This window comes from Providencia sp. PROV003 (genome assembly GCF_045040775.1).
GTDB classification, from domain to species: domain Bacteria; phylum Pseudomonadota; class Gammaproteobacteria; order Enterobacterales; family Enterobacteriaceae; genus Providencia; species Providencia huashanensis.
This window is the reverse complement of record NZ_CP096369.1, coordinates 403,700-461,370: the sequence shown is the minus strand read 5'-3', so window position 1 is coordinate 461,370 and position 57,671 is coordinate 403,700. Positions and strand designations below refer to the sequence as shown.

Here is a 57,671-nt window from a genome sequence, read left to right as displayed (position 1 = left end):
TGTAAATATCCCCTTCGAGGATTTGTAATGCTAACCAGCGGCGTTGTTGGTGGCTAAATTGCTGTGATGATATTTGATCTGACAGTGAGTCTACCGCTTGTAATAATTGAGGTGGATATTCGACAAGGGCTTTTTGGCTATTTTGTGGATGAGTATCAATGGTTTTCTTTAATTCATTAATACCAGTCGCACGTGTTGAAACCATTGGAATGACAGGGCAACCCAGTTGTTTCTCCAATTGAGCAATATCAATATCAATATGTTGGCTTTGTGCGATATCCAACATATTAAGAGCAACAATACAAGGAACACCGAGTTCAACTAACTGTAATGTAAGATAAAGGTTGCGTTCTAGGTTTGATGCATCCACCACATTGATTAGCATGTCAGCTTCGCCACTTAGGATAAAGTAACAGGCAATTTGTTCATCTAGTGAGGTTTGCTCGGAAATTGTGGTGAGGGAATAAGTCCCTGGAAGGTCAACAAGCTCAATCTTATGGTCGTCTGTGTGGAAGCGACCAACTTTGCGTTCAACCGTGACACCTGCCCAGTTACCGACGCGTTGTCTCGAGCCCGTTAGCTGGTTAAATAGGGTCGTTTTGCCTGCATTGGGGTTGCCAATTAAGCCGATAGTCAATCGTTTCATAGTGTTTGCCAATAATATAAAAAGAATACTTAAGCGGTAGGCGCTTCATCAAGGTTAAGCAGGGCGAGATCCTTTTTACGTAATACTAAGCTCACGCGATGCGTTTCTATCTGCACAGGGTCACCAAATGGCGCTAAGCGCACGACTTTAAATACAGAACCCGGTAGCAAACCAAGGGAAAGAAGTTTTTGTCGGTAAGCGGGGCTTATCTCTGGTGAAAAACCAATTATTTTATAGCTGCATTGAGGAAGTAGAGCCATAGTGTCTTCCTATTAATTCAATTTATAATGATATCAATACTTATTGCTAGAAATATGGGTATCAATAACTTGATAGCGTAACCCAACAAAAATTAATCTAATTAACAATGAGAATTATAATCATCTACTTTTGTTCTATTTAGCCTCTTTTTTCGTCAATTTGACTTGATGTGGATCAACGAAGCATTGAGTTAGCCCTGTTTTCTTAATCGGTGGGGCTGTTGAAACGCTGGGGTATAAGAGTATTTTGAAGTGTATTAACGAGTGTGAAGTGAATTAATTAAAAATAATAGGCATCGCAATTATTTTATAGCGATGCCTATTTAACGTAATTAACGTTTTTTGCCAAATGCGGCAGCCAGTGCATCGCTCATCGCACTGTTACCAGAAGATGATGAGTTTTGGCGTGCATTACCCCTTGGTTGTGCTGCTTTGCGTGGGTTTTTGTCTTGCGTTGGAGCTGCTCGACGAGGTGCGCTATTCGTATCACCAGCTTGCTCATCCAGACGCATCGTTAGCGCAATACGTTTACGCGCGATATCGACATCTAGCACTTTGACTTTTACGATATCACCCGCTTTTACCACTTTGTGAGGGTCTTCAACGTAACTATTTGATAGAGAAGAAATATGAACGAGCCCATCTTGGTGAACACCAATATCTACAAACGCGCCAAAGTTGGTTACATTGGTAACTGCGCCCTCTAAGACCATCCCAGAGACAAGGTCATTCATGGTCTCAACCCCTTCGGCAAAGGTGGCCGTTTTAAACTCAGGGCGAGGGTCACGACCCGGTTTTTCTAATTCTTTAATGATATCCGTGACGGTTGGGACACCAAATTGTTCTGTGGTGAAATCACGTGGGCTTAAGGCATTAAGCACTTGTGAGTTACCCATAATTTCTTTTAGTGGTTGACGGACAGACTCAAGGATTTTTTCAACAATTGGGTAAGACTCAGGGTGAACGGTCGAAGCATCCAATGGGTTCTTACCATTAGTGATACGTAGGAAACCTGCACATTGTTCAAATGCTTTTGGCCCAAGGCGCGTGACTTTCAGTAACTGCTTTCTATCATTAAATTGGCCATTTTCATCACGCCAATCCACCACATTTTGGGCGATCATCTTGCTTAAACCGGCAACGCGAGTCAGTAAGGCAACTGAAGCTGTGTTTAGGTCGACACCAACGGAGTTTACGCAATCTTCAACCACAGCATCGAGTTTACGTGCCAACTGAGTTTGGCTAACATCGTGTTGATATTGACCAACTCCGATAGATTTAGGGTCAATTTTTACCAGCTCAGCGAGAGGATCTTGTAGACGGCGTGCAATAGATACGGCACCACGCAAAGATACATCCAATGTTGGGAATTCAAGCGCAGCAAGCTCAGAGGCGGAATAGACCGAAGCCCCCGCTTCACTGACGATGACTTTTTGGGCTGTTACTTCAGGGTATTGTTTTTGGACTTCTGCAAAGAAGCGTTCAGTTTCTCGCGATGCAGTCCCATTACCGATTGCCACGAGTTCCACATGATGTTTTTGACACAGCGCGGCAACAATCGTTGCTGCTTTAGCCGCTTGGCCAGTGTGTGGATAAATAGTATCGGTTGCAATCAGTTTACCTGTTGCATCAACTACTGCGACTTTTACCCCTGTACGCAGGCCAGGATCGAGCCCCATAGTTGCACGCATGCCTGCGGGGGCGGCCATCAGCAAATCACTGAGATTACGGGCGAAAACGTTAATAGCCTCTTCTTCTGCTTTTTCGCGCAGAGAACTCATTACTTCCGTTTCCAAGTGCAGAAGCACTTTGACTCGCCATGTCCAGCTGATCACCGCTTTACGCCATTGGTCAGCTGGGGCGTTATTCAAATGTACATCTAAGTGGCGAGTGATGATCTCTTCACAGTAACTTTCTTTTGGTGGCTCATCAAATTGTGGGTCACAATTTAATGACAGCTGTAAAATACCTTCATTACGACCACGGAACATAGCAAGTGCACGGTGCGAGGGGACTTGAGCTACAGGCTCTTGGTGCTCAAAGTAGTCACTAAATTTAACGCCTTCTTCTTGCTTACCTTCTGCAACAACAGAAACAAGGTGGGCATTCTTCCAAATATAGTCACGAACTTTGGCCAATAAGGCGGCATCTTCGGCAAAACGCTCCATAAGAATATAACGTGCGCCATCTAAGGCTGCTTTTATATCCGCTACGCCTTTATCTGCATCGATGTAAGCTTGGGCTAGTTCTTCAGGGGACTGGCTTGGGTCTGTCCACAAGGTATCCGCTAATGGCTCAAGCCCTGCCTCAATGGCGATTTGCCCACGGGTACGACGTTTCGGTTTATACGGTAAATACAGGTCTTCAAGTTCAGTTTTATTGAGGGTAGTATCAATCGCAGAGGCAAGCTCTGGGGTTAATTTCCCTTGCTCTTCAATCGATTTCAGAATGGTTTGCTTACGGTCATTCAGTTCGCGTAAGTACCCTAAGCGGCTTTCTAGCTGGCGAAGCTGAGTATCGTCCAACCCTCCGGTAACCTCTTTACGGTAACGAGCGATAAACGGGACAGTATTACCTTCATCTAATAAGGTGATGGCAGAAAAAACCTGTTTCGGTTGGGCATGCAGTTCTGCTGCGATGATTTGGCTTAGAGTTTCATTCATGTCGTGTTTAAATACCTACTGAAAGAACAATTAAAAAAATTTACTGCACTGTTATACTTGGTGATAGCCATAATTTCCAGACTGAATTTAAGCCTATTGGTAGGAAAGTCTCAGATTATGTTCTATAAATTATTATAATCACTGTCTCTATTGACGAATATTTTAAGGTTATGACAAAAAGTCTTTTAATTACGCGTGAAGGTTGGGATGCGTTAGACAAAGAGCTAAAGTATCTGTGGAAAGAAGAACGGCCTAGAGTAACCCAATCTGTTTCTGAAGCAGCAGCCCAAGGGGATCGTTCAGAAAACGCAGAGTACATATACGGTAAAAAAAGGTTACGTGAAATTGATCGGCGTATCCGGTTTTTATCTAAAAGATTGGATCAACTAAGGATAATCGAACCTGACCCTCGGCAAGAAGGCCGTGTCTTTTTTGGTGCTTGGGTTAAACTTGAAGATGAAAATGAAAATATCAGAATATTCCGGATAGTCGGGGCTGATGAGTTTAACCCTACAAAACAATGGATTTCAATCGACTCTCCCGTGGCGCGAGCCCTGATTGGTAAACGAGTTGATGATGAGATAATAGTAAATACTCCAGGAGGGCAAGTAACCTATTTCATATTAGAAATAAGTTATCGTCCACTAAGCATCTGAAGTGTAAAATGATTCATTAAATCCTATGTTAGTGGTAAATTAGTAGGCATTAATATTTTTTTGCTTACTTTGATTAAAAAAATAATTTGAAAGATGCACATCTTGAGGGCTACAAAATGCAGGAAAGTTATAAGGTTCTTGTCGTCGATGATGATATGCGTTTACGTGCACTGCTAGAGCGTTACCTCACAGAGCAAGGCTTTCAGGTAAGAAGTGCCGCAAACGCTGAACAAATGGACAGAATCCTGACGAGGGAATCAATTCATCTGATAGTATTAGATTTAATGCTACCGGGTGAAGATGGGTTATCAATTTGTCGTCGTTTACGCAGTCAAAATAACCCAATCCCTATTATTATGGTTACCGCGAAAGGTGAAGAGGTTGACCGCATTGTTGGTTTAGAAATTGGTGCTGATGACTATATTCCAAAACCTTTCAATCCACGCGAATTACTGGCTCGTATCCGTGCGGTACTTCGTCGCCAAGCAAATGAACTACCGGGAGCGCCATCTCAAGATGATGCTGTCATTACATTTGGTAAATTTAAGTTAAATCTTGGAACTCGTGAAATGTTCCAAGGTGATGAAAATATGCCATTAACTAGTGGTGAATTTGCGGTATTAAAAGTGTTGGTTTCTTATCCAAGGGAACCATTATCTCGTGACAAGTTAATGAGCTTAGCGCGAGGCCGTGAATACAGTGCGATGGAACGTTCTATCGATGTTCAAATTTCACGTTTACGCCGTATGGTTGAAGAAGACCCTGCCCATCCACGCTATATTCAAACAGTTTGGGGCTTGGGTTATGTGTTTGTTCCAGATGGAAGTAAAGCATGAAGCGACTGAGGTTCTCACGACGTAGTACATTTTCTCGCTCGTTATTTTTGTTCGTTGCGTTGTTATTCGCAAGCCTAGTGACCAGCTATATGGTCGTGTTGAATTTTGTTGTGATGCCTAGCTTACAACAGTTTAACAAAGTACTGGCTTATGAAGTTAGGACGTTGATGACAGAGAAAATGGTTCTACAGGATGGGACCTCGGTGCGGGTATCCCCCGCGTTACGTAAAAAAATCTATAATGAATTAGGTATTACCTTTTACGCTCATTCAGCTGCAATGGAAGAAGGGTTGAATTGGGCGAAAGAGTATGATTTTTTAAGCGAACACATGTCGGATTATTTAGGTGGTAAGGCAAATGTTCACCTCGAATTAGGCCGTGAATATCCGATTTTGTGGCTGACATCTTACCTCGCACCTGATATCTGGGTGCGAGTCCCCTTGACTGAGATAGGTCAAAATCAATTTTCCCTCGTTTTCCGTTATACACTGACTATTTTCCTGACAATTTTTGCCGGAGTGTGGCTGTATATTCGTTATCAGAACAAGCCGTTGCTTGAGTTGGAATACCATGCTGGTGAGGTTGGAAAAGGGGTTATTTTACCGCCCATGCAAGAAAAAGGCGCGACTGAGGTAAGGGCGGCAATTCGTTCCTTTAACCATATGGCCGCTGGAATCAAAACGCTAGAAAACGACCGAACTGTTTTAATGGCAGGGGTTAGCCATGATTTAAGAACGCCATTAACTCGTATTCGTTTAGCAACAGAAATGATGAGCCCAGAAGATAGCTACCTTGCGGAGTCTATCAATAAAGATATTGAAGAGTGTGATGCGATCATCGGTCAATTTATGTCCTACCTGAAAACAGGGCAAGAAATGGATATGGAATTCTGCGACCTTAATTCAATCCTTATGGAAGCGGTCAATTCAGAAAGCAATGTGATCGGTGAAATCGAAACAGCGCTGGAGCCGGGCTCAATGATAGTAAATGGTAACCCGTTAGCTATCAAACGCGCTATCACGAATATGATTGTCAACGCATATCGTTATGGTAATGGCTGGATTAAAGTAAGTAGTGGTAAAACGGAAGATTCTGTTTGGTTCCAAGTGGAAGATGATGGTGTAGGTATCAAAGAAGAAGATATTCACCGGTTATTCCAACCCTTTGTACAAGGCGAAAAAGCACGTAGTAATAAAGGGACTGGTTTAGGCTTGGCGATTATTCGCCGGATTGTCGATGCCCATGAAGGGAGCATTGAAATCCATAAGAGTGAGCGCGGTGGGTTTGCGATTAGGGCTTTGCTTCCCCTTAAAGAGAAAGAAGACTAAATACTCTTCACACTTTGCGCCGCAGCGTTGTTGGCTGCGTTCGGCTACTCGGGTCACATACTTATGTATGCTCCCCGAGATATCCTCTCTGGCCGCCTAGCTGCAACACAAATTGTTTTGAGTATTATTTGTATCAAGTAGGAAAAAGAGGCTCTCTTTTTTAGGGGCTACCTACAACTGGAACTATTTAGCGCTATTCCTTTACTCTTCACACTTTGCGCCGCAGCGTTGTTGGCTGCGTTCGGCTACTCGGGTCACATACTTATGTATGCTCCCCGAGATATCCTCTCTGGCCGCCTAGCTGCAACACAAATTATTTTGAGTATTATTTTATAGTTGCAGGATAAAAATATTTTTCGCTTTTATGACAGTCTGTCATTTTTCTTTTTGATATTAGTTTTGAAGTTTTGTTTTTATAACTAATTGAATCTTAAGTTGTAAAATTGTATTTTTCTTCGATTTTGTTTTCTCGCCAGCGAAAAAATCAGCAATTGTCATAAAACTGTCATAAAAACGACATGTTGTCGTAACTAAATTGTCCTATTTTTCCTACCGTGACATACACCCAACAATTTTATACTTGATTGTTTCTATACATCCCCGGAGGGATTATGAAAATGACGCGTACCACCTTAGCAAGCGTAATGGCAGCAACTTTATCTTTGACCGCAATGTCTTCTTTTGCTGCTACCAGCCTGACCGGAGCTGGCGCGACTTTCCCCGCTCCTGTTTATGCAAAGTGGGCAGACTCTTATCAGAAAGAAACAGGTAATAAAGTAAACTATCAGGGGATTGGCTCTTCTGGTGGTGTCAAACAAATTAATGCAAAAACCGTTGATTTCGGTGCCTCTGATGCGCCATTAACTGACGAAAAACTGAAAAAAGATGGTTTATTCCAGTTCCCAACAGTCATTGGCGGTGTTGTCCTGGCTGTCAACGTAAAAGGCATTGAGTCAGGGCAACTGACTTTAGATGGCAACACTTTAGGGGATATCTATTTAGGTAAAATTACTAAGTGGAATGACCCTGCTATTGCTAAGTTAAACCCAAATGTTAGCCTACCAGACCAAACTATCGCAGTCGTCAGACGTTCTGATGGCTCAGGTACCACTTTCGTATTCACTAGCTACTTAGCGAAAGTTAGTGCAAGCTGGAAATCAGATATTGGTGCGGGTTCAACAGTTAACTGGCCAAAAAATAGCGTAGGTGGTAAAGGTAACGATGGCGTTGCAGCATTTGTTCAGCGTCTGCCAGGTTCTATTGGTTATGTGGAATATGCTTACGCAAAACAGAATAATCTTGCTTATACTAAACTGATATCTGCGGATGGCGAAGCAGTCTCGCCAACAGGTGAAAGTTTCAGCGCAGCAGCGAAAAAAGTTGATTGGTCTAAATCTTTTGCTCAAGACCTCACGAACCGTGATGGTGCCAATGCATGGCCAATCACATCGACAACTTTTATTTTAGTACACAAAGAGCAAGCTAATGCTGAAAAGGGCAAAGCAACGCTCGACTTCTTTAACTGGGCCTATGAGAAAGGTGGTAAGCAAGCGGAAGCATTAGACTACGCAATTTTACCTGAAGAAGTGGTGACAGCTGTTCGCGCAGCATGGAAAACAGAAGTAAAAGATAGCCAAGGTAAAGCACTTTTCTAAGTGAACCTCGGGTTGGCAGTGGCAGGCGGATGTTAGAGGATCTAACATCCGCTTTCTAAATGAAGTAAATTAAATCCTACGTAAGCAAGTAGGTGTGGAATGAGAACAAAGCGCATGGCCGAAAAAACAACGGCATTTAAAGCTCCTAGCAAATCAGGTGATGTGATTTTTGGTGCATTGGTAAAGATTGCCGCGCTAATCACTTTATTAATGCTTGGGGGTATTATTATCTCCCTTATTTTTGCATCTTGGCCAAGTATGCAAAAATTTGGTTTTTCGTTTTTATGGACCAAAGAGTGGGATGCTCCAGCGGAAGAGTTCGGTGCGCTTGTGCCTATTTATGGCACGATTGTGACATCGTTAATTGCTCTGATCATTGCGGTACCCGTGAGTTTTGGTATCGCCTTATTTTTAACTGAGCTTGCACCTAACTGGTTAAAACGGCCTCTAGGTATTGCAATTGAACTCCTTGCTGCTATCCCAAGTATTGTTTATGGGATGTGGGGGTTATTCGTCTTTGCGCCGTTGTTTGCGGAATATTTCCAAGAACCAGTGGGGAATGTGATGTCGAGTATTCCGATTGTTGGTGAGTTATTCTCAGGCCCAGCATTCGGTATCGGTATTTTAGCTGCGGGGATCATCCTCGCGATTATGATTATTCCTTACATTGCGTCTGTTATGCGCGATGTATTTGAACAAACTCCTGTGATGATGAAAGAGTCAGCTTATGGTATTGGCTGTACTACATGGGAAGTGATCTGGAACATCGTTCTGCCTTATACCCGTAATGGGGTAATTGGGGGGGTGATGTTAGGTCTAGGCCGCGCATTGGGTGAAACCATGGCGGTGACATTCGTGATTGGTAATACTTATCAACTAGATAGCGTGTCATTATTTATGCCAGGTAATAGTATCACCTCTGCATTGGCGAATGAGTTTGCAGAAGCAGAAAGCGGCTTGCATACCTCTGCCTTGATGGAGCTTGGGCTGATTTTATTTGTTATCACATTCATTGTGCTAGCAATCTCCAAGCTGATGGTTATGCGCCTTGCGAAGAATGAGGGCCGTTAATATGTCGTTATCTCAACCTATTGCCGTCAATCAAAAAGAACGTGCTCGCCGTCAAGCATGGCGCCGTCAAATCAATAGAATGGCTCTATTGGTTTCGATGTTAACCATGGCTTTTGGCTTGTTTTGGTTAGTTTGGATTTTATTTTCTACAGTGACGAAAGGGATTGATGGGATGTCCCTCAATCTGTTTACTGAAATGACCCCACCGCCTAATACAGAAGGTGGCGGCTTAGCAAATGCCATTGTTGGTAGTGGTTTACTGATCCTCTGGGCTACGGTTATCGGGACTCCTTTAGGGATCTTAGCGGGGATTTATTTAGCAGAGTATGGCCGTAAGTCATGGTTAGCTTCGGTAACTCGTTTTATTAATGACATCTTATTATCAGCGCCATCTATCGTTGTAGGTCTGTTTGTGTACACCATCGTGGTTGCACAGATGCAGCATTTTTCCGGTTGGGCTGGGGTTGTCGCACTTGCATTGTTGCAAATTCCAATTGTTATCCGGACAACTGAAAATATGTTGAAGTTAGTGCCTGATAGCTTGCGTGAAGCCGCTTATGCACTCGGCACACCAAAATGGAAAATGATTTTATCTATTACGCTAAAAGCATCTGTATCCGGGATTATCACGGGGATTTTGCTGGCTATTGCACGTATTGCGGGGGAAACCGCACCGTTACTGTTTACTTCACTGTCGAATCAGTTCTGGAGTACAGATATGAGCGAGCCAATTGCCAACTTACCAGTGACTATCTTCAAATTTGCAATGAGCCCATTCTCTGAATGGCAAGAGCTTGCATGGGCTGGGGTGTTATTAATTACCCTATGTGTCCTACTGATTAATATCATTGCGCGTGTTGTGTTTGCACAGAAAAAACACTAAGCCCGGATAACTAAAGATTTAGAGAGAAAAGTAAACCATGATTAATGCAAACGAAATTGCAAACAGTAAAATTAAAGTTCGTGACCTCAACTTCTACTATGGCAAGTTTCACGCGCTGAAAAATATCTCTTTAGACATTGAAAAGAATAAAGTGACGGCATTTATCGGCCCATCAGGCTGCGGTAAATCCACATTGTTACGTACCTTTAATAAAATGTATGAGCTGTATGGAGAACAACGTGCAGAAGGTGAAATTTTATTAGATGGTCAGAATATCCTGACGGACAAACAAGATATCGCGTTATTACGAGCAAAAGTAGGAATGGTCTTTCAAAAGCCCACTCCATTCCCAATGTCTATCTACGATAATATTGCATTTGGAGTCCGTTTATTTGAAAAATTATCGCGTGTAGAAATGGATGAGCGTGTGCAATGGGCACTGACAAAAGCTGCATTATGGAATGAAACTAAAGATAAACTCCACCAAAGTGGTTATAGCTTGTCTGGTGGTCAGCAGCAACGTTTATGTATTGCTCGTGGGATAGCTATTCGCCCAGAGGTATTGTTACTGGATGAGCCTTGCTCTGCACTTGACCCTATCTCAACGGGTCGTATTGAAGAATTAATTAGTGAATTAAAATCAGAGTACACTGTGGTGATTGTTACCCATAATATGCAACAGGCAGCACGTTGTTCTGATTATACGGCATTCATGTACTTAGGGGAGTTAGTTGAGTTTAATCACACTGACAAGATGTTTACGACCCCTGAAATGAAGCAAACTGAAGATTATATTACTGGCCGCTACGGTTGATATGGAGCCGACGATGGATACGCTGAATCACAACAAACATATATCGGGGCAGTTCAATGCTGAACTGGAACATATCCATACTGAGTTGATGACAATGGGAGGGCTGGTGGAAGAACAGCTCACCAAAGCCATTACGGCCATGCATAATCAGGATGAAGCCTTAGCACGTGAAGTTATTGAGAATGACCATAAAGTCAATATGATGGAAGTGGCGATTGACGAAGAGTGCGTAAAAATTATTGCCAAGCGCCAGCCAACAGCGAGTGATTTGCGTCTGATTATGGCAATTTCAAAAACCATTGCAGAATTGGAAAGGATTGGCGATGTTGCGGACAAAATCTGCCAAACTGCATTGGAGAAATTCTCTCATCAACATCAGCCTTTGTTAGTGAGTTTGGAATCATTAGGCCGTCATACGGTACAAATGCTACATGATGTACTTGATGCATTTGCACGAATGGATCTTGAAGAAGCCATCCGTATTTACCGTGAAGATGAAAAAGTTGACCAAGAGTATGAGGGTATCGTACGTCAATTAATGACCTATATGATGGAAGACCCGCGGACAATCCCGAGTGTATTAACGGCACTGTTCTGCGCACGCTCAATTGAGCGCATTGGCGACCGTTGTCAAAATATCTGTGAATTTATTTTCTACTATGTGAAGGGGCAAGATTTCCGTCACGTCGGTGGGGATAGTCTTGAGAAGATGTTAACGAATAAATAATTACTCGAATACTCGTCATATTTCGTGCTGTGGCGGTGTTGGCTTCGCTCGGTTACTCGGGTCACATACTGATGTATGCTCCCCGAGATATCCTCGCTTGCCGCCTAGCCACAACGCGAACTATTTAGAGTATTAATATATGAGGTTAATGCATTAAATACCTATCATACCTCAAGCTGTAGTTCTGATATTTGAGTTCGACTACTCGGGTCACATACTTGTGTATGCCCCTAGGGATAATTTCATTTGCCGCCTAGCTACAGCCCGAACTATTTAGAGTATTACTCTTGAATATCGGCGTCAGCTTACTTTAGAACAAATTGTTTAGCGTATAAAACGTTCTTCTACCGACTTTCTTCTTGCTCAATAAGAGTCTATTGATGGTTTAACCATGTTCGGGGTCCTTGTATAAAGTTTCCCCCTTTCTTTATTCACTTCATTTATTCCTCTTAGTTATAAATATATTATTTAATAGTATTTCAAGTGCTAAGAGATAGTTGATAGCTTGTGACGGTCGATTTACATAAATTTACCGCTAGAGGTGTTCAATGAAAGCTCGTATTCTCTCAACTGTTCTACTCACAGGTTTGGCGCTGACAGCGAATGTCGCTAGCGCAGATAAATTAGATGATATCAAGCAAGCCGGAGTGATCCGCATTTCAGTCTTTGATAGCAACCCGCCCTTTGGTTTTATTGACCCTCAAACTAAGAAATTGGCTGGCTATGATGTGGATATCGCACAAGAAATTGCTGATGGCCTAGGGGTAAAACTTGAGCTTCGTCCGACTAACCCTGCGAATCGTATTCCACTTTTAACTTCTGGCAAAGTTGATCTTATTGGGGCGAATTTTACCATTACCGATGAACGCGCAAAACAAGTTGATTTTTCCATCCCTGATTTTGCTACCGGGCAAAAATTTATTGCCCGTAAAGGCGTATTAAAAACCCCTGATGATATTAAACCTCTGCGTATTGGTGCAGATAAAGGCACCGTACAAGAAGTCACTTTACGTGAGCGTTTTCCAGACACTAAAGTGATTTCTTACGATGATACCCCACAGGCATTTGCTGCACTGCGTAATGGTAACGTACAAGCTATTACCCAAGACGATGCAAAATTGGTGGGTTTATTAGGTAATTTACCTGAGAAAGTTAAAGTTGATTTTGAAATTTCGCCATTCAGCCTAACAAAAGAATATCAAGCACTTGCAGCAAGCAAAGGCGAAACACGTTTGGTTGAAAACGTCAATGAAACACTGTTGAAATTAGAGAAAGACGGCAAAGCCGAGGTGATTTACAACCGTTGGTTTGGCCCAGAAACTAAAGCCGCTCAACCACGTGGTGACTTTAAGTTTGCACCATTAAGCGAACAACAGCCCCAATCTTAATGGCCTGAAATAAAAAAATAACTTGTTGGTTACCCTGCACATTGTGCGGGGTTCTTGGTTAATAGAACCAAGTAGAATGGTGATTGACTATGTTTGAGAAATTTTTCAGCGGTAATTTTTGGTCAGAACATCTGCTGGCACCACAGTACCTTGAATGGTTCGGCTATGGTTTTTTGATCACAGTTTGGATCTCTGTGTGTACCATTATTGCGGCTACTTTATTAGGTTTTCTAGTTGCATCAGCAAAGGATAGCCAGATTGCTCCTCTTCGTTGGGGAGTGAACATCTATATTTCTATTTTTAGAAACACGCCTTTGTTGGTGCAGCTATTTTTTTGGTATTTCGCTTCTGGTGAAATTTTACCATCTGCCACAATGGAATGGTTGAATACACCCCATGAAATCCAATTGTTGGGGATACCCGTGGGGTGGCCATCATTTGAATTTTTAGCGGGTTTTGTTGGTTTGACCTTGTATACCGTACCCTTTATTGCTGAGGAAATTCGAGCAGGTATCAGGGGCGTTCGTCAGGGGCAAAAATATGCTGCTTTCGCTTTGGGGCTAACTTCTTGGCAGGCGATGAAACTCGTGGTGTTGCCTCAAGCGGTTAAAATCGCTATGCCGCCTTTACTTGGCCAATATATGAATGTGGTAAAGAATTCATCGTTAACGATGGCGATTGGGGTGGCGGAGCTTTCTTATGTATCGCGGCAAGTGGATAGCCAGTCATTACAAACTTTCGCCGCATTTGGTGTTGCCACAGTGTTGTACATTGCCATTATTGCATTAATGGAAGGCTGGGGGCAGTGGCGCCAGCAACGTAATTTAGCTCAAGGGGCATAAAATGGATTTTTCGATTATTGAGCAAAACTGGCAATATTTATTATTAGGTACTTTCCCTGACGGCCCACTCGAAGGCGCTGCTTTAACCTTACTCATGAGCTTACTTGCAGGGGCGGCTTCTATAGTATTGGGGACATTGGGCGGTATTGCGTTAGCCATGCTGCGTGGTTTCTGGGTTAACCTATTTGCCGCTATTTTAGGCTTTTTCCGTGCAATTCCTGTGATTATGTTGATTTTTTGGACCTACTTTCTGTTGCCTATTTTGCTTGGCGCAGAAATCCCTGGGATTGCTACTGTGGTATGTGCATTAGCGTTGATTACTTCAGCATATCTAGCTCACGCGGTAAAGGCGGGGATTTTAGCGATTGGTAAAGGGCAGTGGCAAGCTGGCATGTCTTTGGGTTTTAGCCGTTGGCAGGTGCTTTGGCACATTGTTTTACCACAAGCGTTACGTATGATGGTACCTTCATTTATTAATCAATGGGTTGCATTAATTAAAGATACCTCTCTAGCTTATATTGTGGGGGTTGCTGAATTATCATTTTTAGCTACTCAAGTGAATAACCGTGAAATGGTATACCCGCTCGAGGTTTTCTTATTTGTGGCGTTTATTTATTTTGTGATGTGTTTTGCGGTGGAAATTATTGCGAATAGGGTAGCGAAAAGGCTAAGCGCACAAAATGAACCTCAAAAACGAGCCGCGAAGCGTAGCTTATTGTTTTGGCGTAGGCAAAAGCTATTGGCGCTGTCTTAAGTCAACATAGCGGTGTAATAACCGCTATTATCTCAACAACACTTATCTGATTATTTTTCTTATTTCGGCTTGCTGTATCAGTTAGTTAGGACATTTTTGCCTATTATGGTTTACGCAATCGTTTTCTTTTGTGATTTTTAATTGTAGTATAGGGCGAAAAAAACTTTTTTTGGGCGCTATATCTAATGAGTAATCAATCTTCTAGCTCGGCACAACCGCAGGGCTTGTTTCAGCGTGTTTTTAAATTACAGGAACACGGCACAACCGCACGAACAGAAGTTGTTGCAGGCTTCACGACCTTTCTGACGATGGTGTATATCGTCTTTGTTAACCCACAAATTCTTTCTGTTGCAGGGATGGACATTAAAGCGGTGTTTGTTACCACCTGCTTGATTGCTGCTATTGGTAGTATCTTGATGGGGCTATTAGCAAACTTACCAATCGCGGTAGCACCTGCAATGGGGCTGAATGCCTTTTTTGCTTTTGTTGTCGTCGGGGCCATGGGGTATTCGTGGCAAGTCGCTATGGGCGCGGTATTCTGGGGAGCGGTTGGTTTATTTATTCTGACATTGTTCCGTATTCGTTATTGGATTATTGCTAATATCCCGCTTAGTCTTCGTGTCGGGATCACCAGTGGTATCGGTTTATTTATTGCCATGATGGGGTTAAAAAACTCAGGCATTATTGTTGCAAATCCAGATACACTGGTCTCAATTGGTAACTTAACTCACCATAACGTTTGGCTGGGGGCGCTGGGTTTCTTTATCATCGCAATTCTGGCAGCGCGTAATATTCATGCAGCAGTTTTGGTGTCTATTGCCGTGACTACATTGATCGGTCTTGCGTTGGGTGATGTGAAATATTCGGGTGTGTTTTCCATGCCACCAAGTATCACTAGTGTGGTTGGGCAAGTCGATTTTGCTGGTTCTTTAGATTTAGCGCTATCAGGTGTTATTTTCGCCTTTATGTTAGTAAACCTGTTTGACTCATCGGGCACTATGATTGGCGTGACGGATAAGGCTGGGATTACCAATGAACGCGGGACATTTCCACGAATGAAACAAGCCCTGTATGTGGATAGTTTGAGTTCGGTAGCAGGTTCTGCAATGGGAACATCATCAGTGACTGCGTATATTGAGAGCTCTTCAGGGGTATCTGTTGGTGGGCGTACTGGTTTAACCGCAATTGTTGTGGGTGTTCTATTTCTATTGACCATGTTTATCTCACCTCTTGCAGGTATGGTTCCTGCTTATGCAACCGCAGGTGCCCTGATTTACGTGGGTGTGCTGATGACTTCAAGTTTAACGCGGGTGAAATGGGACGATTTAACCGAGTCTGTGCCTGCATTTATTACCGCAGTAATGATGCCGTTTAGTTTCTCTATTACCGAAGGTATCGCACTGGGCTTTATTGCCTACTGCGCAATGAAAATTGGTACGGGGCGCTGGCGTGATCTGGGGCTGTGCGTCATTTTAGTTGCGGCGATGTTCCTGTTAAAAATGATCCTAGTCGACGCCTAACATGTGCTTCATATTTTGAACTGTAGCGGTGTTGGCTGCGTTTGCTAACCCTAGTCACATACTTTTGTATGCTCCTAGGAATTAGCAATTCTTCCGCCTTGCTACAGCTCAAACTATTTAGCGCATTAATATTCGTCATACTTCAAGCTGTGGCGTTGTTGCCTACACTTGGTTACTCGGGCCATATACTTGTATATGCTCCCCGAGATAACCTCGCTTGGCGCCTAGTCACAACTTGCATTATTTAATGAGTTAATTATTTCTCTTTTTATTATTTGACCCCTCCATGCTCTAAATAATTTGTGTTGCATGAGCGTACATGCAACGCAAATTATTTAGGGTATAATTAATAAACTACTGCTGTGAAGGTCAGGTGAGATAAAAATCTACTGAAATTGCAAACTAGTACTTTCCCCCTTCATGGGAAACTGCTAGATTTCGCAGCAGAAACTGACTTTATCAAGGTATCAGGCCATGAATTCACCAAAAAAACCGGCAAGTAAGCCAAAGAAAAAATACCGTAAAACGAAAGAAGAATTGAACGCAGAAGGTCGTGAGCGTAAGCGCGAAAGTAAACATCGTGGTAATAAATCAGGTAGTCGCTACCAAGATAAGTCATCAAGCAGCCAAAATAATGGGCAAAATAACATTGTTGACCCACGCTTAGGCAGTAAAAAACCAGTGCCTTTAATTGTTGATGATAATTCAGCGACTAAACCTGTGGTTGAGAAAAAACAGCCAGTGGTTAAAGAAAAATTAACCCCTGAAGCTGAGTTAGCATTGTTAGAAAGTGATGACCGTTTAGATGGTTTGTTAGCACGTTTGGAAGATGGTGAGACCGTTACCGCAGAAGAACAGAAATATATCAATACTTGTTTAGACCGTATTGATGAGCTGATGAACATTTTAGGCATAGAATATGCTGAAGAAGAAGAGGAAGAAGACGAAGAAAAACTCGATGACATCATGCGTATCTTAAAAAGTAAATAACTTCGTTTAACCATCCCTCGTATATTCGGGGGATGTCGCTATTATTTTCCATAAATACACTTTTCTTTGATGTTGCATCAAGTCTCTTTTCTTTAACATCTTTATACTCGTCATATTTCAAGTTGCAGCGTTGTTGGCTATGCTCATTCGCTCTAGTCATATACTTATGTATACTTTTAGCGATTCATTCACTTGCCGCCTAGCCGCAACTTGAAATATTTAGAATCTATAACGTTATGTATGCTATAAAATTTTCACATCACCGAATAACAAATTAAATAAGGTGCAACCCGTTGTGATGGTTTAAGCTTTTGGTCAATTGAGGAATGTTATGTCAGAGCAAAATATTGTTTGGGACCTCGCTCTCATTCAAAAATATAATTATTCAGGGCCGCGTTATACATCGTACCCCACTGCCTTGGAATTTAACCAAGATTATGACGAAAGTGCGTTTGTTCAAGCAACTCAGCGTTATCCCGACCGTCCTTTATCGCTCTACGTTCATATTCCTTTTTGCCATAAGCTTTGTTATTTCTGTGGCTGTAATAAATTAGTTACTCGCCAAAAACATAAAGCAGATGAATACCTACAAGTCATTGAAAAAGAAATTATTCAGCGTGCAGCTTTATTAAAAGGACGTCTTGTTACTCAGATGCACTGGGGAGGCGGTACACCAACTTATCTTGATAAAGTGCAAGTTAGCCATCTAGTCGGTTTATTGAAAAAGCACTTTCATTTTGCAGATAACGTAGAGATGTCGATTGAAGTCGACCCGCGTGAAATTGAGTTGGATATGATAGACCATTTACGCGCTGAAGGGTTTAACCGCCTGAGTATGGGGGTACAAGACTTTAATAAAGAAGTGCAAGTATTGGTTAACCGAGAGCAAGATGAAGAGTTTATTTTTGCTCTAATTAAGCGAGCAAAAGAAACAGGGTTTACTTCAACCAGTATTGACCTTATCTATGGCTTGCCAAAGCAAACGCCAGAAAGTTTTGCTTTTACCCTGAAAAAAGTGGCAGAGCTGTCACCTGACCGCTTAAGTGTATTTAATTATGCACATTTACCTAATTTGTTTGCAGCGCAGCGTAAAATTAAAGATGAAGATCTACCAAGCGCAGAGCAAAAACTGGATATTCTTCAAGATACGATAGCTACACTCACTGGAAATGGTTATCAATTTATCGGTATGGATCACTTTGCACGCCCAGAAGATGAACTTGCGGTAGCCCAGCGTGAAGGCATACTGCACCGTAATTTCCAAGGATATACCACCCAAGGGGACTGTGATTTGTTAGGGCTCGGCGTCTCGGCGATTAGCATGTTAGGGGATAACTACGCTCAAAACCAAAAAGATTTAAAAACCTATTATGCACAAGTCGAAGAGCAGGGGCATGCGCTGTGGCGTGGGTTGGTATTAACGGATGATGACTGTTTACGTCGTGATGTTATCAAAACCTTAATTTGTAATTTCCAACTGAATTTCGCACAAATAGAAGCACTATATCCAATTGATTTTAAATCTTACTTTGCAGAAGACTTAAACTTATTGATACCAATGGCAGAAGATGACCTAGTCGAAATTAGCGAAACAGGGATTAAGGTGACTCCTCAAGGACGTTTACTTATTCGTAATATTTGCATGTGTTTTGATGTGTATTTGCGTAGGCAGATGAGGCAGCGGCAGTTTTCCCGCGTCATCTGAATGCTCGTCATATTTCGTGCTGTAGCGTTGTTGGCTACGTTCACTAACCCTAGTCACATACTTTATGTATGCTCCTAGGGCTTAGTTTCTCTTGCCGCCTAGCTACAGAACGAACTATTTAGAGCATTTACTCTTCGTCATATTTTATGCTGTAGTGTTGTTGGCTACGTTCACTAACCCTAGTCACATACTTTATGTATGCTCCTAGGGCTTAGTTTCTCTTGCCGCCTAGCTACAGAACGAACTATTTAGAGCATTTACTCTTCGTCATATTTTATGCTGTAGCGTTGTTGGCTACGTTCACTAACCTTAGTCACAACTTAGCGTATGCTTCCCGCGCTGTTTTCACTTTGACGCCTAGTGGTACTCGAACTATATAGAGCATCTACTCCTCGTCAGAAATCTAATTTATTCATTAATCTTTTCAATTAATTGATAAGCAGCGGTGATGCGGTCGGAAATTGGGTACCATTTATTGGATAAAATCACGATGCCGATTTGTTCTTCAGGGATAAAGGCGGCATAAGCTGCAAAACCATTTGTGGAGCCTGTCTTGTTGTAGAACGCTCGCGTTTCTGGCGGCATTGCCGGTTTAATTGCTTCGATTTTCTGTGGCTGTAATGCCATTTCATCACGGTTACCTTGATGTAATTGTGATAAAGAGACAGGCCACGGGTAACTTTCCCACATCATATCTTGTACAAATGAATCTGTTAGATAAAAGCCTGTGTGGGTATCTTCTACCGCTTCTTGCCATGATTTTGCGACTTTTACCGTCTGCATATTAATATCTAAGAAACGGATCAAATCTTTGGCAGTAGATTTCAAACCATAGGATTCGGCATCTAAAATCTGTGGTGCCACTCGCGCTGGGTGATCTTTCTTATTATAACCCTGAGCATAATTTTTCATTTGGTGCTTAGGGACATGAATATAGGTATGTTTGAGCCCCAGTGAAGGCAGCATTAATTTTTCCATCGCTTGTTCAAATGGCATTTTGAGTTGTTTAGCGGTGACGATGCCTAATAATCCAGTACCTAAATTTGAGTAAGAACGATATTCTCCAATGGTTTTTTCAGGGAGCCAATGTTGGTAATAGCTTATTAATTCAGCTGAATTCGTAATGGTCTCCGGCACAAATAATGGTAATCCAGAGGTGTGGGTGGCTAAGTTCATCACGGTGATATGGTCAAATGCTGAATCTGTTAACTCGGGTAGGTAATGACTCACTTTTTGTGAGAAATCTAATTTACCTTGTTCTTGTGCATAAGCTGCTAATGTTGCTGTAAATGTTTTCGAAAGAGAGCCAATTTCAAATAATGTGTTGTTATTGATAGGGGCTTTGCTTTGCTTAGACAATACACCGTAATGATAAAAATAGTGCTTTCCTTCAATGGAGATTGCCACCGACATTCCGGGTATCTGTTGTTGTTTCATTAGTGGTTTAATAATGTTATCAACGTTTTGTTGGGTTAGCGCGTTGGCTGAAATTGTGGTTAAGGCTAAGCTAAGAGCGGCAAAAATCCGCCCCTGACGAAAAACATTTCTCATAGGTAGTCCAATTAAATAAAAGTTTAAGTTGTTGCTAATATAAATAAGGAAGAACTTCATTGCATAACTGAAGTGCTTTAGTATAGATTTCTAGGCTGTTATACCGTTGTTATATAGCAGTATGCGTGTTTTACGTCTTCATTTAAAACGATATAAAGTTCGATGAGGTAAAAGAAAATCTTATGTCAGGGAATTATCGTCATCGACTACCTTTAAATGCTTTGCGTGCATTCGAAGCATCTGCCCGCCATTTAAGTTTCACGCGAGCAGGTATGGAATTGAATGTGACCCAAGCGGCGGTAAGCCAGCAGGTTCGGTTATTAGAAGAGCAACTAGGTTTAGAATTATTTATCCGCTTACCTAGAGGGTTGGCCTTAACAGATGAAGGCTTAGCGCTCCTACCTGTGTTGAGTCGTTCTTTCGACCAAATTGAGTCTTTATTGCAGCAGTTTGATGATGGGCACTACCATGAAGTGTTGAGTATATCAGTAGTGGGAACATTTGCGGTGGGTTGGTTATTACCTCAATTATCAAAATTTTCTAACTTATACCCGTATATTGATTTACGGATTATGACACATAATAACGTAGTCAATTTGGCGGCAGAAGGTGTTGATTTTGCCATACGCTTTGGGGAGGGGTTATGGCCTCTGGCTGAGAATATTCCATTATTTAGCGCATCGCATACTGTGTTATGCTCTGAGAAAATGGCTAACCGCTTAACGACTCCCCTAGATTTAAAAGCGCATCATTTATTGCGCTCATACCGTAAAGATGAATGGGAAAAATGGTTTCTTGCCGCAGGTTTAGAGCCGTGGCGAGTGAAAGGGCCTGTGTTTGACTCGTCTCGTCTAATGGTTGAAGCTGCGTTATTAACGGATAGTGTGGCATTGGTACCGAGTTGTATGTTTGAACATGAGTTGAGTGCTGGGAGTTTAGTGCAGCCATTTGATATTTCAGTGACATTAGGGGGCTATTGGCTTAGTCGTTTGAAGTCCAAACCATGTACACCTGCGATGATGATATTCCGTAATTGGTTATTGGATGAATCCCAACAAAGATAAATCGGTGCAATAATGTCATGCACCGACATTTAATAAATCAGCATATAATGATGCTCATATTTAAATATTAAAATACTAACGCCTCAGCAGAAAAATAATTTTTTTTACTAAGTGGGGTGTCTGTATTTTTATTTATTTCTGTCTCGTCAGTTAAAAAATAGGCAGGGTCAATATTAAATATCTGAGATAATTGATATATCGTATCAACATGGATATTGACTTCGCCATTTTCATAACGTGATTGATGTTGTTGGCTAATACCTAATAAGCTACTTAATTCTTTTCCGCTCATACCATTAGCTTCTCTTAATGCTCTAATTTTTAGACCAACAGATTTTGATATTTTTCGTTTCATAATGTTCTCTCTAATTTTAATAATACAAAATCAATCAAGAAATTTTAATATTATTAATATTTCTTATGTGGTTTAATTCTCTTTTTTAGCACTAAAAGAATGAAAAAAAGATTTAATATCAATCTTAAAGTATTCTGCATATTGAGATAACCTATCTATATTTATTCTATTCACTCCTCGTTCATATCTAGATTGCTGTTGTGGACTAACTCCAATGGCTTTTGATATTTTATTAATCGATATGCCATTCATTTTTCGATAGAAAATTATTTTTTTACCAATAATATGAGATGTTGGATAAGACATATGGGCTCCTATATTTAAATAAATTACATGAAAATATTATATGCCTATCTTAATCATTTTTGTGTAATGATGAATTTGCTATTCATCAATGATTCTATGATATTTTTTGATGTTAGCAATAAAATTAAAATTTTAGAAAGTTAATGTCTTTTTATGAATGATTTTTACTATTCATACCTAATGTTAACTGAGGCTGTTGAGTTTGCGGTTCCTGTAGTTATATTATTAGCAGTTTTAATATACCTAGCTTTCCAATTAAAAATATAATCTCCACCTGCAACATTGTTTTGCAAAGTGAACTTTGAATTAAGTTTTATCGGGTTACTATTCCTGTCTAATAACTGAACTGCCACGCCCGTTGCTTGGCCTTGACCGGACAGTTTAATTTTCCCTGTATTGGTATCAACATACCCAGCACTACTCGTGACGGTTACTTTTAGATTTGTGCCAGCAGCACAACTTAATGCTATGGGGATATTGACACTATTACTAGTAGAGCCAATAGCATTAAACTGGGTGTCATACCAAGTTCCTAAGTTAACATTGTAACTTGTGGCTTTTGTTGAGCATCTTAATACATTTATTTTGATTGCATTTGCTGGAATATTTAGTGATGTTAAATTCCAAGTGCTGTTATGTGGTGCTGGGTTACGTTGTGTCAGTCTTCCTACATGTCCTGCTTTTAAATTTCCACTCTGTGTGACTTGTCCTGTTTTTTTTATAGTAATGGTCCAATATGGGTTAATAATGCCCCAAGCGGCAGGGTTATCTGCTGTTGGTGGTCCATAGCGCGTATTTAAGAAACCAATTTCTGTGGCTTTAACCTTAATGCTGATACCTGGTATATTACTGGGTGCAATTTTATTACCATTTGGTACCCAACCATTGACATAGTCAGCATATAAATATGCATTACCGCATTTCCCATTTGATTTTTGGCCTAAATATGTATTGATTGGTGCACCTTTAAAATTGACCCGAATAGTGCCTAAATCTCGAACTCCTGTATCATCGTATTGCACTGAATATGTTCTTGCGGGGACATTAACCACAACATTTCTTAAATTAGGATTTTGAATACAAGCAGAATATGAATATGTAGAATACAATAGTGTTATCATTAATAATGCTTTTACATTAGATTTCTTCATAGATATTTCCTCTGGTTTTTATAGGGAATTCTTTTTTTATATATTCTTTCTCTATTTCAGTGAAGATGAAAAACTCTAATATACTAATGTTAAATGTCTCAGCATACTGATTTAGCCTATCTAAATTTATTCGGTTAATACCATGTTCATATCTTGATTGTTGTTGTTCACTCACACCAATTATGTTTGCAATCTGGTTTAATGTCATTCCATTCATTTTTCTATAATATGTTATTTTACTTCCAACTATTTTGGAAATAGGGTAGTAATTAGACATAATGTATCTCCTATTAAAATAAATATAGGCGTAATAAGAAATTATATTTAATTACTGATAAGTAAATGTAAATTCTAAGTGGCTTTTAAAAGACCCTGCAATCATTCCATTACCATAACCTGAAACTCTAGCTGATAACGGAATTTCTACACTTCTAGTTTGTGTGTTGACATTTGTTGTAATGGTATCGCCGTTTTTTATAGTCGCTTTATTTGCAGTTCTTGCTAAATTCAAAGCAACATTTTTTGCTGTCCCGTTGTTTATAAAATACTCTGGAGTCGTTGGGTCTGGAGTACCTGATATAGCCATTACAGCTTGGCTTGTTCCTACAGGGCAATTTTTGAGCTTAACTGAAAAATCAACCCATGACGATTTTTGTGTATCCTTAATATTCCAAATATTAATCTTTTTTAAATCAATAAGGTAATTAGATTTTTCAAGTTCACAAGGCGCAGCTATGACAGTACCGTGTACTTTAATATTCGCAGCTTGCCCAAAAACAATCAAAGAGCAGCTCATTAGTGATAGAAATAAAATAAAGTGTCTCATATTCTTTTCCCTGTTTATAAATAGGTAATTGTTGCTGTAATATTTGCAGAAATAGTTCCAGGGGTGACATTACCTAATGAGCTAAACGCACGTGTTCTTAATGGGATGTTAATATTTGTTTGTCCATTTGTAGTGACTTGCAATACTTTTTGGTTACCTAAAGCGGTTGTTCCATTACCATTTTGTAGTTGTACAGCTAGGTTCCTTGCCGTACCTTGGTTTTTGTATAAACTTGTTGCATCCGCAGTATCCGCGGTTCCTGTAAACGTCAGTTTTACTTGGTTAATATAGGTAGAACAGTTATTTAAGCTAATATTAAAGTTTTTCCATGGGGAACCTGAATTGGTATTTTTAAAAACATCTGCAGAAATACTTTTTAGGTCAATATCAATATTATTCCCACCAGTAATATTACAAGTAGCCGCTTTAATATTTCCGGTAAAATTCAATGTAACTGTGCTAGCAGCAAATAAATTCCCACTGATTATTAAGCTACTAAGTAAAATTAAATTATTAACTATTATTTTCATTTTTTTATTCCTACTCATAGCGAATATTTACAGTAGCAGAGGCATTCGCTGTACCTGGCGTGATGTTATCTGCCGTCTTGATATAACGAGCCTTCCAATTAAACATGTAGTCTCCAGCCGGAACATTATTTTGCAGGCTGTTCTTGGTATTTAGCTTGATTGGATTATTATTTTTATCCAATAATTGTATTGCGACACCAGTAGCACTATCAGCTCCTGTTAGCCCTAATTTTCCTGTCGCCGCATCTTCATATTTAGAACTTGTGACAGTCGCTTTAATATTGGTACCTGCCGCACAGGTTAATGTAATTGGAATATCAACCGGTGTACTGGTTGAGCCTATATTAGGAAATTGTGTATCATACCAATCTTGCATATCAATATTGTAGGTTGACTGATTATTCTTTAATGAACAGCTAAGCACATTGATACGAATAGCATTAGTTGGCATATTTAAGGTTGTTAAAGTCCACGTCACACTGGTTGGTGCACGGTAAGTTACGGTTAACCTTGCGACATTTCCGGCTCTTAATGTGCCACCTTGTGTTACCGAACCAAGTTTTTTTACTGTGATGCCCCAATGCGTTGTTAATATATTATAATTGGAGTTGTTTTTATCCCATGAAGCATTAAACGCTCCAATGCCTGCGGTTGTAACAGAAATGCCAATACCCGGAATATTAGATAGGGCAACTTTATTGGCATTTGGTGACCAGCTATTGATAAAACTCCCCGTTAAGTATGAAGTAGCACAAGAACTCGAATCACTAGCTACCCACTGAGATGTAGATGAAAAATCAGCACGGAGAGACCCTAAATCTCTAGGTGTAATATCATCATATTGAATGTTATATACTGCGGTCGGTACGTTAGCGAATTTATTATTTAAATTTGGGTTTAAGGTACAAGCTGCATTAGCATACCCTGAGTATAAATATATAAAACTCATAGCCAATATCGATTTATAAATAAAATTTTTCATTATTTATTCCTTATTATCGGCAAACTGCCGCTGTTTTATATAACCCCATATAATTCGATATACCTGCTAAGTTATAATTGACTTGGCATTGTTGTTTATCGTTATATTGAATAATAAAATTGCCGTTTTCAGCTAAGCCTGATAAATAAATTTCGCCATCATTCCCCACCATACTGTTTAACTGCGGGTTATCGTTAAAGATAGCTTGGGCGCCAAAAGGTACAGGTTTACCGTCAGTAAAAGTCAGCAGCATGATTGCGCGGTAGCCAACGTTTGCGGTAAAGCTCGCTTTGACTAAAGCCCCTCGGCTTGGTGAAACACTTCGACTGGATAAATCCATCTCAGTATTCTCAGGTAATGCAGAGGTATCGATATCGATCATATTTTTGCGATAAGCAGTGACATAAGGTACCAATGCGTAACCTTGGTTATTTGTAGTCACCCCAGCTTGGTTTAGGATCGGTACATCACCTGCATCAGGAATTTCAACAAGCGCCGCGGTTTCTCCCAACTGTTGGCCAAGTACAAGGCCGCCAGAATGTGCGACTAAGCTACCGTTAACCCCGTAATAGAGGTTATAGCTGTCTTTGCTGTAGCCACTACCGCCTGAGACTTCACCATATTGGCCTTTATAAGAAGCATTCATATTACCGTTAGTGCCTTGATCTCGAGTAGTAAAGCCTTGTTGAACGCTCCAATTTAACCGGTTATTTAACTGTGATGCTGAAAGACCAATGCTTCCGGTACTTGCACTATTACTGCTGCTACTACTGTTAAAGTTGTAATAGAAGGTATCGTCAAATACCGAAAAGGGTACGCTAACGGAAAGCGCTAATTGATGGTCATCTTCGCTTTTTGAACGACTTCCTGACCGATAAGAATAGCTATTGGTATTTTTGTTATAGGTATAATTCAAACTATAACTGACACCTTGCCAACTATTGTTATAACCCACCGTGGCAGATTGCGTTTTTCGGTCACTGTTCCAATAATCTTCATTAATATAACCAACAGAAATTGAACCAAAACTATCCCCTAAGTTTTGGCTGAGGGTAATTTCACCACGATTACGGCGTCGTTCAATTTCAGGGGCATAGTTTGTATCCCTATAACCATCAAACACTTCCGCTAAACTATAAAAGCCTTTGGTGGAATAACGATAACCTGCCAATGCGATATTAGTACCAATATCATTGATATTTTTGTTATAGCGGAAACGGTATGATTGGCCTTTTTCCTTAACATCATTACTTAACGTTGAATTTGCATGAGTAACGTCAATTGATAAGGCACCAAAGCGCCCAAGGTTTTGCCCTGCACCAATGGAATAAGACTGGTAATGTTCACTAACTTGGCTTCCTCCATATGCGGTGATGCCATAAGGCAAGCCATAGATTAAGGTGAACTGACCAAATTTTGTTTTATCAATGCTATTATCATAAGCGCGGTATTCACCGCCAGTTACGCTATAAGAAAAATACCCTTCACGTTGTAATACGGGTAATGAAGCGAAAGGAACAATTTGGTATTGCTCGCTACCATTAGACTCTTTTATTGTGACATGTAAATCGCCGCTCCCCCCTGTTGGGTAGAGGTCTGTAATTTCAAAAGGACCAGCAGCCACTTCAGTTTGGTAGATAATGTAGCCATTTTGGCGGATTGTTACTTGTGCATTGCTACGTGCTATCCCGCGAACTACAGGCGCATAACCACGCAAGCTTTCAGGGGACATATCGTCATCTGTTGCCAATTGTGCACCACGAAAGGGCACACTATCAAAAACCATCGAAGGCGAAACACTATCACCTAAAGTTAATTGGCTTTTGATACTATTAATGCCACGCGATGCATAAGTGTAAATGGTGTCCCATTTACCGGATTGGTCATTATTACTGGACCATGTTGTATAGTTACGCAAACGCCAGGCCCCAAGATTTATACCGGGTCTTAAATTCACATAATGAGATGTACCATCTGAATCATTATTTTTTCGGTCGTAATTTTTTGAACCATTATAGCTATAGTTTAATAATAACGCGTTGATTCCATTGTCAATGTTAGCTAAATCAACATATCCCCTTGGGTTTCTATCCAAGGCAATTTGAGGAATACTAAGATATAAACGTTGTGAACCAAATTCAAAATCACTTTTTGCATCAGGAATGGCAGCAAGGTTTATACAGTGGCTTCCTGAATGTTGCAATTCAGGGTAATCATTAACTTTAATGCCAAATTCTTTGAGATCATTAAGAGATAAACAAGGAGCTAACTTGTTATTACTGTCTTTATCAAACTTAAGGCTTTTAGCACCAATTAGGTTGGTATTAACATAGATATCAACATAGTAATCCCCAGCTAATTGTTCATCATTTTCAAATTGTGATAGGTCAACTGAATCTTTATTAGGTAGCTCTAAAAAATCAGGGTCAAAATAGACTGTATCATCTGGTTTTTCTTCAGCATATAATGCCGTCGTATAGCCTAAATATAATAATAGGCCAAGAAATATTTTATTTAATTTCATATCGTAACCTAACTCATTTTATAAGTTTATATTTTCTTTTCGAGTGTTTCTGGTGCAGACCCATAGTCATTAATAACTTCCCATTTAATTATTCCATTAGAATTAGGGTTATTAACGTCAAAAGATGCACTTGCAAATGGTGCGACATAAGAAACATCATTTGCTTTAGTTCCATTAAAGCTAATGCTTTGAAAGTTCATAAAATAGGGAGTTGGGTTTTTAACAATAATGTTATTTCCTGACTTAGACCATACTAATTTTTTTTGTTCTTCAATAAAATCAACATTCTTTAAGCTTTTTGGACGATAGATCAGCTTCATTTGTGTTTTAAATGCAATTTGCAATGAATTTTCTGTTCTTTCTGTCGCAGGGATCGTTTTTATATTCAGCCAGAATAATGACTCTCTATCATTAGATAGTTTATTCTCAGTTAGAAAGATTCTAAGTGCATTTGTGTTATCTGGATTCAACCTAAATAATGGTGGTGTTATAGCAAAATCAGATTGTTTTTTTTCATCGATATTATCAATCCAAGACTGAATTAAATAAGGGATCTTATCTGGGTTTTCTACACTAATGCTGACATCTTTGTTTCCCTCATTGTAAATAACACGAGTTCCACCAATAATGACACCTGCATATGCAGTGTTTAATAGTGTAAATACAGAAATGAAAATATAGATAATGAATTTCATAATACCACCATTGATTATAATTATATAAGGCTTAATTCCTTTTAAACCTTATTTGTTATTTAGTTATAATTGATTGTAAATGTTGCTGTGCCGTTAGCAGGACCAGGAGTTACAGTGTCAGATTTAGCAATATAACGTGCTCTGAAGTCTAAATTATTTTCAACACCATCTTTTAATGGGTATGTTTTAGAGGCAGTAAATAGTGGGACTACTTTATTAGCATCATCAGTAATTTGAATACCGACACCAGTTGCAACACCAGTTTCTTCTTTTAATTTAATAACTTCATCATCGCCGATATAAGAATCCGCATCAAACTTAACAGAAGCACTTGTTACAGTCGTTGGGCAATTAATTAATTTAATGGTAAATTTAGTGGCGGCAGCAGTACTACCTGCACTTGGTAATGCGGTTTTTGAAACTTTACCTAAATTAACTTTTAATGCATCAGAACCAGCAGCTAATTCACAGGCTTGGTCAATAATTTCACCAGTAAAATCAATAGTACCATCCGCTGCTAATGCATTATTAATAGCAAAGATTGAGGATGCAGCAATTAATGATGCAAGTAAATTCTTTTTCATCTGTTTTTCTCCGGAATATAATTTATTTATTTTTCATTGAGTGGTTGAAAATATCAATTACTCAACTGAAGAGTATTTTGAATCTATTTTTTAAAATAAACAAGTTTTGTTATATTTGGTGAAATATAATTAAATTTTAATATGATTAATATCATAATAAGCAATTAACACACTATGGGTTAATAATTAACTCCATGTGCTTACTTAAAGTAAATTTCATTTTTACTGGGTTTTTTACTAAAGTTAAATAACGATATAAAACTAAGATTACCTATAAAGTGGTGGATAAATTTAATTTATCTCTTATATGGTGATTGTTTGGGTTTATCAGGCGTTAGCATATAGAGTATACTTGAAGTGTTTGTCATTTATATTATCTAAAAATGAAAAATCATTATAAATATCAAATCACGATGGTCTAAATATGCTTGTTTTGGTGTTTTTATTATGGATATCATTTATTAACCATCGCATTTCAATGGTCTATATAAGTGATTGCTTATTGTTTTTATTATCAATGGCTGAGAGAGAAAATTAAATGTTAAGCTAATTATCATAAATAAGATGGAGATGTATTCTTTTATTTCGCCACCTTATTTTAATGATATGCTTTTGTTTTAATTAGGCTTACATAAACAAATAATGAATTACTCAAGCCCTAATTCTTTTAATTTTCGAGTTAAAGTATTCCTTCCCCAGCCTAATAAACGGGCGGCTTCTTGTTTATGGCCCTTGGTATATGTCAATGCGCAACTTAGCATAGTACGCTCTAATATAGGGATTGTTTGTGCTAATAAATCGTCTTTACCTGCTGATAACGCGTTATTAGCCCACTTTTCTAATAATTCAAACCATTGTGCTTCTGAGTTGGCTTGATGTGTAGGTAAAGTTACGTATTCATTGGCCTTCAGGTTATTTTCTTCAGTATTTTGTATCGGGCGCTCTTCCAGCAAATCTTCCGGTAGGTCTTGCGGTAAAATTTCTTGGCTAGCAGCCATTACTGTGAGCCAGCGGCAAACATTTTCTAATTGGCGGACATTACCCGACCAATAATAGCGCTGGAGGATTTTTTCGCTATCAGCATGTAGCACTTTACTCTCTACACCTAACTCCTTAGCGGTATTTTGTAAGAAGTAATGCGCAAGGCGTGGGATATCTTCGGTACGCTCGCGTAATGGTGGTAATTGTACTCGAATGACATTCAACCGGTGAAATAAGTCTTCACGAAAAAGCCCTTCTTTGACGCGTTTTTCGAGATCTTGGTGGGTTGCTGCAATAATACGCACATCCACTTTTACAGGAGTATAACCACCAATCCGGTAAAATTGCCCTTCAGCGAGAACGCGTAGTAATCGAGTCTGCACATCGAGGGGCATATCGCCAATTTCATCTAAAAATAATGACCCATGATTGGCTTGTTCAAACCGGCCTTGGCGCACTTGGGTTGCACCGGTAAATGCCCCTTTTTCATGACCAAATAGTTCGGATTCAATTAAATCTTTCGGGATCGCAGCCATATTCAGTGCAATAAATGGCTGATTAACACGAGGACTATGCTGATGTAAGGCGTGAGCAACTAACTCTTTCCCTGTTCCTGATTCACCATTAATTAGCACGCTGATGGATGAGCGAGATAAGCGACCAATGATTCGATAAACCTCCTGCATGGCAGGGGCTTCACCAATCATGGTTGAAGACACAATAGGAGCCTGCTGTTTAGTATCCCGATCAGTGTGATTTTGTTCACGGCTGTGATTGAGTGCCCGTTCGACCAGTGCCACTGTTTCATCAATATCAAATGGCTTTGGTAGATAATCAAAGGCCCCAGATTGGTAAGCATTGACCGCGGCATCAAGGTCTGAATGCGCCGTCATGATAATAATCGGCAGTAAGGGATGAGATTGCTTAATAGTATTTAGTAATTCAATACCATTTGTGCCTGGCATACGAATATCAGATAACAACACGTCAGGAAGTGAGGTCTCTAAGGCAGCGAGAACAGCATCAGCGCTATCAAAACAGGTGCATGAAAATTCAGCACTGCTAAGTGCCCGTTCTAATACCCAGCGAATAGAACTGTCATCATCAACAACCCAAATTTTTCCCTGTGCCATAGATATCTCCTATTTTTTGATTGGTAGATAAATAGAAAACTCGGTATGCCCCGGCCAACTGGTAAATTCGATTTTACCCGCGTGTTGGTCGACTAAGCTTCGAGCAATAGATAAACCGAGCCCTGTACCATCAGGTCGCCCACTAACCATTGGGTAAAATAAAGTGTCTTGAATTGCTAATGGGATACCTGGGCCATTATCTTCAATATCAATACGCGCTGTTAGTCGATAGCGTTCACCTTGTAACATCACCTGAAATGCGGTGCGTGTCCGTAGCGTAATATTTCCCCCAGTTACCGCGAGAGCTTGCAGCGCATTGCGTGCTACATTTAGTAGTACTTGCTCGATTTGATCAGGGTAATATTCGAGTTCAGGTAAGCTTGGGTCATAATCACGAACCAGTGTGACGTTATCCGGCTTTTCTAAGGATAGCAAACGCGTCACATTTTCCATTATATGATGAATGCTTTGCTGGGTTTTAGGACCCGGATATTGCGGACCAAGCAACCTATCGACAAGTGCCCTTAAGCGGTCAGCTTGCTCAATGATAACTTGAGTATATTCATTCAGTTGAGGGTCAGGCAGTGCCTTAGATAATAACTGCGCGGCACCTCGCAAACCGCCTAGTGGGTTTTTTATTTCATGGGCAAGTCCGCGAATGAGCTCGCGGGCTGCAAGTTGTTGGGCATTTTGCGCTAATTCTTGGCTTAGACGCCGTTGACTATCAAGTTGAGAAAGCTCAACTAAAATAAATTGTTCAGAAAATGGCTGAGCACTGAAAGACATCACATGGGAATGGTTATTAAACACCAGTGTGACTTCATTTTCTGTAAAGCTATGCCCTTCCTTTAAACTACTCAACATCAGTTCATCATTGAGTGAACAATAACTAAAGAGAAGAGGGAGAGGGGTACCATATAGCTTACGCTGGCTTTGAGTTAAAATCTGGAGTGCAGCATGATTGGCATAGTGGATAACCAGGTCGTAATCCAAAATCAGCACGCTATTAATTAGTGAATCGAGAAGTTGTTCTGGTGCTGGCAAATGTTCGGTTTTCATGTAATGTTGCTCCTGCACTATTTTGGTGCATTATACCTGATAGACCAAACAACCGATATTTGATTTTGTTCCGCTAATATTTTACAGAGAAAAGGCCCCATCAAAAGATGGGGCAAGTGCTTCACGGCAACAAAGACTAGCAGTGGAACGGCGTGTTACACACTGTAGTACATTTCAAATTCGAGAGGGTGTGGTGCCATACGGACACGCTGGATATCGCTGCGAACTAATTCGATATAAGCGTCAATGGCGTCATTCGTGAATACACCGCCACGGGTTAAGAATTCACGGTCTTTATCTAACTCAGCCAAGGCTTCGTCTAAAGAGCCTGAAACTGTTGGGATTTCTTTGGCTTCTTCAGGTGGTAAGTCGTATAAGTTTTTATCCATTGCATCGCCTGGATGGATTTTATTGATAATGCCATCAAGGCCTGCCATTAACTGTGCAGCAAACGCGAGGTATGGGTTAGCCGCAGGGTCTGGGAAGCGTACTTCAATACGACGTGCTTTAGTGCTGGCAACCACCGGAATACGGATAGATGCAGAACGGTTACGCGCTGAGTAAGCCAGCATGACTGGTGCTTCAAAGCCCGGAACTAAACGCTTGTATGAGTTGGTTGTTGGGTTGGTAAATGCGTTCAGCGCACGTGCGTGCTTGATAATCCCACCAATGTAATACAGCGCCATCTCAGATAAACCGCCGTATTTGTCACCAGCAAACAGGTTAACACCGTCTTTAGACAAAGACATATGGCAGTGCATACCTGAGCCGTTATCACCGACGAGTGGCTTTGGCATAAAGGTTGCGGTTTTACCGTATGCATGGGCAACATTATGAACAACATATTTATAAATCTGGGTTTCATCCGCTTTTTTGGTCATAGTATTAAAGCGGGTAGCAACTTCGTTTTGACCTGCTGTTGCCACTTCATGGTGATGCGCTTCAACCACTAAGCCCATTTCTTCCATTGTGGTACACATTGCAGAGCGCAGGTTTTGTGATGAATCAACGGGGGGAACTGGGAAATAACCGCCTTGTACTGCTGGGCGATGACCTTTATTGCCGCCTTCGTATTTTGTGCCAGTATTCCACGCTGCTTCGATATCATCGATATGGTAGTAGCTACCATGCATATTATTGCCAAAACGGATATCATCAAAAACGAAAAATTCAGGCTCTGGACCAAACAGAACGATATCAGCGATACCGCTAGAACGTAAAAAGTCCTCAGCGCGTTTTGAAATTGAACGCGGGTCCCTGTCATAACCTTGCATAGTGCCTGGTTCTAAAATATCGCAACGGATAATTAAGGTTATGTCAGCAAAGAATGGGTCGATAACCGCGGTTGATGGGTCTGGCATCAATACCATATCTGATTCATTAATCCCTTTCCATCCACCGATAGATGAACCATCAAACATCTGGCCTTCTTCAAAGAAGTCTTCGTCAACTTGGTGAGCAGGGATAGTGATGTGTTGCTCTTTACCTTTAGTATCGGTAAAGCGCAGATCAATAAATCTAACATTTTGCTCTTTTATTAACGATAAAACATGTTCAGCGGACATTCTCGGCTCTCCTGGTCGGGTCTAATCAACAATCGTCTAGATGATGCGCTTGTTGTTTTTTGTCTAGCGGTAGTGAGTCGTGTAAAACGAGGCACTGTTATTCGCTCTGTAAATATACAAGCGAAAATCATGCCAACTTTTTAAATTATAGTAAATTCTGATTGTTACAAAGAAATGATGGGAGAGAAAATGATAAAATGGAATAAAATGCACTAAATTGGTGCTTTTTGTTAGTTGTTTGCACTGTTTTGGTGCGTTTTTTTTAAATGTGAATCATTTATGTCATGCATTCATCATAAATATAATATTTTATGTTCTTCGCTTATGCCAGTATTAATAAGGATATATTTGAGCAACATTGAGTATTGAATCTAAATATATTTTTGTACTTTACATAATATTTATGTGGAAAAGTGACGACATAGTTAATAGGGGTATAAATATATGGCAAGATCTCAAGGTTGGGCTCCACCATTAGCATGGGGACCGTGGGTTAATCTTCATACGCACGTAGGGAATAGCGCTTATACTGTTTCATTTGATGCAGTATCAAGTCTGCAATCAACATTTGATGCTGAAATACAATATGTAACCAATTCAGGTGATAGAATCGTTCGTACTATGGGGCCTAGCTCATATAGAATTAATGGAAATAATGGGGCAGGACAAGACCGGATTAGGTTTAAGAGCCATTCAGTAGGGCTGACGATAGAAGTTAGGTACTAAATATAAAAGTGGCTTTATGCTAACTTTACTTATTCATCAAAGATTTAAATAAATTTAAATTAGATTGATTGTTTAGATTTTGGTAAAAACCATCATCTAATGAATGGATGTTTCCTAAATGAATGTTTTTTTGAATAAGAACGTTATTAAAATAAACATTCATTTTTTTATTTTTATTTTTGGTTAGAAAATCATATAGTTTAGGTCGGCAATTATTTGTATTGCTAAGTGTTATAAAAACAATATGTTCATTATTTTTTGATTCATCCTTATATGATTCGATACATTCTTTATCTAATTGAAAAAAAGAATTATTTGTAGAGTAAGATAAAATGTTATCGCTTTTAATTTTGCAACTAATGAGCAATAGCCCCGTTATAATTGCTATAGATGAAATAAAAAAGATTTTTTTTGAATTATTCATAAATGTTATTATCATTCCAAATACTCAATTGTTTATAGTATAAACTATAAACAGAATATTTCATGTTATTTATTCTGAGATGCGAGAAGAGTAGAACTCGTATATATAAAGAAAGCCCATATAACAAAGAATATGGGCCTCTTACATTATTCATCGTTACTATTGGTTAGTAACGTATTCACTTCTTCAATTTGTTTTACTGCATCATTGATGATGGATGCAATTTGGCGAGTTTGTTCTTCATTGAGCTGCTTTAAAACCATTTTATGGCGTAATAATGCTTTAAAACGACTGACCGCCATTTCAATGTCTTCCGCTAAATTACCACCTTGTTGCATATCGCGTGCTTTTGCCAGTTTACGGGCAATCACCACTTCTATGTCTTTATTCTGAGCTAAATGCGATGCTCCTTCAGGCGTGATAGTAAAGCTTTTACGGTTCCGCTCAACAATTTGTGATTCCAAGAAGCCTTGTTCTTCTAGTAGTGTAAGAGTTGGGTAGATTACACCAGGGCTAGGCACATAAAGGCCGTTAGAGGCTTCTTGAATATCTTTAATTATCTCATAGCCATAACTTGGTTTTTTGGCAACTAATGAAAGCACCATAATATGAAGGTCACCATGGTCAAATAGACGACGCAGACCTTTGCCTCTTCCTCGACCCCTTTGGCGCTCACCGCCATGTCCATGGCCATGACGCCCTTCACCGTGGCAGCATTTTTCACCATGTCCGTGACCATGACGGCCTTCACCGTGGCAGCATTTTTCACCATGTCCGTGACCATGACGGCCTTCACCGTGGCAGCGTTCTTCACTGTGTCTGTGACTATGACGGCCTTCACCATGGCAGCGTTCTTCACTGTGTTCCTGACTATGACGCCCTTCACCATGGCAACATTCTTTGTGTTCATGACGATGATTACCATGACAGCCGTTATGGTGGTGGTCATGCTGATTTTCGTCATGCTGTGCATAATATACATGACGACAAGATTTAATTAGCATATAGTTATTCCTTAGTTTGTAACTTTAGATATATCGAATCTATTTTGTCGTTTCACTATATTTAGATATATCTAATTAGTCAATTTAGATATATCTAAATGACACAAAAAGACATTAAAAAAGGTAGTTAAGAAAGAAAGTCTATTTTATATTCTTTTTTTTGGCTGCTAATATTGAGTTTTTAGCGTATTATTCTGCTACTTTGTGAATTATTAGTGCTGATACTCACTATTTTATTGGGTATTTTGGCGCTGTTATGCAACTGAATGTTTTTTCGTTAAAAACTTTTTATACAGTGATGGGTTTCACATTTATTCCACTTCTGCGGAAAAACGTGTAAAATAACAGCAAATTAACGTAGAAAGTATGTTTTGGTCGATAATAACGGCTAAAAAAGCATATTCCTTTCCTGTCAATTAAACGGTAAAAATCCTTGTCAATTCAAAATTTAAGAAACATCGCCATCATCGCTCACGTTGACCATGGCAAGACCACACTGGTTGGTAAATTACTGCAGCAGTCAGGTACGTTCGGTGAACGTGAAACTGTTGATGAGCGTGTTATGGACTCCAACGACTTGGAGAAAGAGCGTGGTATTACCATCCTTGCTAAAAATACCGCTATCCAATGGAATGGTTATCACATTAACATCGTAGACACCCCAGGCCACGCCGACTTTGGTGGTGAGGTTGAGCGCGTTATGTCTATGGTTGACTGCGTTCTGCTGGTTGTTGATGCGATGGATGGCCCAATGCCACAGACTCGCTTCGTAACGCAAAAAGCGTTCGACCACGGCTTACGTCCTATTGTTGTTATCAACAAAGTTGACCGCCCAGGTGCACGCCCTGATTGGGTTGTAGACCAAGTATTCGACTTATTCGTGAACTTAGGTGCAACGGATGAGCAACTCGATTTCCCTATCGTTTATGCATCTGCATTAAACGGTATTGCAGGTCTTGACCATACTGAAATGGCTGAAGACATGACGCCACTGTACGAAGCTATCGTAGAGCACGTTGCGCCGCCAGCAGTTGACATCGATGGGCCATTCCAGATGCAAGTATCGCAATTAGATTACAACAGCTACTTAGGCGTAATCGGTATTGGCCGTATTAAACGTGGTGTTGTGAAGCCAAACCAACAAGTCACTGTTATCGATAGTGAAGGCAAAACTCGCAACGGTAAAATCGGTAAAGTTCTGACACACTTAGGTTTAGAGCGAATTGACTCACAGCAAGCCGATGCGGGCGATATCGTTGCTCTAACTGGTTTAGGTGAACTGAATATTTCTGACACTATTTGCCAAGTGGGTAGCGTTGAAGCTCTGCCTGCATTAGCCGTTGATGAGCCAACAGTTAGCATGTTCTATTGTGTTAACACCTCACCATTCTGCGGTAAAGAAGGTAAATTTGTGACTTCACGTCAAATCCTTGACCGCCTGAATAAAGAACTGGTGCACAACGTGGCACTACGTGTTGAAGAAACTCAAGACCCAGATGCATTCCGTGTTTCTGGTCGTGGTGAACTTCACTTATCTGTTCTGATTGAAAATATGCGTCGTGAAGGTTTCGAATTAGCCGTTTCTCGTCCGAAAGTTATCATTCGTGAAATCGATGGCCGTAAACAAGAGCCATTCGAACAAGTTACTTTAGACGTTGAAGAGCAAAACCAAGGCGATGTGATGAAAGCGTTAGGTGAGCGTAAAGGTGACCTACGTGACATGATGCCAGATGGTAAAGGCCGTGTGCGTCTTGACTACATTATCCCAAGCCGTGGTTTGATTGGTTTCCGTACAGAATTCATGACGATGACCTCAGGTACTGGTTTACTGTACTCTACATTCAGCCATTACGACGATGTTCGCCCAGGCGAAATCGGTGGTCGTCAGAACGGTGTTCTGATCTCTAACGGTCAAGGTAAAGCAGTTGCTTATGCACTGTACAGCTTACAAGATCGTGGTAAGTTATTCTTAGGTCACGGTGCAGAAGTGTATGAAGGCCAAATCATTGGTATTCACTCTCGTTCTAACGACTTAACAGTTAACTGCTTAACGGGTAAAAAACTGACTAACATGCGTGCGTCAGGTACTGATGAAGCGACAACATTATCACCACCAATTAAAATGACTCTGGAACAAGCTCTTGAGTTTATTGATGATGATGAATTAGTTGAAGTGACTCCGCAGTCTATTCGTCTGCGTAAGCGTCACCTGACTGAAAACGATCGTCGTCGCGCGAGCCGTACAAAAGAAGACTAATTTTTAGTTAAATTAGTTAATAAGAAGGCGCCGAAAGGCGCCTTTTTTATGGGTTGAGTTGTGGGTAAACACCCGGCCCTATAGGCAGTCCTGCAAAGTACCAGCCAACAAGCAATAACATCCAAACTATAAAAAAGACAATAGGATACGGTAATATTAAGGTGTAATAAGTTCCGAGCTGTGCATTTTTATAGTAGCGTTGTAAAAAACCTAAAAAGAGAGGAAGAAAAGGTGACATAGGTGCAAGTGGTAGCACCGCTGAATCTGCGATACGAAACACAATCTGAGCAAATGCAGGGTGAAAACCTAGTAGCACAAACATAGGAACAAATATTGGGGCGAGGATCGACCAGATAGCTGAACCACTTGCGATAAACATACAAAGGAAAGCGGATAGGAACATCAAACCAATAAACGCAGGTACTCCGGTCATACCAAGGGCTTCCAGTAAGTCGGTTAACCCAATCGCCATAAATTTCCCCATGTTACTCCAGTTAAAAAAAGCAACGAATTGTGAAAGGGGGAAAACCATAACAATAAACCCTGCCATACTTTTCATTGGGTCAACTAATAAATCAGGAATATCATTAGGCTTTTTGATTTGCTTTGTTGATACACCATAGGTAATGGAGACCACGAAAAAGAAAATAATAATGACAGGAACAATCCCTTTAATGAAAGGGGATGGGATCACTGTATTGGTGACTGGATCGCGTAGTGGGGCACCTTCAGGCACAACAAGTAAAGCCACTAGACCGATAAAAACTAATGCAGACAGCCCACTCATCAATAATCCACGGTTTTGAATAGGTGTTAATTGTTCGATTCGGTCATGGGATGTGCCTTCCCATATAGGCAGGCGAGGTTCGATAAATTTATCAGTAAGTAGTGCCCCCGCAATCGTGAGTACAATCACTGACGTAGCCATAAAATACCAGTTATCAATAACACTAACATGAAGGCTTGGGTCAATGATCATGGCCGCTTCTGTACTTATCCCTGACAATAAAACATCCGTCGTGACAATCAATAAGTTAGCAGTAAAACCTGAAGCGACCCCTGCAATTGCAGCTAGTAAGCCAGCAACAGGATGACGGCCTACAGCAATAAAAATTAGCGCTCCTAAGGGTGGCATGACGACCAGCGCAGCATCAGAAGAGATATGGCTAAAAAAAGCAATAAATAGCACCATATAGCTGGCATAACGTTTATTAATGCCGGAAGCCATTTTATACATCAGAGCTTGGAGTAAACCGACTTTTTCGGCTAAACCGGCACCAATCACAAGTGCAAGAATGGCACCAAGAGGGGCAAAACTGCTAAAATTTTTAACAATATTGGGCAAAATCCATTGTAATCCCTCAACGCTTAATAAATTTTTAACGCTAACCATTTCGTCATTGGCTGGGTTTTTAACGGATAAACCAAACCAAGACAAAATTGCAGTAGCAATCATGAGTACCGCAATCAAATAAACAAATAAAATAAACGGGTTAGGTATTTTATTTCCCACGCGCTCTATCCAGCGAAAAATCGCACCGGGGCTTTTGTGATGAGTTGTTGTGTCACTCATAGAATTTCCTTGTGTCTGTATTCATTGTTATTGTTATGACTATTGAGCGGGATAAATCCCGCCAGTATAAGGAACTACTTTAATTTTGAAGGCGTTACATCTTTAGGGATAGGACATTGATAGGGTGCGGTTTGTCTTTGTTGATGAAACTCAGCTTTAGCTTGTGCTAATAATTCTGGTTTTAAGAACAACTCAAGTGCACTGGATGCCATAATTTTTCCTGCGAGCAGCATTCCTTTATGAGCAATGGATGTGCGCCCCTGAGCGACTAACTGCCATGTATGTAGTGCGGTACCGAATGCGAAGCATGGGCTAAAACACTGTGCAGTAGGGGTCACCCAACTGACATCTCCTACATCTGTTGAGCCATACATTAATTCTTTTGATTCAACGTAAGGTAGCACTTCGTCAGTGAGTACTTTATTACCTTGCCTTTCACACCAAAGCACCCCTTTTTCACCGCCACTACGAGCTGCATTCAATTTGGCATTGCGCAAATCATCTTTAGTCAGAGTGCTATAGATTTGTTCAGCGAATTGGCGTTCTTGTTCTGTATATTCAGGGATGCCAAATTCCGTAATATGATTAAACATCGCATGTTCTAGAGTGCGATTCGGTACATAGTTTGAACATGCTTTGTCAAAACGCACCTCTAACTGAGTGCCGGTCATTAAGGCCGCGCCTTCAGCAATCTTAATAACGCGTTGGTAAATATCTTGCGCTTCATCGAGCTGCGGAGCGCGCACAAGGTAAAGAACCTCTGCATCTGCTTGTACGACATTTGGAGAGGCACCGCCCGTATTGGTGACGGCATAATGAATGCGTGCCTCTTGAATAATGTGTTCGCGTAGAAACTGAACGCCGACATTCATGAGCGTTACTGCATCTAAAGCACTACGTCCAAGATGAGGTGAGTTTGCTGCATGTGATGCAATACCTTTAAAACGAAAAGCCGTTTGAATATTAGCAAGAGACTTGACGTTGAAAACGCCACTAAAAGATTCTGGATGCCAAGTAATTGCGGCATCAACATCATTGAATAGTCCTTCCCTCACCATGAAGGTTTTACCTGAACCGCCTTCTTCACCCGGACAGCCATAGAAACGTACCGTACCCGATAAGTTATTTTCTTTTAGCCATGCTTTGACTGCATAAGCGGCGGATAAGGCAGCGGTACCTAACAAATTGTGACCACAGCCGTGGCCATTTCCATTTTCAATAACTGGGCTAGGTTCACTGCATGCCGAATGTTGGCTCAGGCCTGCAAGGGCATCGAATTCCCCGAGTAGTGCAATAACGGGAGTGCCTGAACCGTAACTTGCGATAAAAGCGGTTTCGATATTACCAACGCCTCTTTCGACGTGAAAACCTTCCTTTTCTAACGCATCAGCGAGCAGAGTCGATGAGTAAGTTTCTTCAAAACGTGTTTCTGGATGATCCCAAATATCATCACTTAATGTAGTGAATTGATGTTGGTTTTTTTCAATATAATCATTAATAAATGATGTAAATGTATTATCCATTTTGAGCTCCGAATTCAGGTAAATGCAGGGCGATAGTGGACAGCGTTTTAACGGCGGTCGTCATCACTTGTTCATCGAAATCAAAGCGCTCATTGTGGTGACCCGCGCTGAGCTGGGTGCCAAAAATCATATAAGTTGCTTGTCCCCCGAGTTGTTTGACGCGCTCCATAAAGTAGGTTGCATCTTCAGAGCCCGCGGCTTGGGAGCGGTCTTTCACCACAGATGTGAATTCAGGGAGGTGGGCTTGAGCCAAATCGCAAATAAAATCAACCCATTGTGGACTTGGATGGCTACTTTGTGCAGCGCCCATTAATTTAATATCAACGGAAACATCTTGCATCTTGGCTGCACCCTCGACGATATTTAGGGCTTTTTGATAGATAAACTCATTAATTTCATTAGTTTCACCTCGAGTTTCTACTTTTAATAACGCAGAGTCTGGAATGACATTTCGACCGATCCCTGCTTGTAAAACCCCAACATTTATTCGAGAACTACCTTCACTATGGCGTGGAATGCCATATAAGCCTAAAGTCGCATGGGCTGCGGCCAGTAATGCATTTTTACCATCTTCAGGTTTTGCACCTGAATGAGCAGCAACACCTTGATAGGTAACATCAAATTTAGTTGTCGCTAAAAAGTTTTTGCTGCCACAAACGACCTCGCCTTGTGGGACTCCAGTTCCAAGGTGAATAGCAACAAAAAAATCGACATCATTGACAACACCTGCCTCCATCATGGATTTCGCGCCGCGAGTGCCTTCCTCCGCTGGTTGGAAAATAATTTTAATACGACCGGAGAGTTTGGATTCGTATTGTTTGAGAACATGCGCAAGCCCTAATCCAATAGCGGTATGGCCATCATGACCACAGGCATGCATCATGTGTGGGTTACAAGAGGCAAACCCTTCATTGTAAGGACGGTGTTGGCACGAAAGGTCTTCGTTTAGGTCAAGGGCATCCATATCGACTCGGAAAGCTAGAGTTGGACCGGGTCTTTCGGTATCTAATGTCGCGACAATTCCTGTAAACCCCCCAGAGAAATGCCCTAGCCATTGGGTAAGAGCCCCTTGCTCAATTGCTCTTTTTTCTTGTTTTTCTAATTCAGCAGGAGAAGGGAGCCCCATTCTAGCGTCAGCTTTAATCACTTCTTTGCCAAGTTGTAATTGGTAGCCAAGCTGATGCAGCTCTTCTGCTACTAGAGTCGCAGTACGAAATTCTAACCAACCAGACTCTGCATATTGGTGAAAATCTCGGCGCCATGTCTGTAACTGCTGTGCCATCTGATTGATAGTGGCATATAAGTCAGTATCCATTTTTTATCTCTTTTAGTTATCACAAAAAAAGTAAATTCTGTTATGTTTGATTACGAATTATTAACATTTAGCGAGATAAAATTTTGTTTATTAATTAAAAATAAATTTATTTAGATGCTGATGTATTTTTTACCTTTAAAAATTATTTTAAAAGGCTAAATGTTAATTATTTGTTTCTTTGTTTTTAGACTTTACACAATCAAATCAGAGCAAAAAAGATACAATTATCTTTCGCTATATAACTAAAAGTTATCGGGGTAAACACATGGCTCCAGCAATAAAATTGAATCAGCTTAGGGCATTTGTAGAGGTAAGCCGTCATGGCAGCATTCGAGCCGCTAGTCGTTTTTTACAACTCTCCCAACCGGCACTAACGAAATCGATTCGTGAATTAGAAAGTACGTTAGGGGCAAAGTTATTTATTCGCAGCAACCAAGGGATTTACTTAACAGAATGCGGTGAGGGTTTTTTAAAGCGTGCGAGCTTAATTCTTGAAGAGTTAAGGGTTGGGCAAGAGGAAATCTCCCAACGGATTGGTTTGATTGGCGGGACTGTCAATATTGGTGTGGCAGGAAGTATCGCTCGTTCTTTGATGCCTAAAGTCGTCACACAATTTCACCGCGATTTCCCCAATATTAAATTGCGTATCATGGAAGGGCAGCTACTAACCATGTTAACTCAGCTAAGGCAAGGAGAGCTGGATTTTACGATTAATACATATTACCCAGGCAGTTTAGACGCAGAATTTAATTTTGAGCGGCTGATGCAAAAAGAGTACAAGGTGATTATGCGTAAAGACCATCCTTTACGGCATGCGAAATCTTTGAGTGAGTTGGTTGATTGTGATTGGACGATGCCAACTCCCAAGGGGACGTATTATAAGCAACTTGCTGACGTTTTTTCGTTGATGGAGCGTCCCATGGTCTTTAGCGTAACTTGCGAAACGTTAATTGGCTGCTTAAGTTTAGTTGCTCAAAGCGATTTTCTAACCATTGTTTCTGTGGATACGATCGACGAGCCGTTATTCGAACAAAGGTATATCGCTTTAGATTTAAAAGAACAATTACCCTATGCCACCTTTGCTTTGGTTCAACGAAGAGATGCCACATTGACACCCGCAGGGGAACACCTAGCCCGATTATTTCGTATTTATTGCCGTAATAATGATGATGGGAATAAGGTAGGTAGATAATATTTTTGCATTTATCTATTAAAGGAATGGTTAAGTAAGGCGGTTTCCTGAGTCAGTGGTTCACCAATATTTTGACAAAATAACGTGAAATATCACCAATTAGGGCTGTTCAGTTGCATGAATAATGATTAAAGTAAATTTAGTGAATAACAATGAGGAAAATTTATGCTGTATATCTTCGATATGGGTAATGTGATTATTGATATCGACTTTAATCGTGTGTTTGATAAATGGGCTGAGCTTAGTGGTACACCAAGTGAAGAAATCAAATCGCGGTTTTCTTTTGGTAATATCTTTCAATTGCATGAATGTGGCAAAATTTCAGATATCGAGTTCGCAGAGCTTCTGTGTGAAGAAATGGGCATTACACTGAGCTTTGAAGATTTTGCTGAAGGCTGGCATGCTATTTTTATTTCGTTAAGAGCTGAAGTGATTGATATCATGGAGCGCTTGCGCGAACAAGGGCACCGTGTTGTCGTCTTATCAAATACGAATCGCCTACATTTAGACTATTGGCCAGAACACTATCCAGAAATTGCAGCTAGCTCTGATTTCCTTTACCTATCCCAAGATTTAGGCATGCGTAAGCCTGACCCGGAAATTTATGAATATGTTCTGCAATCTGAAGAATTTGATGCTGCAGATGCTATTTTCTTTGATGATGTTGAGGAAAATGTAAAAGCCGCGGAAGCACTTGGCATTCGCAGTATCCATGTTACCAGTAAAGACACCATTCCCGAATATTTCCGGACTTACGATTTTAGTGCCGAAGTTAAGTAACTTACTGGTTTTTATAATGGAGTAACTGTAAAACGTTGCTCCATCTTTTTGTTATAGAGTAAACATGATTGCATTAATTCAGAGAGTCACTCGCGCGAGTGTCGTTGTTGATGAAACCGCCGTAGGGCAAATTGATTCAGGTCTACTGGTTTTGCTTGGTGTCGAAAAAGACGATGATGAGCAAAAGGCAAAGCGTTTATGTGAAAAGGTGCTGGGCTACCGTATTTTTAGTGACGAACAAGGGAAAATGAACTTAAACGTCCAACAAGCTGGCGGTAGTTTACTGGTTGTTTCGCAATTTACTTTAGCCGCAGATACCAAAAAGGGTATGAGACCCAGCTTTTCTGGTGGGGCAGAGCCAGAGCGTGCAGACCGCTTGTATCAATACTTTGTTGAGCAAAGCCGGCAACAAGGCATTAATACGCAAACAGGCCAGTTTGCTGCAGATATGCAAGTCAATTTAACTAATGATGGACCGGTCACCTTCTGGCTACAGGTGTGAATCAACTTTTTAAGGGGGAAACGATGTACCATCTACGTACGCCGAAAGATGAACTTGAGTTTGCAACTTACTACCATTTTCGTTGGGAAATGTTGAGAAAACCTTTTAATCAACCCCTAGGTTCAGAGAAAGATGGCTATGATGCCACTGCACATCATCAAATGGTTGTTGATGATAAAAACCGTATTCTTGCGATCGGCCGCTTATATATTAATGCAGATAACGAAGGTGCGATCCGTTTTTTAGCCGTCAACCCAGTAATGCAAGGTAAAGGGCTGGGGAAGCTGATTATCATGGCACTTGAGTCTGTTGCACGCCAAGAAGGGGTGAAGCGGATTGTATCCAGTGTGCGTGAAGAAGCGGTTCCTTTTTTCGATAAAATGGGGTTTGCAAATCGCGGGATAGTCGCAGGGCAGTTAAAAACACCAGTTCGTCATTATTTGATGATTAAACCGATTGAAACCTTAGATCAAATTTTACACCGTCCAGATTGGTGCGGTGAATTGCAACAAGCTTGGTATAAATACATACCATTGAGCGAGAAAATGGGAGTACGGATAGAGCAGTACACTGGGACTCGCTTTATAACAACCATGCCCGAAGCGGGCAATCAAAATCCCCATGAAACTATTTTCGCAGGCAGCCAATTTTCGTTAGCAACATTAACGGGTTGGGGGTTAATTTGGTTATTGATGCAGGAACACCAGTTAGGCGGTGAGATTGTGTTAGTGGATGCGAATATCCGCTACGGTAAGCCTGTCAGTGGTAGGCCAACCGCCACTGCTGATTTAGCAAATATGAGTGGTGACCTTGACCGATTAGCTCGTGGCAGCCGAGCCCGAGTGAAACTTAAGGTCGAGGTAAGTAATACTGATAACCAAGTGGGCGCTGTTTTTAGTGGGACTTATATGGTATTACCCATTGAAACAACAAAATAAAGTATATTTTTGATTATTAAATAACAGAGGCAGGTAATTTATATAATTAGCGTTACCTGCCTTAGTTTTGTGTTTATTACGGTGTACCTAGTACAGGGACCTCTTCTTGAAGTATTGCTCCTTCCATTGGCGGTTGTTCTGCTTCGGTTTCAACTGAAGAAGTCACTACCCCGTTAACAACGGTTCTGAACATACGTTTACCTTGTAACGGAACGGCCATTAGCTCCCCGTTTAGGCTTTTTGAGAGAGACGGTGCGAGTAAATCGCCTTGTAGAGTCGCATCAAAATCACCAATAACCTGTGCTGGGAAACCAGACCAGCCCCACTGATTTAAATCAGTTAAATCAATATTAGAACCGGATGCACGTAACAGGAATGGCACTTTATTTGGCGTTTGCTTAACCAGCAAACCGATTTTGCTGATACCTTTATCAGTACTGACCGTTAAACTTGCAGCGGCTGAAGATTTGCCACTTTGACGAACTTCTAAGAATGGACGTCGAACTGGAACTTGGTTAATTGTGCCGCTATCTGCATTAAACGTCGCTTTACCGCTCCAAACTCCCCATTGTTTTTGTTTGACCAAATCAACGTTTTCAATGTTGGCACTTAACGCTGTAAACTCGAAAGGGAACTCGGGTTGGATATTCATTAACAGAGACTGAGATAAGCTAAATTTCTTGATGGATAACCCAGATAACCATGCAGGAGCTGGCTCTGCCAAGAAGGATAGCCATGTTTCAGGTAATGTGTACAAAATACCCGCTAGCTTGCCTTCATTGATGGTCAGTACTTGGTCATTACGTTGCCAAGTGCCGTTTAGGTTGAATACCCCTTTATTGTAGTAACCAGATAGCTTATCGATATTAAGGGCATCGCCATCAATATTTAATTCGCCAATCAGTGTGCTGAGTTGTTGGTTTTTCACAACCAGTTGCTCAACATTGAAACTGATTTTACTTTTAGGGCTAGACCAACTTCCCCGAACGAGGTCAAGGTGGTCGATTTCAGTACTCAGCCCTGAAAGAGCCCAATCTTTACCTTGAATATCAATATTGGCTAATTCAAGGTTTTTGATTTTTATGGTTCTATCACTTTTAATCGCAGTAAATAATGTATCGAAATCAATACTGTTTTCCCAGCCCACTTTATTCATGATGAGAGAACCGATTGTGATTGAACCATCAGCAAATAGTTTACCTTCCCCTGAGACATAGCCATTATTTAGGTAGGCACTTGCTTTGCTAATTTCAGTGGCTTGCGTTTGCCGTTTCCCTGTCACTGCGACATTTTTTAACGACAGTTTATTCATTTTTAATTGGTTGGCTGTAAAACGAAAATCACCATAGCCAAAAGGGGAATTAACTGTTGGTTGCCAAGGTGTTATTCCCCCAGTGAACCCATCAACCTGAATATCATCATCACCTTGTTTTAGCAGAATTTTACTGTTCTCGAATTGCAAGATATCCGCAGTGATAGGTAAGGGCATTTCCCCTTGTGTGATGGCAGCTGACAAGTCACCTTGTGTAATAACAAAACGCCGAATAGCATTTCCACTGAATAAATTACGCCAGTTGATATCGACGACAATTTGCCGTGCATCCAAGGCGAGGTTTTTGTCTTCTGAAGATAACTTAACATCTTGAAAGATAAATTCCCCAGGGTTGGAAAACTCATGCCCCATGACCCCGACATTAATATCATAACGGGTAAATTGACTTAAAAATTGGCTGGAATAGGAGGCTCCTAGACGCGTCTGTAAGCCAATATAGGCAAAAATAAATAGAAGTAATAGTAGCAAAAGTGCATAGGTAACAAATTTGATTAACCATTTCACGGCTTGCTACTCCTTCATCATGTGGGTGGATAACAAGATAGAGACTTGTTTAATATCGCGGCAGTTTAAGGATAGCATACAGAAGAACCGCCAGAATATTCAACTCTGACGGTTAAAATGAAAGCTTATTTTTCGAGGGGAAAGACTAAATTCAGAACAATTGCAGTTAAACCACCGGCAGCAATTCCAGAAGAAAATAAGGTTTTTAGCCAGTCGGGCGCAAATTGTAGGATCAGAGGTTGCTGTGAGACCCCCATTCCTACCGCAAGTGAAAGGGCGATTATCATGATTGCTCGACGATTTAATGGCTCTCTAGACACAATACGTACACCTGACGCGGCGATAGTGCCGAACATCACGATGGTCGCGCCACCCAGAACAGGTTCAGGGATTTGCTGTACAAAGCCTGCAACAGCAGGGAATAAACCTAGCAATACGAGCATTAAGGCGACGATATAACCGACGTAGCGGCTAGCGACCCCTGTTAACTGGATCACCCCGTTATTTTGCCCAAAGCAGGAGTTCGGAAAGGTATTAAATACAGCAGAAACCATTGAGTTTAAACCATTAGCGAGCACCCCACCTTTAATACGTTTCATATACAAAGGACCACGAACGGGTTGTTCTGATACATCCGAAGTCGCAGTGATATCACCAATCGTTTCTAAAGAGGTCACCATAAAAATAAGAATAAGTGGGACGAGTAGGTTCCAATCAAATGATAACCCATAATAAAACGGTTCTGGTACGGTAATTATCGCTTGGTTAGCTTCTGCTGGTTGCGCAGTTGGCAACATGTCCATCCACCAAGCAACAATATAGCCGACAGCCATGGCAATGACGAGTGAAGCAACACGTAAGTACGGGTTTTTCTGGCGATTTAATAAAATAATAACGGCGAGTACCACTCCCGCTAAAATTAAATAATCGGGGGAACCGAAGGTATTGTCGCTAATTGCACCGTAGCCACCACCGATGGATGTTAGGCCAACTTGAATTAACGATAACCCGATGATCATGACCACAACACCAGACACTAACGGTGTGATGACGCGGCGAGCTAAATGTAAGAAGCGGGAAAGAATCACTTCAGTTAGTGCGGCAACGAGTAAAGTACCAAATAGTGCTGCCATCATTGAGGGAATATCTGCCCCACCTTGCTTTAGTGCGACTCCGCCCATGATTAAAGGTGCAACAAAGTTAAAACTGGTGCCTTGAATAGAAAGTAAACCTGAACCAATTGGGCCCCATGCTCTAATTTGAATTAAAGAAGCAATCCCTGAAGCGAATAAGGACATACTAATAATACGTTGGGTGTCGTGAGCTGGTAGCCCAAGCGCTTGGCAAATTAACATTGCTGGCGTGATAACAGCTACAAACATAGCGAGAAGGTGTTGCCCCGCGGCAAACAGAGCCTGTGGTAGCGGTGGTTTGTCTTCTAATTTATAGATAAGCTCACTTTGTGTTTGTATGGTTGCTTCTGTAGTTTGTTTTTCAGACGTTGCAGTATTCATTGCCTTCATTTCCCCCACCAAAAAACGCATTGTAATGCGGCGAAATTAAAAAGCAATCGTTTGCGCAGAAAAAGTTTTATACGATAGTTAAATAACGCTGTCACATTTTTATATCTTTTAACTTGTATTTATAACAGTTTTTTTTTCTAATCCTATAACCTGCTTTTGGCGTTTTAAGGAAGATATTAACGTCTTATTGGTTTTTAATAATTTTAACAACAGACGAGGTACGTAAATGTATCATCTCGATGTCTACGGTACGCTAGTAGCTGCTACCTTAGTATTATTGCTTGGGCGTAAACTGGTAAAATCAGTTCCCTTTCTTGAAAAATACACTATCCCAGAGCCCGTTGCGGGCGGGTTGTTAGTCGCTTTTAGTCTTTTATTGCTGAAGCAATTATTTGACTGGAGCCTTTCTTTTGACTTATCACTGCAAGAACCAATGATGCTGGCATTTTTTGCCACAATCGGCCTAAATGCTAACTTAGCGAGTTTGAAGGCAGGTGGTAAGGCATTGTTTATTTTCATTTTTGTTGTTGTAGGGTTACTGCTTGTTCAAAACACGGTGGGTATTGCTCTTGCTGAGTTACTTGGCCTAGACCCATTAATGGGGCTGTTAGCGGGTTCTGTAACTTTATCCGGTGGCCATGGTACTGGTGCGGCATGGGGTAAAATTTTTACCGAGAGTTACGGTTTCCAGAGTGCAACAGAAGTTGCTATGGCTTGTGCAACGTTTGGTTTGGTTCTGGGTGGGTTAATCGGTGGGCCTGTTGCTCGCTTCTTAACTCGAAATATCCCAACGCCGGGAAATACTGACGATGATAAAGACGTTCCTAGCGCATTTGAAAAACCGCAATCAGGGCGAATGATCACTTCAATGGTTTTAATTGAAACTATTGCATTAATTGCTATCTGTTTGCTGGTGGGAAGCTATATTGCAGGTTTATTAGCGGACACAGTGTTCGCGTTACCGAAATTTGTGTGTGTGCTATTTGTCGGTGTGATTTTAAGTAATAGCTTATCATTGCTGGGTTTTTACCGTGTATTTGATCGCGCGGTTTCCGTCATGGGGAACGTCAGCCTTTCATTATTCTTAGCAATGGCATTAATGAGCTTAAAATTATGGGAATTAGCATCATTGGCAATTCCGATGATAGTTATTTTGGCTGTTCAAGCTTGTGTTATGGCAGGGTATGCGATTTTTGTCACCTTCCGAGTGATGGGCAAAAATTATGATGCTGCTATTTTAGCTGCGGGTCATTGTGGCTTCGGTCTTGGTGCAACACCGACTGCAATTGCAAATATGCAGGCGGTAACAGATAGGCTAGGCCCATCTCACCTAGCATTCTTAGTAGTGCCAATGGTTGGAGCATTCTTTATTGATATCGTTAATGCAATCGTGATTAAACTGTATCTATTGCTACCGATATTTCCAACGATTGCTGGATAACATAGATTAAATAATAATAAGTAAAGCAGGTATTGCCGTGAAATTTTTCACGGCAATTTTCGTTTTAAGATATGAATAAACAATAATGATAGGTTGCTATGTAATAATTAAGCGTGGCTATATTGTTCCCGCTCTGGTAACCAGCGATCAATAATTTGCTGCGCGTTTTCAGGGTAGTGTTGCTGAATATGACGAGCAATGCGTTGCACTTCTGGCAACATATATTGGTCGCGTAATAAATCAGCGACTTTAAAATCGGCATTACCCGTTTGCTTCGCCCCTAATAGCTCCCCAGGCCCGCGAATTTCAAGGTCTTTTTGGGCGATCACAAAACCATCATTGCTGTCTCGTAAGACTTGCAACCTTTGCTTTGCGGTGTGAGTTAACGGTGTTTTATAGAGTAATACACAGTGGGAGGCGATAGCCCCTCGCCCTACACGCCCTCTTAATTGATGCAGTTGTGCGAGGCCTAAACGTTCAGGGTTGTCGATTATCATTAAACTGGCATTAGGCACGTCTACACCGACCTCAATAACCGTGGTCGCAACAAGTAGCTGAATTTCATTATTTTTAAAAGCAGCCATGATGCTTTGTTTTTCTGCGGGTTTCATACGACCGTGTACCAAACCCACTTTCAATTCAGGCAATGCTAGGGCTAATTCTTCACTTGTTACCTGAGCGGCCTGAGCTTCTAATAATTCCGAATCTTCAATTAAAGTGCATACCCAATAGGCTTGGCGGCCTTCTTCGATACAAGCTTGGCGAACTCGTTCGATAATATCATTACGCCGTGTATCCGGTATTGCAACCGTAGTTACAGGTGTTCGACCCGGTGGAAGTTCATCAATAATTGATGTATCTAAGTCTGCATAGGCGGTCATTGCTAGCGTGCGTGGAATGGGCGTTGCGGTCATAATTAATTGATGGGGGTGGAAGCCTTGTTTTTCGCCTTTTTCACGCAGAGCGAGCCGCTGATGAACCCCAAAGCGGTGTTGTTCATCAATAATTACCAGCCCTAAAGCTTTAAAGCTGACTTGTTCTTGGAAAATAGCATGCGTCCCAACAACCATTGCCACTTCACCATTGGCTATCGCTTCTTGTTGCTGTTGGCGTGCTTTACCTTTTTGCTTCCCAGCGAGCCAGCCAACTTTGATACCTAAAGGTTCGAACCATTGCTTAAATGTATTAGCATGTTGCTCCGCTAAAATTTCGGTAGGTGCCATTAAGGCAACTTGTTTGCCATTCTCGATAGCACAGAGAGCCGCTAAGGCCGCGACAAGGGTTTTCCCTGACCCGACATCACCTTGAATTAAGCGCATCATAGGCGCGTTTTTAGCAAGGTCTGCTTCGATTTCACTGACAACTCGATTTTGAGCCTTGGTGGGTGAAAAAGGAAGTTGGGCTAAGAGTTGTGTTTTTAGCTTACCATTATTGATTAATGGCTCTGCATACAGACGCTCATTACCTGCACGGATCGCTAACATACTTAGGTGGTGAGCGAGTAGCTCTTCAAGCACTAAACGTTTTTGGGCTGGGTGATGACCTTTTTCCAGTTCACTCAACGCGACGTTTGGTGGAGGGGTGTGCAACAGGCGTATTGCATCTGGTAAGCTAATCATCCCCCGGCTAAGTTCTTCAGGAAGTAGTTCTTTAATTTTCCCATTACTAAGCAGAGCAAGAGCTTGATCGATGACTTTGCGTAATGTGGCTTGGCGTACCCCTTCTGTTGTGGGGTAAACCGGTGTTAAATTTTCTTGTAAAGTAACATTATCGGCATCTTGAGAAACTTTATATTCAGGGTGAATAATTTCTGGGCCTGTATTTCCTCGACGTACTTCACCATAAGCTGTAACCCGACGCCCTTCGGCTAAGTTGTTTTTCATCGCCGCAGAAAAATTGAAAAAACGTAAGGTGAGGTTGCCGGTTCCATCTGTTATCAGGCAAGTCATCATCCTTCGTCGTCCAAAGACAACTTTTGTTTGTAACACCTCGCCAGTAATAGTTGCTGTAGTTCCAGGTAAAAGATCTTTGATTTGGTAAAGGCGGGTATGGTCTTCGTAGCGAAGAGGAAAATGGAGGAGCAGGTCTTGAACGGTGTTCAAACCGATTTTACGCATCTTTTCTGACTGGCTTGCACCAATTCCATGCAATGAGGTCAGAGAAATGGTATCAAGTAGCCCATTATTCATATTATGTCCTTTTCCTTAACCAAATTGCCGTCTTTTCATTTTTTCAGTTAACTGCATTTGTACCCACCATTCGTCATCAGCTTCAATCTGCCCCTGATCATTAATAAATGGACGAGGAAGGCCTTTACGTTTAGCAACCTCTGCCAGTACAGGGTAGCCACCTTCAAATAGCCATTCTTGTTGTTCATGTGGCGATAGTAGGCTGTATTCGCGTTCATACATGCCCGCTTGCTGCCGTTGCCTTTGTGCTTCATATAGGATTAATGCACAAGCAACTGAAACGTTTAGAGATTGCACCATGCCTGCCATTGGAATGATGATATGGCTATCCGCTAATGTGAGAGCTTGTTGTGAAATTCCTTTTTTCTCTTGCCCCATCATAATACAAGTTGGACGGGTATAATCAATCTCGCGAAAATCAACCGCATGCTCAGATAAGTTGGTCGCTAGAACTTGCATATTTTGTGATTTTATTTGGGTAATCGCATCTTCAGTTGATTGATGCGAAATGATTTTTACCCAACTATTGCTTCCCGCGGCTGAGGAGACAGAGAGCCTCATCTGTTGGTCGGGCCAAATAGCATGAATTTGATGGACCCCTACGGCGTCAGCGCTACGTACAATAGCGGAAACATTGTGAGGTTTGTGAATTTCTTCAAGACAGAGAGTTAGGTCGGGTTGCCGCATCGCCATCATTTGGCAAATGCGGCGATAGCGGCGTTCATTCATAGTAGTTAATTACGGTTTCGGCTAACACGTAGGACATCTGGCATGATACGAATTTTACGCATGACATTCGCCAATTGAACACGGTTTTTAGTTGTTAGGCGGATAAAGGCACAATACACGCGACCATCTTTTTCTTCAGTATTCATACTTTGAATACTAGAGTTTGCATCATTGATTGCGGCAGTTAAGTTTGCAAGAGCACCTTGGTGGTTGATCATATCCACTTTAATTTCAGCGATGAAATCGGTATTAGTGTCGTTATCCCAGTCGACCGGCATAAATTTATCGGGTTCTTTTTGATAACCGCGTATATTGCGACAAGATTCATGGTGGATAACCAAACCTTTACCGGGACTGATATGTGCGACAATTGGGTCGCCGGGAATAGGGCGGCAACATTTGGCGAAAGTAATTAAAACGCCATCAGCCCCTTTGATTGATAATTTGTTGCGACTTTCTACGACAGGTTGTTCTTCCGGTGTCGTTTGAGCGTTATTTTGTAAATTACGGGCAACGACTACGCTCATTGCATTCCCCAACCCGATTTCTGCCAGTAGGTCATCAATTGAGTTTAGTTTCATGCGTGCCAGTTCAGCATCGATGTTCCCTTGGGGGATATCCGCTAATTTATTTCCGGCTCCTAAAGCGTGATTCAGTAAACGGCGACCTAAGTTGATAGAATCTTCACGTTTTAAATTCTTTAATAATTGGCGTATTTTGGCGCGAGCCTTCGAACTCACGACAAAATTAAGCCAAGCTGCATTTGGCCGCGCACCAGGAGCAGTAATGATTTCGACAGTTTGACCACTAGTGAGTGACTGTGATAGCGGATAAGGCTGGCGGTCAACACGGGCGCCTACGCAGGCATGGCCAATATCAGTATGCACGGCATACGCAAAGTCAACAGGCGTTGCTCCGGTCGGTAATTCAACAATTCGCCCTTCCGGTGTAAAAACGTAAATTTCATCAGGGAATAAGTCTGATTTAACGCTTTCAATAAACTCAAATGAACTGCCCGCACTTTGTTGTAATTCAAGCAAACTTTGCATCCAGCGCTGTGCTCTAACTTGCGCTGTAGTGCCTTGTTCACCTTGTTCTTTATAAGCCCAGTGTGCAGCAACCCCCATTTCAGCCATTTGGTCCATGTCTTCAGTACGAATTTGTACTTCAACAGGTACCCCGTGAGGCCCAATTAGAGAGGTATGTAGCGATTGATAGCCGTTAGCTTTAGGAATAGCAATATAGTCCTTTATACGCCCCGGACGTGGCTTATATAGACTATGCATTTGGCCTAACACGCGGTAGCAAGTATCCACATCTTTGACAATAACCCTGAAAGCATAGATATCCATGATGGAATGGAAACGCTGCTCTTTTTGGTGCATTTTACGATAGATGGAATAAAGGTGCTTTTCCCGCCCACTGACTCGGCAAGGTACACCAGCTTCGGTTAGGCGGCCGTCAATTTCAGAGAGGATTTTTTGGATCATCTCTTTACGGTTACCTCTAGCCGCTTTTACCACTTCTTTGATTACGCGGTAACGGTTAGGATATAACGCTTCAAAACCGAGTTCTTCGAGCTCTGTTTTTATATGATGTATGCCCAATCTATGAGCTAAAGGGCTATAGATTTCAAGGGTTTCACGAGCAATGCGACGGCGTTTATCAGGCCTTAAAGACCCTAAGGTGCGCATATTGTGAGTGCGGTCTGCCAGTTTGATCAAAATGACCCGGATGTCTTTTACCATCGCCATGATCATTTTGCGGAAGTTTTCTGCTTGAGCTTCTTTTTTGTCGCGAAAGTTAAGCTTGTCTAGTTTGGATACCCCTTCGACCAAACCGGCCACCGTGGTACCAAACAGCTCTTCTATATCTTGGAATGTCGCTGGAGTATCTTCAATCACATCATGAAGTAGCGCTGCCATAAGTGTTTCATGATCCAGCCGCATTTCAGCAAGAATACAAGCAACAGCAACTGGGTGAGTTATATAAGGCTCACCACTCGAGCGGGTCTGTCCTTCATGGGCATCCCGCGCGACAACATAGGCTTTTCTTAGTAATTCAACTTGTTCTTTAGGGAGATACTTTTGAATGACTAAATTAAGGCTTTCAAACAGATACAAGGCAGACCCACCTTAGTGATTAGCGACGACCTTCAGCGATTGCAGAAACTGCCTGCATTTCAGCCGCCTCTTGCTCTTGCTGCTCTTGGCGCTCACGCACATCTAAAATGTGACCGTTGATTAAGCCTTCTTCTACTTCACGTAACGCGATAACAGTATATTTATCGTTTTCTTCAGGAACTAAAGGGTCTTTTCCGCCCGTTTGTAACTGACGAGCTCTACGTGCTGCGACCAATACGAGGTCAAAACGGTTACCAATTTTCTCTACTGCGTCTTGAACAGTTACGCGTGCCATAAGTGTGCTACTCCAAAGAAATAAAAAAATGACCTGATATGATACTGAAACTATTCTCAGTCTGCTAGTAATTTGCTGATTAAAGCACCATGTCTTTGAACTTGGCGCTCTAATTTCAAACGTTCAGTTCGGATGATAGATTGTAAATCACTTAATGCCGTGTTGAAATCATCATTAACGATAAGGTAATCATACTCGTTGAAATGTTCAATTTCACCTACTGCTTGCGACATCCGTTTTTCAATCACTTCATCGCTGTCTTGCCCACGGCCTCGTAACCTGCGATATAACTCATCTTTTGATGGAGGGAGAATAAAAATACTACGCGCTTCAGGCATTTTTGCCCTAATTTGTTGCGCTCCCTGCCAATCAATATCTAAAAAAACATCGACACCGCTATTTAGGACATCTTCGATGATAGGTTTAGACGTTCCATAATAATTACCAAAAACACAAGCATGTTCTAAGAACTCACCTTTTTCGACCATACCTAAAAAATCAGCTTCAGATACAAAGAAATAGTGTTCGCCATGAACTTCCCCAGGACGTGCTGCTCGTGTTGTATGAGAAACAGAAACTTGAGTGTCATACAATGGTTGTGTTTTTAATAAAGCCTGAATGAGACTTGATTTACCCGCACCGCTAGGCGCAGAAACAATATATAACGTGCCTTGTATCATGATGATTTCTTGAATAGTCGAGGATTAAACATAAAAGATGGTGATAAACCCGACATAGTATACACATACTTGCGCTAACATGCAGCGATAACAATAAACCATGAATTTTAGATAAAAATATTTAATTTGCGATCAAGTTGTGAGCCGGTTCCAGAAATTAGTCTTTTACTTATGAAAATCACATTTTTTTTGCGAAGACTTTTGTAAATAACGGCATTTTGATATGAGTGCTACAAAAAATAGCTTCATGCTTAAGGGGGTAGAAAAGAGCTAAATGAAGGCACCGTCATCGGTGGATAACGACAAGGAATGTTTATGTTCTCTATTATCTGTAGGTATATATTGGTTTTAGTTTATAGGCTAAGCAAATTAATTGTTGGGTTAGTGGTTGGTGTAAATGTGGTGCAGGCGGCGAGTAATCATTCAGTTGACCAACTGTGCGAAGCAAAAAACCTCACCTTAATAGCTCAAGAGAGTAATAGGTTAGGGGGACAATTACAGAAGTGGGATCAGGCTTATCAGTTATCAGGTAGTAGCCCAATTAGTGATGAAGCCTATGACCAATTACTCAACCTA

At 41.0% G+C, this 57,671-nt stretch carries 52 protein-coding genes (2 of these 52 running past the window's edge); 23 read left to right on the top strand and 29 right to left on the bottom strand.

What is annotated here, in order from left to right; all coding sequences use genetic code 11:
- From feoB to M1F14_RS01920, 3 genes are all read right to left on the bottom strand, one after another.
- Nucleotides 1–646, bottom strand: the 5' end (the start) of a protein-coding gene (feoB, locus tag M1F14_RS01930) for a Fe(2+) transporter permease subunit FeoB (RefSeq protein WP_042847761.1). It extends 1,673 nt beyond the left edge of the window; the window shows 646 of its 2,319 coding nt (coding positions 1–646); it begins with the start codon at nucleotides 644–646; the stop codon falls past the left edge of the window.
- A 29-nt stretch (nucleotides 647–675) separates the two neighbouring features.
- Nucleotides 676–906 (bottom strand): ferrous iron transporter A, encoded by a 231-nt coding sequence (gene feoA / locus M1F14_RS01925; RefSeq protein WP_042847759.1) that lies wholly within the window; start codon nucleotides 904–906, stop codon nucleotides 676–678.
- A 332-nt stretch (nucleotides 907–1,238) separates the two neighbouring features.
- On the bottom strand, nucleotides 1,239–3,569 hold the full coding sequence (locus tag M1F14_RS01920) for a Tex family protein (protein WP_042847756.1): 2,331 nt from the start codon (nucleotides 3,567–3,569) through the stop codon (nucleotides 1,239–1,241).
- A 170-nt stretch (nucleotides 3,570–3,739) separates the two neighbouring features.
- Between M1F14_RS01920 and greB the strand changes: the two genes are divergently transcribed.
- From greB to hemN, 14 genes are all read left to right on the top strand, one after another.
- Nucleotides 3,740–4,225, top strand: coding sequence for a transcription elongation factor GreB (gene greB / locus M1F14_RS01915; RefSeq protein WP_042847754.1), 486 nt, complete (start codon nucleotides 3,740–3,742; stop codon nucleotides 4,223–4,225).
- Nucleotides 4,226–4,341: 116 nt separating this feature from the next.
- Entirely contained in the window at nucleotides 4,342–5,061 is a 720-nt protein-coding gene (ompR, locus tag M1F14_RS01910; RefSeq protein ID WP_042847751.1) for a two-component system response regulator OmpR, read from the top strand.
- Nucleotides 5,058–6,389 carry a two-component system sensor histidine kinase EnvZ gene (envZ, locus tag M1F14_RS01905; protein ID WP_042847749.1) on the top strand — a complete coding sequence of 444 codons (1,332 nt, stop codon included), beginning with the start codon at nucleotides 5,058–5,060 and terminating at the stop codon, nucleotides 6,387–6,389. The genes ompR and envZ overlap by 4 nt, the downstream gene beginning before the upstream one ends.
- A 611-nt stretch (nucleotides 6,390–7,000) precedes the next feature.
- The gene (pstS, locus tag M1F14_RS01900) at nucleotides 7,001–8,044 is read left to right on the top strand and encodes a phosphate ABC transporter substrate-binding protein PstS (RefSeq protein WP_042847746.1); all 1,044 of its coding nucleotides are present in this window, start codon (nucleotides 7,001–7,003) and stop codon (nucleotides 8,042–8,044) included.
- A gap of 114 nt (nucleotides 8,045–8,158) precedes the next feature.
- Nucleotides 8,159–9,115 carry a phosphate ABC transporter permease PstC gene (gene pstC / locus M1F14_RS01895; RefSeq protein ID WP_042847813.1) on the top strand — a complete coding sequence of 319 codons (957 nt, stop codon included), beginning with the start codon at nucleotides 8,159–8,161 and terminating at the stop codon, nucleotides 9,113–9,115.
- A 1-nt stretch (nucleotide 9,116) separates the two neighbouring features.
- Nucleotides 9,117–9,998 (top strand): phosphate ABC transporter permease PstA, encoded by an 882-nt coding sequence (gene pstA, locus M1F14_RS01890; RefSeq protein WP_042847744.1) that lies wholly within the window; start codon nucleotides 9,117–9,119, stop codon nucleotides 9,996–9,998.
- A 37-nt stretch (nucleotides 9,999–10,035) separates the two neighbouring features.
- Nucleotides 10,036–10,812 (top strand): phosphate ABC transporter ATP-binding protein PstB, encoded by a 777-nt coding sequence (gene pstB, locus M1F14_RS01885; RefSeq protein WP_042847741.1) that lies wholly within the window; start codon nucleotides 10,036–10,038, stop codon nucleotides 10,810–10,812.
- A gap of 13 nt (nucleotides 10,813–10,825) precedes the next feature.
- Entirely contained in the window at nucleotides 10,826–11,539 is a 714-nt protein-coding gene (gene phoU, locus M1F14_RS01880; protein ID WP_036958602.1) for a phosphate signaling complex protein PhoU, read from the top strand.
- Nucleotides 11,540–12,087: 548 nt separating this feature from the next.
- Nucleotides 12,088–12,927, top strand: coding sequence for an ABC transporter substrate-binding protein (locus M1F14_RS01875; RefSeq protein WP_042847740.1), 840 nt, complete (start codon nucleotides 12,088–12,090; stop codon nucleotides 12,925–12,927).
- A gap of 89 nt (nucleotides 12,928–13,016) precedes the next feature.
- Nucleotides 13,017–13,769 (top strand): amino acid ABC transporter permease, encoded by a 753-nt coding sequence (locus M1F14_RS01870; RefSeq protein WP_042847739.1) that lies wholly within the window; start codon nucleotides 13,017–13,019, stop codon nucleotides 13,767–13,769.
- A 1-nt stretch (nucleotide 13,770) separates the two neighbouring features.
- Nucleotides 13,771–14,523 (top strand): amino acid ABC transporter permease, encoded by a 753-nt coding sequence (locus M1F14_RS01865; RefSeq protein ID WP_042847738.1) that lies wholly within the window; start codon nucleotides 13,771–13,773, stop codon nucleotides 14,521–14,523.
- A 185-nt stretch (nucleotides 14,524–14,708) separates the two neighbouring features.
- Nucleotides 14,709–16,043 (top strand): NCS2 family permease, encoded by a 1,335-nt coding sequence (locus tag M1F14_RS01860; RefSeq protein WP_042847736.1) that lies wholly within the window; start codon nucleotides 14,709–14,711, stop codon nucleotides 16,041–16,043.
- Nucleotides 16,044–16,517: 474 nt separating this feature from the next.
- Nucleotides 16,518–17,033, top strand: coding sequence for a Der GTPase-activating protein YihI (gene yihI / locus M1F14_RS01855; protein ID WP_048605465.1), 516 nt, complete (start codon nucleotides 16,518–16,520; stop codon nucleotides 17,031–17,033).
- Nucleotides 17,034–17,364: 331 nt separating this feature from the next.
- On the top strand, nucleotides 17,365–18,738 hold the full coding sequence (gene hemN / locus M1F14_RS01850) for an oxygen-independent coproporphyrinogen III oxidase (RefSeq protein ID WP_042847731.1): 1,374 nt from the start codon (nucleotides 17,365–17,367) through the stop codon (nucleotides 18,736–18,738).
- Nucleotides 18,739–19,146: 408 nt separating this feature from the next.
- Here the strand turns inward: hemN and ampC are convergent, their stop codons facing one another.
- Nucleotides 19,147–20,289 carry a class C beta-lactamase gene (gene ampC / locus M1F14_RS01845; protein WP_042847730.1) on the bottom strand — a complete coding sequence of 381 codons (1,143 nt, stop codon included), beginning with the start codon at nucleotides 20,287–20,289 and terminating at the stop codon, nucleotides 19,147–19,149.
- Between the two features lie 182 nt (nucleotides 20,290–20,471).
- Between ampC and M1F14_RS01840 the strand changes: the two genes are divergently transcribed.
- Complete coding sequence (locus M1F14_RS01840) at nucleotides 20,472–21,353, top strand: LysR family transcriptional regulator (RefSeq protein ID WP_042847728.1); 882 nt, start codon at nucleotides 20,472–20,474, stop codon at nucleotides 21,351–21,353.
- 67 nt (nucleotides 21,354–21,420) lie between these two features.
- On the opposite strand, the gene M1F14_RS01835 is transcribed toward M1F14_RS01840, so the two are convergent.
- The 13 genes from M1F14_RS01835 to glnA form a co-directional block, all read right to left on the bottom strand.
- Complete coding sequence (locus M1F14_RS01835) at nucleotides 21,421–21,708, bottom strand: helix-turn-helix domain-containing protein (RefSeq protein ID WP_129466941.1); 288 nt, start codon at nucleotides 21,706–21,708, stop codon at nucleotides 21,421–21,423.
- Nucleotides 21,709–21,780: 72 nt separating this feature from the next.
- On the bottom strand, nucleotides 21,781–22,014 hold the full coding sequence (locus M1F14_RS01830) for a helix-turn-helix domain-containing protein (protein ID WP_181468987.1): 234 nt from the start codon (nucleotides 22,012–22,014) through the stop codon (nucleotides 21,781–21,783).
- Between the two features lie 167 nt (nucleotides 22,015–22,181).
- Complete coding sequence (locus M1F14_RS01825; RefSeq protein ID WP_181468989.1) at nucleotides 22,182–23,165, bottom strand: fimbrial protein; 984 nt, start codon at nucleotides 23,163–23,165, stop codon at nucleotides 22,182–22,184.
- The gene (locus M1F14_RS01820) at nucleotides 23,152–23,442 is read right to left on the bottom strand and encodes a helix-turn-helix domain-containing protein (RefSeq protein ID WP_181468991.1); all 291 of its coding nucleotides are present in this window, start codon (nucleotides 23,440–23,442) and stop codon (nucleotides 23,152–23,154) included. Before M1F14_RS01820 ends, M1F14_RS01825 begins: the two co-directional genes overlap by 14 nt.
- A 51-nt stretch (nucleotides 23,443–23,493) precedes the next feature.
- Nucleotides 23,494–23,991, bottom strand: coding sequence for a fimbrial protein (locus M1F14_RS01815; RefSeq protein WP_232370507.1), 498 nt, complete (start codon nucleotides 23,989–23,991; stop codon nucleotides 23,494–23,496).
- Nucleotides 23,992–24,005: 14 nt separating this feature from the next.
- A complete protein-coding gene (locus tag M1F14_RS01810) occupies nucleotides 24,006–24,521 on the bottom strand; it encodes a fimbrial protein (RefSeq protein WP_042847720.1) in 516 nt (171 codons plus the stop codon).
- Between the two features lie 10 nt (nucleotides 24,522–24,531).
- Complete coding sequence (locus M1F14_RS01805; RefSeq protein WP_042847719.1) at nucleotides 24,532–25,503, bottom strand: fimbrial protein; 972 nt, start codon at nucleotides 25,501–25,503, stop codon at nucleotides 24,532–24,534.
- Between the two features lie 13 nt (nucleotides 25,504–25,516).
- A complete protein-coding gene (locus M1F14_RS01800) occupies nucleotides 25,517–28,027 on the bottom strand; it encodes a fimbria/pilus outer membrane usher protein (protein ID WP_181468994.1) in 2,511 nt (836 codons plus the stop codon).
- A 26-nt stretch (nucleotides 28,028–28,053) separates the two neighbouring features.
- A complete protein-coding gene (locus M1F14_RS01795; RefSeq protein WP_181468996.1) occupies nucleotides 28,054–28,722 on the bottom strand; it encodes a molecular chaperone in 669 nt (222 codons plus the stop codon).
- Nucleotides 28,723–28,781: 59 nt separating this feature from the next.
- Complete coding sequence (locus M1F14_RS01790) at nucleotides 28,782–29,306, bottom strand: fimbrial protein (RefSeq protein ID WP_042847716.1); 525 nt, start codon at nucleotides 29,304–29,306, stop codon at nucleotides 28,782–28,784.
- Nucleotides 29,307–29,953: 647 nt separating this feature from the next.
- Entirely contained in the window at nucleotides 29,954–31,420 is a 1,467-nt protein-coding gene (gene glnG, locus M1F14_RS01785) for a nitrogen regulation protein NR(I) (RefSeq protein WP_042847715.1), read from the bottom strand.
- 9 nt (nucleotides 31,421–31,429) lie between these two features.
- Nucleotides 31,430–32,479 (bottom strand): nitrogen regulation protein NR(II), encoded by a 1,050-nt coding sequence (gene glnL / locus M1F14_RS01780; protein WP_042847714.1) that lies wholly within the window; start codon nucleotides 32,477–32,479, stop codon nucleotides 31,430–31,432.
- 155 nt (nucleotides 32,480–32,634) lie between these two features.
- Entirely contained in the window at nucleotides 32,635–34,044 is a 1,410-nt protein-coding gene (gene glnA / locus M1F14_RS01775; protein WP_042847713.1) for a glutamate--ammonia ligase, read from the bottom strand.
- 444 nt (nucleotides 34,045–34,488) lie between these two features.
- On the opposite strand from glnA, the gene M1F14_RS01770 reads away from it, so the two are divergent.
- The gene (locus M1F14_RS01770; RefSeq protein WP_042847711.1) at nucleotides 34,489–34,770 is read left to right on the top strand and encodes a colicin Z C-terminal domain-related protein; all 282 of its coding nucleotides are present in this window, start codon (nucleotides 34,489–34,491) and stop codon (nucleotides 34,768–34,770) included.
- A gap of 25 nt (nucleotides 34,771–34,795) precedes the next feature.
- On the opposite strand, the gene M1F14_RS01765 is transcribed toward M1F14_RS01770, so the two are convergent.
- Both M1F14_RS01765 and M1F14_RS01760 read right to left on the bottom strand, forming a co-directional pair.
- Nucleotides 34,796–35,194 carry a hypothetical protein gene (locus tag M1F14_RS01765; RefSeq protein ID WP_042847710.1) on the bottom strand — a complete coding sequence of 133 codons (399 nt, stop codon included), beginning with the start codon at nucleotides 35,192–35,194 and terminating at the stop codon, nucleotides 34,796–34,798.
- 146 nt (nucleotides 35,195–35,340) lie between these two features.
- Nucleotides 35,341–36,198: a PadR family transcriptional regulator gene (locus M1F14_RS01760; RefSeq protein WP_225833145.1), complete on the bottom strand. Its 858-nt coding sequence runs from the start codon at nucleotides 36,196–36,198 to the stop codon at nucleotides 35,341–35,343.
- Between the two features lie 433 nt (nucleotides 36,199–36,631).
- Here M1F14_RS01760 and typA point away from each other — a divergent pair, with 433 nt between their 5' ends.
- On the top strand, nucleotides 36,632–38,455 hold the full coding sequence (typA, locus tag M1F14_RS01755; RefSeq protein WP_042847704.1) for a ribosome-dependent GTPase TypA: 1,824 nt from the start codon (nucleotides 36,632–36,634) through the stop codon (nucleotides 38,453–38,455).
- A gap of 46 nt (nucleotides 38,456–38,501) precedes the next feature.
- On the opposite strand, the gene abgT is transcribed toward typA, so the two are convergent.
- The 3 genes from abgT to M1F14_RS01740 form a co-directional block, all read right to left on the bottom strand.
- Nucleotides 38,502–40,028, bottom strand: coding sequence for a p-aminobenzoyl-glutamate transporter (gene abgT, locus M1F14_RS01750; RefSeq protein ID WP_071547615.1), 1,527 nt, complete (start codon nucleotides 40,026–40,028; stop codon nucleotides 38,502–38,504).
- A 74-nt stretch (nucleotides 40,029–40,102) separates the two neighbouring features.
- On the bottom strand, nucleotides 40,103–41,551 hold the full coding sequence (locus M1F14_RS01745) for a M20 family metallopeptidase (RefSeq protein WP_042847700.1): 1,449 nt from the start codon (nucleotides 41,549–41,551) through the stop codon (nucleotides 40,103–40,105).
- Nucleotides 41,544–42,866, bottom strand: a complete 1,323-nt coding sequence (locus M1F14_RS01740) for a M20 family metallo-hydrolase (protein ID WP_181468997.1) — start codon at nucleotides 42,864–42,866, stop codon at nucleotides 41,544–41,546. Before M1F14_RS01740 ends, M1F14_RS01745 begins: the two co-directional genes overlap by 8 nt.
- Nucleotides 42,867–43,131: 265 nt before the next feature.
- Between M1F14_RS01740 and M1F14_RS01735 the strand changes: the two genes are divergently transcribed.
- From M1F14_RS01735 to fabY, 4 genes are all read left to right on the top strand, one after another.
- Nucleotides 43,132–44,058: a LysR family transcriptional regulator gene (locus M1F14_RS01735; protein ID WP_042847695.1), complete on the top strand. Its 927-nt coding sequence runs from the start codon at nucleotides 43,132–43,134 to the stop codon at nucleotides 44,056–44,058.
- Between the two features lie 165 nt (nucleotides 44,059–44,223).
- The gene (gene yihX, locus M1F14_RS01730; protein ID WP_042847693.1) at nucleotides 44,224–44,838 is read left to right on the top strand and encodes a glucose-1-phosphatase; all 615 of its coding nucleotides are present in this window, start codon (nucleotides 44,224–44,226) and stop codon (nucleotides 44,836–44,838) included.
- 64 nt (nucleotides 44,839–44,902) lie between these two features.
- A complete protein-coding gene (dtd, locus tag M1F14_RS01725; RefSeq protein ID WP_181468999.1) occupies nucleotides 44,903–45,340 on the top strand; it encodes a D-aminoacyl-tRNA deacylase in 438 nt (145 codons plus the stop codon).
- A gap of 23 nt (nucleotides 45,341–45,363) precedes the next feature.
- A complete protein-coding gene (fabY, locus tag M1F14_RS01720; RefSeq protein ID WP_042847688.1) occupies nucleotides 45,364–46,278 on the top strand; it encodes a fatty acid biosynthesis protein FabY in 915 nt (304 codons plus the stop codon).
- A 76-nt stretch (nucleotides 46,279–46,354) separates the two neighbouring features.
- On the opposite strand, the gene M1F14_RS01715 is transcribed toward fabY, so the two are convergent.
- Both M1F14_RS01715 and M1F14_RS01710 read right to left on the bottom strand, forming a co-directional pair.
- A complete protein-coding gene (locus tag M1F14_RS01715; protein WP_181469001.1) occupies nucleotides 46,355–48,115 on the bottom strand; it encodes an AsmA family protein in 1,761 nt (586 codons plus the stop codon).
- A gap of 125 nt (nucleotides 48,116–48,240) precedes the next feature.
- Complete coding sequence (locus tag M1F14_RS01710; protein WP_042847810.1) at nucleotides 48,241–49,629, bottom strand: uracil-xanthine permease family protein; 1,389 nt, start codon at nucleotides 49,627–49,629, stop codon at nucleotides 48,241–48,243.
- Between the two features lie 235 nt (nucleotides 49,630–49,864).
- Here M1F14_RS01710 and gltS point away from each other — a divergent pair, with 235 nt between their 5' ends.
- Nucleotides 49,865–51,079 carry a sodium/glutamate symporter gene (gene gltS / locus M1F14_RS01705; RefSeq protein WP_042847684.1) on the top strand — a complete coding sequence of 405 codons (1,215 nt, stop codon included), beginning with the start codon at nucleotides 49,865–49,867 and terminating at the stop codon, nucleotides 51,077–51,079.
- Between the two features lie 107 nt (nucleotides 51,080–51,186).
- Here the strand turns inward: gltS and recG are convergent, their stop codons facing one another.
- The 5 genes from recG to gmk are packed head-to-tail and all read right to left on the bottom strand — an operon-like array spanning nucleotide 51,187 to nucleotide 57,095.
- Entirely contained in the window at nucleotides 51,187–53,268 is a 2,082-nt protein-coding gene (recG, locus tag M1F14_RS01700; RefSeq protein ID WP_042847683.1) for an ATP-dependent DNA helicase RecG, read from the bottom strand.
- 15 nt (nucleotides 53,269–53,283) lie between these two features.
- Nucleotides 53,284–53,997, bottom strand: coding sequence for a tRNA (guanosine(18)-2'-O)-methyltransferase TrmH (gene trmH, locus M1F14_RS01695; protein WP_042847682.1), 714 nt, complete (start codon nucleotides 53,995–53,997; stop codon nucleotides 53,284–53,286).
- Between the two features lie 5 nt (nucleotides 53,998–54,002).
- Nucleotides 54,003–56,120 carry a bifunctional GTP diphosphokinase/guanosine-3',5'-bis pyrophosphate 3'-pyrophosphohydrolase gene (gene spoT / locus M1F14_RS01690; protein WP_042847681.1) on the bottom strand — a complete coding sequence of 706 codons (2,118 nt, stop codon included), beginning with the start codon at nucleotides 56,118–56,120 and terminating at the stop codon, nucleotides 54,003–54,005.
- Nucleotides 56,121–56,139: 19 nt separating this feature from the next.
- Complete coding sequence (rpoZ, locus tag M1F14_RS01685) at nucleotides 56,140–56,415, bottom strand: DNA-directed RNA polymerase subunit omega (protein ID WP_004262665.1); 276 nt, start codon at nucleotides 56,413–56,415, stop codon at nucleotides 56,140–56,142.
- Between the two features lie 56 nt (nucleotides 56,416–56,471).
- Nucleotides 56,472–57,095 carry a guanylate kinase gene (gmk, locus tag M1F14_RS01680; protein ID WP_042847679.1) on the bottom strand — a complete coding sequence of 208 codons (624 nt, stop codon included), beginning with the start codon at nucleotides 57,093–57,095 and terminating at the stop codon, nucleotides 56,472–56,474.
- Nucleotides 57,096–57,410: 315 nt separating this feature from the next.
- On the opposite strand from gmk, the gene ligB reads away from it, so the two are divergent.
- Nucleotides 57,411–57,671 carry the start of an NAD-dependent DNA ligase LigB gene (gene ligB, locus M1F14_RS01675; RefSeq protein WP_181469003.1) on the top strand. The gene runs 1,449 nt beyond the window's last position, so the window shows 261 of its 1,710 coding nt (coding positions 1–261); it begins with the start codon at nucleotides 57,411–57,413; the stop codon falls past the right edge of the window.

Bases quoted from the DNA above. Each gene is read 5' to 3' on its own strand.
- feoA (WP_042847759.1), bottom strand. From the start codon at position 906: ATGGCTCTACTTCCTCAATGCAGCTATAAAATAATTGGTTTTTCACCA.
- M1F14_RS01920 (WP_042847756.1), bottom strand. From the start codon at position 3,569: ATGAATGAAACTCTAAGCCAAATCATCGCAGCAGAACTGCATGCCCAA.
- greB (WP_042847754.1), top strand. From the start codon at position 3,740: ATGACAAAAAGTCTTTTAATTACGCGTGAAGGTTGGGATGCGTTAGAC.
- ompR (WP_042847751.1), top strand. From the start codon at position 4,342: ATGCAGGAAAGTTATAAGGTTCTTGTCGTCGATGATGATATGCGTTTA.
- envZ (WP_042847749.1), top strand. From the start codon at position 5,058: ATGAAGCGACTGAGGTTCTCACGACGTAGTACATTTTCTCGCTCGTTA.
- pstS (WP_042847746.1), top strand. From the start codon at position 7,001: ATGAAAATGACGCGTACCACCTTAGCAAGCGTAATGGCAGCAACTTTA.
- pstC (WP_042847813.1), top strand. From the start codon at position 8,159: ATGGCCGAAAAAACAACGGCATTTAAAGCTCCTAGCAAATCAGGTGAT.
- pstA (WP_042847744.1), top strand. From the start codon at position 9,117: ATGTCGTTATCTCAACCTATTGCCGTCAATCAAAAAGAACGTGCTCGC.
- pstB (WP_042847741.1), top strand. From the start codon at position 10,036: ATGATTAATGCAAACGAAATTGCAAACAGTAAAATTAAAGTTCGTGAC.
- phoU (WP_036958602.1), top strand. From the start codon at position 10,826: ATGGATACGCTGAATCACAACAAACATATATCGGGGCAGTTCAATGCT.
- M1F14_RS01875 (WP_042847740.1), top strand. From the start codon at position 12,088: ATGAAAGCTCGTATTCTCTCAACTGTTCTACTCACAGGTTTGGCGCTG.
- M1F14_RS01870 (WP_042847739.1), top strand. From the start codon at position 13,017: ATGTTTGAGAAATTTTTCAGCGGTAATTTTTGGTCAGAACATCTGCTG.
- M1F14_RS01865 (WP_042847738.1), top strand. From the start codon at position 13,771: ATGGATTTTTCGATTATTGAGCAAAACTGGCAATATTTATTATTAGGT.
- M1F14_RS01860 (WP_042847736.1), top strand. From the start codon at position 14,709: ATGAGTAATCAATCTTCTAGCTCGGCACAACCGCAGGGCTTGTTTCAG.
- yihI (WP_048605465.1), top strand. From the start codon at position 16,518: ATGAATTCACCAAAAAAACCGGCAAGTAAGCCAAAGAAAAAATACCGT.
- hemN (WP_042847731.1), top strand. From the start codon at position 17,365: ATGTCAGAGCAAAATATTGTTTGGGACCTCGCTCTCATTCAAAAATAT.
- ampC (WP_042847730.1), bottom strand. From the start codon at position 20,289: ATGAGAAATGTTTTTCGTCAGGGGCGGATTTTTGCCGCTCTTAGCTTA.
- M1F14_RS01840 (WP_042847728.1), top strand. From the start codon at position 20,472: ATGTCAGGGAATTATCGTCATCGACTACCTTTAAATGCTTTGCGTGCA.
- M1F14_RS01835 (WP_129466941.1), bottom strand. From the start codon at position 21,708: ATGAAACGAAAAATATCAAAATCTGTTGGTCTAAAAATTAGAGCATTA.
- M1F14_RS01830 (WP_181468987.1), bottom strand. From the start codon at position 22,014: ATGTCTTATCCAACATCTCATATTATTGGTAAAAAAATAATTTTCTAT.
- M1F14_RS01825 (WP_181468989.1), bottom strand. From the start codon at position 23,165: ATGAAGAAATCTAATGTAAAAGCATTATTAATGATAACACTATTGTAT.
- M1F14_RS01820 (WP_181468991.1), bottom strand. From the start codon at position 23,442: ATGTCTAATTACTACCCTATTTCCAAAATAGTTGGAAGTAAAATAACA.
- M1F14_RS01815 (WP_232370507.1), bottom strand. From the start codon at position 23,991: ATGAGACACTTTATTTTATTTCTATCACTAATGAGCTGCTCTTTGATT.
- M1F14_RS01810 (WP_042847720.1), bottom strand. From the start codon at position 24,521: ATGAAAATAATAGTTAATAATTTAATTTTACTTAGTAGCTTAATAATC.
- M1F14_RS01805 (WP_042847719.1), bottom strand. From the start codon at position 25,503: ATGAAAAATTTTATTTATAAATCGATATTGGCTATGAGTTTTATATAT.
- M1F14_RS01800 (WP_181468994.1), bottom strand. From the start codon at position 28,027: ATGAAATTAAATAAAATATTTCTTGGCCTATTATTATATTTAGGCTAT.
- M1F14_RS01795 (WP_181468996.1), bottom strand. From the start codon at position 28,722: ATGAAATTCATTATCTATATTTTCATTTCTGTATTTACACTATTAAAC.
- M1F14_RS01790 (WP_042847716.1), bottom strand. From the start codon at position 29,306: ATGAAAAAGAATTTACTTGCATCATTAATTGCTGCATCCTCAATCTTT.
- glnG (WP_042847715.1), bottom strand. From the start codon at position 31,420: ATGGCACAGGGAAAAATTTGGGTTGTTGATGATGACAGTTCTATTCGC.
- glnL (WP_042847714.1), bottom strand. From the start codon at position 32,479: ATGAAAACCGAACATTTGCCAGCACCAGAACAACTTCTCGATTCACTA.
- glnA (WP_042847713.1), bottom strand. From the start codon at position 34,044: ATGTCCGCTGAACATGTTTTATCGTTAATAAAAGAGCAAAATGTTAGA.
- M1F14_RS01770 (WP_042847711.1), top strand. From the start codon at position 34,489: ATGGCAAGATCTCAAGGTTGGGCTCCACCATTAGCATGGGGACCGTGG.
- M1F14_RS01765 (WP_042847710.1), bottom strand. From the start codon at position 35,194: ATGAATAATTCAAAAAAAATCTTTTTTATTTCATCTATAGCAATTATA.
- M1F14_RS01760 (WP_225833145.1), bottom strand. From the start codon at position 36,198: ATGCTAATTAAATCTTGTCGTCATGTATATTATGCACAGCATGACGAA.
- abgT (WP_071547615.1), bottom strand. From the start codon at position 40,028: ATGAGTGACACAACAACTCATCACAAAAGCCCCGGTGCGATTTTTCGC.
- M1F14_RS01745 (WP_042847700.1), bottom strand. From the start codon at position 41,551: ATGGATAATACATTTACATCATTTATTAATGATTATATTGAAAAAAAC.
- M1F14_RS01740 (WP_181468997.1), bottom strand. From the start codon at position 42,866: ATGGATACTGACTTATATGCCACTATCAATCAGATGGCACAGCAGTTA.
- M1F14_RS01735 (WP_042847695.1), top strand. From the start codon at position 43,132: ATGGCTCCAGCAATAAAATTGAATCAGCTTAGGGCATTTGTAGAGGTA.
- yihX (WP_042847693.1), top strand. From the start codon at position 44,224: ATGCTGTATATCTTCGATATGGGTAATGTGATTATTGATATCGACTTT.
- dtd (WP_181468999.1), top strand. From the start codon at position 44,903: ATGATTGCATTAATTCAGAGAGTCACTCGCGCGAGTGTCGTTGTTGAT.
- fabY (WP_042847688.1), top strand. From the start codon at position 45,364: ATGTACCATCTACGTACGCCGAAAGATGAACTTGAGTTTGCAACTTAC.
- M1F14_RS01710 (WP_042847810.1), bottom strand. From the start codon at position 49,629: ATGAATACTGCAACGTCTGAAAAACAAACTACAGAAGCAACCATACAA.
- gltS (WP_042847684.1), top strand. From the start codon at position 49,865: ATGTATCATCTCGATGTCTACGGTACGCTAGTAGCTGCTACCTTAGTA.
- recG (WP_042847683.1), bottom strand. From the start codon at position 53,268: ATGAATAATGGGCTACTTGATACCATTTCTCTGACCTCATTGCATGGA.
- trmH (WP_042847682.1), bottom strand. From the start codon at position 53,997: ATGAATGAACGCCGCTATCGCCGCATTTGCCAAATGATGGCGATGCGG.
- rpoZ (WP_004262665.1), bottom strand. From the start codon at position 56,415: ATGGCACGCGTAACTGTTCAAGACGCAGTAGAGAAAATTGGTAACCGT.
- gmk (WP_042847679.1), bottom strand. From the start codon at position 57,095: ATGATACAAGGCACGTTATATATTGTTTCTGCGCCTAGCGGTGCGGGT.